This window comes from Paraburkholderia sp. BL23I1N1 (assembly GCF_003610295.1).
Lineage (GTDB): Bacteria > Pseudomonadota > Gammaproteobacteria > Burkholderiales > Burkholderiaceae > Paraburkholderia.
Genome location: NZ_RAPV01000004.1, coordinates 1 through 57,671, shown reverse-complemented (window position 1 = coordinate 57,671; position 57,671 = coordinate 1). Strand labels below are relative to the sequence as shown.

The following is a 57,671-nucleotide window of genomic DNA, read 5'->3' as shown; positions in this document are numbered from 1 at the left end:
CGTTCTTGTCCATGGTGTTTACTCGTTGAACTCAAACGTCTTGAAACCCGCGAGCGTTACCAACGCATCCCGCTTCGCGACCTGATAGTCGGCTAGCACCATTTCCTTGACCAGCGATTCGAACGACGTAACCGGCTTCCAGCCCAACTTTTCGTGCGCCTTGGTCGGATCGCCCAGCAGCGTTTCCACTTCGGCTGGACGGAAGTAGCGCGGATCGACACGCACAATCACGTCGCCCGGCGCGACTTTCGCTTCACCACCTACGACGCGCTCGACAATGCCCACTTCGTCGACGCCAGCCCCCTCAAAGCGCAAGTGAACACCCAATTCGGCGGCGGCTTGCTGAACGAACTGACGCACGCTGTACTGCACACCCGTCGCAATCACAAAGTCTTCGGGTTGTTCCTGTTGCAACATCAACCATTGCATCTCGACGTAATCGCGCGCGTGCCCCCAGTCCCGCAGCGCTGACATGTTGCCGAGGTACAGGCAATCCTGCAGGCCTGTTGCAATGCGGGAGATTGCTCGCGTGATTTTGCGCGTCACAAAGGTCTCGCCGCGCACCGGCGACTCGTGATTGAACAGGATGCCGTTGCACGCGTAGATGCCATACGCTTCGCGGTAGTTGACAGTAATCCAGTAGGCGTACAGCTTGGCCACCGCATAGGGGCTTCGCGGGTAGAAAGGCGTGGTTTCCTTTTGCGGGATTTCCTGTACCAATCCGTACAGTTCAGACGTCGAGGCCTGATAAAAGCGCGTCTTCCTTTCAAGACCGAGAATCCTGATTGCCTCAAGAATGCGCAGCGCGCCGATGCCGTCCGCGTTCGCCGTATATTCCGGCTCCTCGAACGAGACGGCGACGTGGCTTTGTGCCCCTAGGTTATAAATCTCGTCAGGCTGCGCGCGTTGAATGATCCGCACGAGGCTGGTCGAGTCGGTCAGATCGCCGTGGTGCAGGATGAAGCGGCGATCGGATGCATGCGGGTCCTCGTACAGGTGATCAATTCGTTCCGTGTTGAACAGCGACGACCGGCGCTTGATGCCGTGAACTTCATAGCCCTTGTTCAACAGTAATTCGGCGAGGTACGAACCGTCCTGACCTGTGACGCCGGTAATCAAGGCAACTTTGTGACTCATGGTGTGATGCTCCTCGTAATCGATGCGCCGGGACCGTCCTCGCGCCTTGCTCGGGTGTTGTGCCGCTCAATCCGCACTGCTTTCGTAGCCGTAGTAATACGTGCCATAGCCAAGACGCCTCTGCGGCACATCGGTAAACAGCACGCCCTTGAGGGCGACACCGACATTGCGCAGACGGTTGGCAGACTCCAGAATTTCCGGCATGGGGTGGCGGCCATGACGCACCACCAACAAGGTCGTGCCTGCATGCTTACCGATCAGCGCCGCATCGGTCACGGCCAGCAACGGCGGTGTGTCGACAATGACGATGTCGTAGAGACTCGAAACGTGATCGAGCATCGTCTTGAAGCGCTCGCTCATCAGCAGTTCGGCCGGATTCGGCGGCAATGAGCCCTTCGGCAGGACGTCCAGGTTCGGCAGCACTTCACGCAGCACCGCACTGTTGATGTCCAGACCCGCGATGACATCCGAAAGTCCCGGGTGCCTCGACACGCCGAAATAGCTGTGCAAATCGCCACGCCGCATGTCCGCATCGATCAACAAGATGCGCTTGCGTCCGCTCGCGAGCACCGCCGCCAGATTCACCGACATAAAGGATTTTCCGACCTCAGGACGCGGACCGGTAATGACGATCACGTTATTGGCAGCGTCGAGCAGGCCGAACTGCAGCGCGGTGCGCAGACTCCGAATCCCTTCAATGGCCACGTCGTGCGACGCGATCGAAGCAAGCACGTGATGGCCGGTGCGGCCTCGCCGCATGCCTTGACGCAAACGCACCTGCGTCTCGCTGTGCGGCACGGCTGCATAAACCGGCAAGCCCAGCACCTGCTCGATTTCCTCGCTGTTTTCCACGCCGCCGAACAGCGCGCTCCTGACAAATGCCGCCACTGTTCCCGCAATGAGCCCCAACACTGCCGCCAGCACGATCACGAGTGCCCGCTTCGGCTTGACCGGCACCTCGCCCGCAACGGCGTAGTCGACCACGCGTACATTGCCAACCTGACCCGCCTTGACGATCTTCAACTGCTGCGCGCTGTCCAGCAGGTTCGTGTACAACTCCGTGTTGACACGCACATCACGCAGCAGGCGCAGGGCGGACTGTTCCGTATCCGGCAAAGTCGAGACACGCTGGTTCAACTGGGTCTGTTGCGCTTCGAGTGAGGCGATCTGCGCGTTCAGCGCCACAACACCCGGGTGTGACGGCGTAAAACGCTGCGTCATCTCGATCTGCTGTTGCTGCATATCGACGAGTTTGGTTTTGCTGTCGACAATCTGTTGCAACAGTAGACGGCTTTCCTCGGTCAGATCGACCGTTCCCTTCCGATTCCGAAATGCGTTATAGCGATCCTCTGCCTGATCGAGTTGCTTGCGAAGCTGCGGCAATTGCTGATCGAGAAAGCTGAGTGTGTGCTCCGCTTCTGCCGACTTCCGGTCGATGTTCTGCTGGACATAGGTCGCGGCGATCGTATTGATGATCTCGGCAGTCCGCTTGCTGTCCGCGCCATCGAGCGAGACGCCGATCACCCCGGACTGCTTGGTTTTCTCGGCAATGACAAGCGCATCCTGCAGTTGATCGGTCGTGAGGAGCGTGGAAGCTCGAGTCAGAAAGAATTGTGTGCCCGGTCGCGCTTCAAGACGCGAGACCTGCAATTCAACTGGACCAGCTGCTTCGCCGCCCCGGACCACACTGCCCACGTGTCCATGAAGAACAACCTCGCCATCGGGATCGACCAGATCGAATTTGTCGCCGCCGTGCGCCACCAACGTATACCTCGCGTCGTATCGCTCAGGCGGCACATTGAATACTGATACTTCGATCTTCTCGCCGCCCCACGCGAAACGCCCGAGTCCAAACAGAGGCAGCGCCAGTTCATTGGTCCCCGCACGCCGCGCCAGGACAGCGCCGATGAACGGGAAATAACGCGGCTGCGCACTGATATCGAGGTGCAGCGAGTGCACTGTCTGGCCGACCACGAGTCGCGATCGGATCAGCTCGATCTCAGCGTCGGCGGTTTGCTTGGTGTCGAAGATCGACGCCAGTTCGCCCAGTGCGTCCTTAGTTGAATTTGCACTGTCTTCAACCTGGATCATCGCGTCCGCGCGATACACCGGCCTTGCGATAAACGCATAGAGAGTCCCGACTATCAACACGGTCGTCGCGATGGCAACGATCAGCTTCCAGCTCTCCGCGATAACCGAAAGGTAGTCGGAGAGATGTATTTCGTCGCCATTCGACGAATCGATAAATCGATTTTGGTTTACGGATGCCATAGATTAGTGAGTCAATCGAACCATTGCGTCGAGCCAGCGCGCCACGCCACGCTCGATCTGCGCCAAGGCCGTTTCGAAGGCCGCGCGTCCTTTTCGGTACGGGTCCAGTACGTCAGTGCCCTCATGGTCGCCGAGGCGATAGACCTTGCCCTTCGCGAAGGGATAGTTCGTTTCGATCCTCTTGCGCTGTTCCTGCGTCATCGACAGAACAAGGTCTGCCGAGCGCATGTGGAGCAGGTTCAGGTCCACGGCAACGTGACCTCTGATGTCAATCTCACGCTCCGCCATCAATTCGACAGCGATGGGATCGGCACCGCGTCCGACAACCGCGGCCCAGCCGGCGGACATCACACTAACGCCAGGCAACTGTTTCGTGAGCAGCGCCTGAGCCATCGGACTTCGGCAGATGTTTCCTTCACACACAACAAGGATGCTGTCTATCATTTCGTTACAATCGCCCCGGTCAGGCCTGCATTAATCGCGGGCAGCAGCAGATTCAGCACGCGGCTGAAGCGAACCAGACCGTTACCATCCACATACACGACGTCCTTAGGCTGCAACTCGAATTGATTCGCGAGCACCATGGCGACTGGCGAGCGTGCATCGAGATGGAATACCTGCGGCGCCGTGTTGGACGCGCCGCGAATCACATAGAGCTGCGCTGCGTCCGCACTGGCAGTATTCACGCTGCCGGCCTGCGATAGGGCATCGCTCAATGTCAGCTTGCCGCTCTTCATGGGAATGGCGGTTACAGGCTTATTGACCTCGCCCATGACAAATACGCCGTTGTCATCACGCGAAACGACACGCAACAAGTCACCGTTCTTTAGCAGTATTTTTGAAGGGTTCTGATCGCTCGATAGCATGCTTGTGAGATTCAACCGATATGACACGCCATCCCGCACGAGGACCATCCGGCTTTGATCGGCTGTCGTACTGAAGTCCCCGGCCCGGTTGACGGCTTCGAACAGGGTCAGCGGAACATCGTTAATCGGAACAGCGCCCGGCGCGCGCACCTCACCGTCCACATACACCTGCTTGGCACGAAACGAAGCCACACGCACCGTCACCTGCGGCCGGACGAACACTTTGCTCAATGCGGCGTACACCGCCTGCTGGCTCTGATCGACACGTAGGCCGGCAACATGAACGTTACCCGCGTATGGCATCTGCACATTACCGTTGGTGTCAATCACGAATCCTTGCGCCGGATCGAAGGGCCGGTTGTTCGTTTGCGTCTGGGCGCCCAGAGCCGCCATCAGTTCAGGGTGATCCCATACGGTGATCTGCAGGACATCGCCCACCCCCAATGTGTACGGCTCCGGCTTACTCATCAGCTCGCCCAGTTGTACTGCGTTTGCCTGCACATCCGCCTCGCGCATCCTTTCCGTCAAGGCGACGTTGATATCGGTAATCGGAATCTGCATTTCGGTCGGTGGCACCTCTGAGTTCCCGCTTGCGACCGGCAGCGTTGCCGGAGTAGTCATCCGCATACCAGGAGCCACTGCACATGCCGACAACACAGCGCTTGCGGCGACACTCATCAGTAGACGAGTACAGCGGCGAACAGGACGTTCCACTCCATCTCCACTACACTTTCCAAAAAATCCCATCAGTCATTCCTCGAATTTCGTCCAACTCTTCTTTCACATCGAGATTGCCATTGCCGACCAGGAACGGCGAAAATCATTTCCCGGATTCGGCCAATGCGCGCTCAGATCTCGAGTCAAGCACTGTCTCCACGCGGAACACGCGATCTGTATGCGTACACTCGTGAGGAATCGGCTACGCATCGTCACCCGGACCGTCAAGCCTGAAGGCGTGGTTCGCAGCGTCAATTCGGAAATCTAATAACCGCATGAATGTTTCATCTGGAGCGCTAATACGCGTTGCTGCTAACTAGTCCCTTCGCTACCGTTGTCACGACAATCCGCATGTCCAACGCGAACGACCAGTTGCGCAGGTAGTAAAGGTCATGCTCCACTCGCTTCTGCATCTTCTCGACCCGGTCCGTTTCACCGCGGAATCCATTAACCTGCGCCCAACCTGTAATGCCCGGCTTGATGCGGTAGCGATGGATGTAGCCGTTGATGACTTTCTGATAAAGCTCATCGTGTTCGATCGCGTGCGGACGAGGCCCGACCACCGACATTTCGCCGCGAAGCACGTTGAAAAACTGCGGTAGCTCGTCAAGGCTCGTCCGTCGCAGCAGAGCACCCACGCGAGTGATGCGCGGGTCACCCTTCGTAGCCTGCGTGACCACACCTGTCTTTTCGGCATGTGGACGCATCGTCCGGAACTTGTAGATTTTGAACACGCGGCCATCAGCCCCTTTGCGATGTTGCGTGAAAAACACCGGCCCACGCGATGAACACTTCACGGCAACCGCAATGATCGTCAACAACGGTATCAACGCGAGTAACGCAAGCGCCGCAAATACGCGATCGAAAATTTCCTTCTGCACGATTGCGCGTGCTGGCAAAGGCGATGCGACAAGGCTAATCGCCGGCGCCCCGATCAGGTCGATCACGCCGCCTTCGAATAACGCCATGCTGCGCACGTCAGGAATGAAGCGGATATTCACGAGGTCGTCACGGAATTCATTGACGAAGCGCAGCATGGTCGACGCTTCCGCCAAGGGCAAAGCCAGCCAGATTTCCCGTACGCCTGCGCTCCGAACGTGTTCGGCAAACCTGTGAAAATCGTCAAACACCGGCACGCCGTTCAGCACGACACTTCCTTCCGGCCCCACATCGAACACCGCGGATGCACGAAAACCGCTGGAAGGGGACGCCTCGAGTTTGCCCACCACTTCCTGGCAATGAGCCCCGACCCCGAGCACTGCCACGTTGCGCAAATTCAGACCGGCATAACGCACGCTGCGCAGAACGGCATGTAACATCAGTCGCGATACGATCAATGCACCGCCCGTGATCGCGGTCCAATAGGCGAACCACAGGCGTGAGATGAAATCCGTGCGGTGCAGCGAGAACATCAGCACCAGACCGCACGCCTGCACTACCAGCCACGCTATCGAACCCTGCCCGGTCAACCGCAACATCGAACGGCCACGCCACGACTCGTACAAGCCGAAAACCGGAAACGACACCAACGCGAATGCGACGGAAAACGTAATGAACGCCCCGTCTCCTCGACTCTGCCCTAGATCCTCAAAGCGAATATGCGACGCCACCATGGCCCCCGTCACGATGAGGACCAAATCGACAAGCCGCGCCAATAACGCCTGTATCCCGAGCATCTCGCGATTCCCCGCCTGAAGTTGGACTGCGTAACATACCGACGCGTCACGCGCGCCCGTATGTGTCATCGAAACGGACGATGTCGTCTTCGCCGAGATACGATCCGGACTGCACTTCGATAAGTTCGAGTGGCAACTTGCCCGGATTCTCCAGACGATGCGTCACACCCAGCGGAATAAATGTCGATTGATTCTCACTGAGCATAAATTCCTCACTGCCGCGAGTGACGAGCGCCGTGCCACTTACCACAGTCCAGTGCTCGGCGCGATGGTGATGCAATTGCAATGACAGGCGGCCGCCTGGATTGACGACGATCCGCTTTACCTGAAAGCGCTCACCGCGATCGATTGAGTCGTAGTAACCCCATGGGCGCCGTACCTTTCGATGCGCATCGGCCTCGGGAGCTTGCAGCGCTTTCATCCGGCTAACCACACTCTTTACTTCCTGCAAGCGCGAGCGGTCGGCGACCAGCACGGCATCGTCGGTCTCCACAACGACCACGTTGGTCACGCCGACGCAGGCGATGAGACGCCCCTGCGAGTGGGCGACGCTGGACGTCGTCCCTTCGAACACGACTCGTCCGCGCGCAGCGTTGCCGTCCGCGTCCTTGTCGAGTGCTTCCCACACGGCGTCCCAGGACCCAAGATCCGACCACCCTGCGTCAAGCGATACCACCACGCCTTCCGCGAGTCGTTCGTCCGATCCGAGACGTTCCATCACCGCGTAGTCAATCGAGTCCGACGGGGAAGACTTGAAAGCCTCTACACCAGGACGGAAATACAACCCATCGCAAGTGCCTTGCGCGTGGGCTAACAAGCACGCGTCGTGCATCGCCGGCTGTATGACCTTGAGCGTAGCGAGCCATACGCTCGCCCGCACAACGAATATTCCGCTGTTCCACCAGTACTGCCCCGATGCGACGTACCGCGCGGCCAATTCGGCCGCCGGTTTTTCGACGAATCGCTCAATACGATGCGCGCCACCGCTAAGGTCAGTACCAAGCTTGATGTAACCAAAGCCCGTATCAGGACGCGTCGGCGGCACGCCCAGTGTCACAATCGCGCCGCGCTGCGCATGCCGAGCCGCCAACGCAATCGTCGACTGGAAGGCATTGAGGTTCTCGATCGAATGATCTGCCGGCATTGCAACAATGATCGCGTCGTCACCATCCGAACATGCCGCCGCAGCGGCAAGTGTCAGCGCAGGTGCCGTGTCGCGTCGCGTCGGTTCAACCACGATGCGTGCGTCGATTCCTCTTGCCCGGAGTTGTTCCGACGTAACGAAGCGGTGATCGTCGCCGCATACGATGATCGGCGTGCTGACCGTACCTCCATCGGAATGGAACCCCTTCATCCGTTGCACAGTTGCTTGTAGTAACGAATCCCGCCCCAGCAAATCAATCAATTGCTTTGGATATTGTTCCCGTGACACGGGCCACAGTCGCGAACCCACTCCTCCCGCAAGTACAACAGGTACGAGTCGCACAGCCGCTGCAGAGGCGCGCTCTTCCGTCGGAACTATTTTGATATCACTATCACTAACTTCCGACTCACTCATCGATGTGTGACCCATACGTATTCCTATTCGATATTCCAACAGGATCAGAAATGCTGCACTTTTGATTTCCCCACACTGTAGGCGGCCTGACGTATCTCCCTCGATCATGGGCCGTACAAAGTTCGCCAAGATCATGTCCACCGACGCTACATCGTCTGCCTCAAAACAGATGCGAGTTGAATTGAGCTGTGCGGTTTACGACTGGCGGCAGCTGCAGCCACTCGCAGCAGTGACGTGGAGTATTAACCTGACATGAGATTCGTACTTCTCGCACCGATCATAAAGATCGCGCATTTTTTTAAAAAACCCGACGATGTACGTCATTTCTCCGCAAAACCGCTGCTCGCCTTTTCCGGGCGCCGTAATGAATGATCTGCAATAGCTTAAATATCAAACACTACCGCCACCCCTCACTTTTAAAAGGACTGCCTCGGCTTCAGTTGCAGTGCATCATACATAGGCTGCCTTCAGACGTAATGTGACTGACGGAAAACGCCAACATGTTGGCGTTTTAGCCCATTCGCTCCTGACGCGTCTGAACAGGCTATCCACGTGTCTCTCGCATTGTGCTTGGCTCACATACAGCAACCCATTCACGTAGCAATTTAGGGTGAACTGCCACGACCTCGACTGGGCATTCTTTATCCAGAAAATCTCACTGTTTGACGCCTGCTTGACTCTACTCCGTGGCTGCGTCAATTTTACCGCTACACTCTTCCAAAGGGGCATCCGAGCCCATACAACGCATCCGAATCCATTCAGTTTCGATGGTCCACAATCTGCACGAATTGAATGGACATTTGCAGGTGCGAGCGCCAGCCCATACATTCTTTGCACACGTTGAAGCGACCTGTGGATTCCAATCCTCGTGCTCCGCTAATCTGATGCTATCAAACCAATTCGCGTCAGCTCTTCAGGTCAATGAGGTGCACCGGGTCAGAAAAATATGAGCAAGCCACCGTGGCAAAATGCGCCATGGATTTGGCTGATTCCACCCAATTTTCCGGTCTATTGCCGCCACAACCGGCATGATTTCATCCGATACCGAAGGCTGCATTCGAGGCGATCCCCCACGACCGGAACAATTACTATTCCGAAATCGTCACTGAGAATTGCGACTGACTGTCTGCAACTTCAAGTGGTTGTTTTTATTGCCTGGGACAGGACGTCCGGCTAACACCGCGCCAGGGAAGCCTTCATTGACGTTGTTAGCAGTCCTCGATTGAAGCTGACGTTGCAGATCTACGAAATAAACATTGACACGATAAAAGACGCAATTCCGACGGGCACGATGAAGATCGTGCATAGCCCCATCCGCATCATCAACTTAGCCCTTGCAGCTTCCCAGGGGCCGCGCGCGCGATGCGGCTGAAACTCAAGAAAGATGACCGGCTGAAAGTGCCGTCTCCCGACCTTCAAAGCGGAAAGCAAGCTGAAGATCAGATAAAGAAGCGTCCAGCCGAAACAAAATTTCGAAAGAATCGAAAGAGCGATCGTCATATATTTCGCCACTTGATTTAACAATTGAGACGTCTTGAGCCTATCCTGCAACGCAGCATTTTTCATGACAAACGTTTGGCTTTATCCGTCGTCTTTCGCCCCACCGGCTGACGTATGTGACTTGCTGGCATGCCCCGCTCCGGAACGGTGCGAGTCGGCGATCCAGGCACTGGCCGGAGCAGCACGTTTGGCGTGATCGACTATAGACGGGCGCTTGCTGCACAGCAGTACAGTCGGATTTTTTTACGCAAATCTACCAACCATACAACGGGGGTAGCCATGACTGATAGCGAAAGACTTTTGCTAATACTTTCGGCTGGCGTTGTTGCAAAAATCAGGGCGCTTCGCGAGGGCTTGACGTTTACGCGCAACGCTCGGGTTGTCCAGGATGTTAACTTCGCATCGAACTGCGTAGATTCTCGATTTTTTCCCCGAGAAGATGCGCAAGGACGAACGCAAGGCAAGCGAGCCCAAAGGGGTGTACCGCGTCAGAAACTGGCGGGAATACAACGCCGGTCTGATCTCGAGAGGTGACGTGACCACGTGGATTGACGAAAGCGTACTGGTGCCGGTATCTGAGGCTGGCCCGGCCAGGCGCGGTCGGCCGCGTGTCTACAGCGATGCGGTGATTCAGATGTTGCTCGGGCTCAAGCAGGTCTTTCATCTGCCGCTGCGCGCTCTGCAAGGCTTCGCGCTCAGTCTGCACAAACTCGCCTACCCGGGCTTGCCGGTGCCGAACTACTCGACCTTGAGCCGTCGCGCACAGACCCTGAAAGTCGTACTGCCAACGCAGCGTCCCGATGCACCCTTGCACCTGGTGATCGATAGTACTGGACTGAAGGTGTACGGCGAGGGCGAGTGGAAAGTGCGCAAGCACGGCTGTTCGAAACGCCGGACATGGCGAAAGGTACATCTTGCGATGGACGCGAACACCGGTCAGATCGGCGCTGCACTGATGACCTATCGGGACGAAGGTGATGGCGAAGTGTTGCCTGATCTGCTCGACCAGATTCCGGCTGATGTGGTGATCGATACCATCGGCGGCGATGGTGCCTACGACACCAGGCCGTGCCACGCGCAGATCGCCGCGCGTAGCGCGATCCCATCGATTCCGCCGCGCGAGGGAGCGAAGCCCTAGCCAGATAGCACGCCCGGTGCCGCCTGGCGCAATGCAGCTATCGACGCTATCGGGAGAAGCAGCAGGCGCGAATGGAAACTGGCGACTGGCTACCACCGGCGCTCGCTTGCCGAGACCTTGATGTACCGGCTCAAGGTACTCACGGGCCCGTGCCTGTGGGCTCGTGAAACTGGATCGCAGGCGACCGAAGTATCGATTCGTGCGGGCGTGCTTAACCGCGTGACGGCACTCGCTCGGCCGCAGTCCGTCCGTATCGCCTGAGATCGAAAGCACAGGAGTCATGTTGTCTCTACGACTGATTAACGCAACAACACCCTTTCGGCACAACGATCGTCTGATCACCTATCTGCTTGCCAGAGTGAGTCGCATGGCTCATCTCGCGAACGAAACTAGACAAGAGTGTTAAGCGCCGTCCTCGACGAACGATATTTGGCGATGGAAGCCATCTGTGCATCGACACGCCCAGAACAAACGCGGACCGAGCTCACCCAACTACTAAAGGTCGGAGCGGAGAGATTTCATAAGCTCGCGGATACACTCGGTCAACATTGATTTTCGGCCACTCCTAATTTTTCCGAAAAAAAACCGACACATGGTGTCGGTTTAAAAAAGCTTCCGGCTATTCCGAGGATTACTGCCGGAGGCTTGAGAGAAGTGTATTTTCGTCGACGACTGCGACGCTGTTCCGACATAATTTTGTACTCAACCGCCAAATTGAACTGGTAACTACTGGCCATCAATCTCAGGCGTTCGATATCAAATCGGCAAAATGCCAGCTACTTCAAAACCGCAAGATCCAACAGAACAACCATCAGTCTCGCAAGATGCACCCGATCAGAAGATCCAACGCGCCGCCACAGGTATAGTCTGTAGTGGCCTGCATTAGCCACAACAACACAACGCAGGCTACAGCCTGTCGCGCTTCGCTCGGCGGTCCGAGAAGCGCGATCCCGACGTGATATGGACCGTGCAGGCGTGATACACCTCCACGACGGCTCGAGACTGATAGTCGAGATGAACGTGATCGACAAATGCATCTCTTAACGTCTTGGCGTCAAATCGAACCTTCGACACTTGCATTACATGCATCGCCAGGGCCTGTGCGCAACTGCCCAGCGCCACACGCTGGAGCAAGTCGATCCTGCCGTTAACGCACATCCACAGATGCGTGCATTGAACCACGTGTTGCGCAGTCAGCCACTTCCCAGTCAGTCGGCGTCTGATTAACTGCGACACGACGAGATAGGTCAGTAGATCTGCACACGTGTGTGTGTCGGAAGAATTTGACCAGGACATTGTTAATCTGGATAGCCAACAGGGTTGGATATATTACGCACAACGGCTTGTTCTCTTTGTTAAGCGAAGGCGCGTAAGATGGCACCTCCGTCACGCAAGGCAATTTCCGATCACATCCTGAAGCGCTCACGAAGTCACGGCCAGACGAACTTCACTCCAATTCGCCTATTCCCCCACCGCCGCCTACCGGTTTCACGTCACGCCATGCTCACCATGGAAGACTACCTGACCCGGGAGATTAGTCGCGCACACGACGAAGATCTCCGTCACGACAGGGGATCGCAAGTCCAGGTGCGGACCATCAAAAAACATACGTGAGGCGTCGTACCTTTCTCGCGAAGTTTGCTCTATCTGTTCCGCTAAACGTTGCGCACGGCACGCAAGCCCGACGCGCCGAAGCCAGTCAGCGCTGCGACCGTTTAACCGCAGCCAACGATGTGAATATTCGACAAGTTGCTCGAAATTTAGCCACTGGCTTGTCCTCTGACGCATTACTAGTTGTGAGGCGACCAGATAGGCAAGCAATTCTGTTTGCGCATACAGATCAAAATCAACAAGTCGGTGCGTCATCGTGTGCGGAAATTAGGTTATATCGCAATGCGTAATCGGAAATGAGTGTGGCGTCCCCTCGAGTGAACGTCAAAATAAACCCTGTATACCCCACAGACAGTTGCACCCCTAACGCGTGTAAAGGTCAGGCCTCCCACGACGCATAGTCCTACGTTGTGTCTGATCCGATCCGCCAAAACGTTGAAGGATTCCGCCGAATTTAGGCTGCCATTCTTCCGCGATCTTTCACAAGCGGATTTTCTCGGCAACTCGCCACGCAATTGGATAACAAGAAGTTAGAGATTGGAGTGATAGATGGCGTCTCGAGCCAATCTTTTGGCGCCATAGACTAAGCCCCCACTTGTATCATCCATGGTCCTGGAGACGGATATTCTTGAGCGATATCTTGCCGAACGCTGCTAAAACCGGCTTGAAATCGTTTCGCATCGCGTCGAAGTCAATTTCAATTCCCAATCTTATGCGTTACAGATGACAATTCAGATTAAGCACACGGCAATTCGCGACGTCAAGCTGATCGAACCATGCATCCAATCAGATAAGCGGGGTATTTCGTTTGACAGTTTCGACCAAGAGGAATTCGAGGAACGTGTGGCGCGCGGCTATCGATTCGTGCAGGAGCGTCACTTGGTGTCTGCCCACAATGTGCTGTGTGGTCTGCATTATCAGATTCGGCGCCCGCAGGGGAAACTAGTGCGTGTAGTGAACGGTGAGGTGGTCGACGTGGCGGTTGACTTGCGACGCTTATCGCCCACGTTCGGGCGCTGGACCAGTGCACGGCTATCGGCATCCAACTGCCGTCAGCTGTGGATTCCACCGGGGTTTGCGCATGGTTTCCTCGTGTTGTCGGATGTCGCAGAGGTACTTTGCAAGACAACCGAGCGCGCCTTTGTCGAGCATGAACGCACGTTGCAGTGGGACGATCCCGATATCGCGATTGCCTGGGATCTGGACAAGGCGCCAATCACATCCGCGCGTGATGCGGTAGGTACGAGTTTTAGCGTTGCCGAGGTTTATTGATCGCAATCCCCACTCATGGTCGACATGCATCCGTTGATTCGGCTGCATGTCATTCGACCGATGCACCCCACGAATAGTCTTTTATCGCATCTGTCGACGTACCTAACGAAACGACCGTTTGCTTGCACGGTACTCTGTCGGCGTTACTCCAAGGTATTTACGAAATACTTTCGAAAGCTGTCCGCCACTTCCGATTCCGCATCGCCGCGCGATCTTGTCGACCGGAAGATCCGTTTCGGAAAGAAGGTGGCAGCACTTGTCAATTCGACCGTATAAGAGGTAGTCGGACGGTGTCACACCCATTTCCGTCTTGAAGCGGCGCAAGAAATTCCGCTCACTCATCGCGACGAATTGCGCCGCTTCTTCAATCGTGATCGTTCTTCCGCAGTTCATGTCCAACCATTGTGCCGACGACTGTATCTTTTCGCTTACAGCTCCGAACGCGTTCTTCTTTGGAACGGGGGTAAACTGTTCGTCATAGCGCAACCTTAGAGAGCCGGATATTTCTCGCGCGATTTCCGCGCCGAGGTCCTCTTCAATCAGCGCTAGTGCCGCTCGCGGCGGAGTGCTTGATCGCTGGGAAGCAGACACTTTCAGTCCGTTCCACGCGACTTCATGAGCACCTTCGCCACGGCGAAATTTGCGGAAAGTATTCGATGATTCAGCGACGTTCAGTAGCAAGCGTCTTTCGGAAATTGGAAAAATCCGTTCGCTGCGCAAGTCGAGTTGGCTCAACCAGGCAATCAGGTGTTCTTCACTCAGCATGCTGTGGACGCCTGCATCTCCGGCGATAAAGAGCGCATGAAAATCTTCAGCATGACCACGTGATTTGATACTGTCGGTCCAAACAAACACCGATGACGAACTCGCTATCCTGCCACCGCTGACCGACACGAGATGAACGTCGTAGCGAGGCCCACCTCTGCGCAAGGACATGCAGAGCGCATTGGCTGACTGGAAAATCTCCACTACCGTGGCTACCTCTGGTAGCGAGAAACCGTCGAACAGTGCAATGCCTATACGTCTTACGGAGCGAACGTCATGGAATACCTGAGACTGAGTCGCATCCCGACTACTGCGGGCAAAAAAAACTGCCATCCAGCCATCCCCCTCGGAAGATAAGTCGCCTCCTACGGCTACATTCGAGCCGTTTTGACAGTCTGGACAATCGTACACAAGCGGCACACATAAGATCGCTGGATGGCCGAATAGGATAATACGTTGGCGGTCACGGACCGATTGCAACATTCAGGCAGAAGCTTCAGCGGCGGATGTCCGGTCCACGATTATTCGATGATCCTCCATCACATTATTCGGCATCCTCTATAAATTAAATAATGATGTTGATCTACTTGAAAATATCACGCATCGCAGATGGCCGAATATCGCGTTCTTTGGATTCAATATTTTGACGAATTCTGCCGACCTCGCATCGGCGAGCGTTTCGATGCGTCGGAGAGATCGTTTTCGCCAACGCAATTGGTGGTTTTTCTGATTCAGCTAGATGGCAGGGCGCTCGCGAAGAGCCTGCTGAGCGGCGATAGCACGTCTGGCTGTAAATCGCGCGAAATGCGCATCGCCTTGCTGTGGCGGGCAACACGTCAAGTCCGCGCGGAACCATACTGCTTTAACGGCAAACGCTGACAATCCGGCTCAGTATTCACATGCTGTGCAACACAGCAATATATGAATATGCTTTACACGAGGCGCGGCGACCTCACAGCGGCAGGAGAGACAGATGCTGCTCAAGGTAAGCACGAAACTCGACGCGTACCTCGGGATGCCGCAGTGCAAATTCCACCCCCGCTTTCAGATAGCCGAGCTTGCTGCCGCAGTCAAAGCGCGTGCCGTCGTACTTGTATGCAAGTACCTGTTCATCGGCTAGCAGCGACTGGATCGCATCCGTCAACTGGAGTTCGCCGCCCGCGCCCGGCGTGATTGCGCGAAGATGTTTGAAAATTCGCGGCTTCAGCACGTATCGACCCACCACACCCAGGTTCGAAGGTGCCATACTCGGCTCAGGCTTTTCAACGATGCCCGCCATTTTGATAATTGAATCCCCCCATTCCTTGCCGTCGATGATTCCGTACGACTTGGTATCTTGCGCCGCGATTTCCTCAACACCGATCACCGAGCTATGATAATGATCGAACACCTCGATCATCTGCGTCATGACAGGGGGGGTGCCGTATAGCAAGTCGTCCGCGAGAATTACGGCGAACGGGTTATCACCCACCAGTTTCTCAGCGCACAGCACAGCGTGCCCGAGGCCGAGCGCCTCCGACTGACGCACATAAAAACAGTCAACATGACTCGGTTTGATGCTGCGCACCAACTCCAGCAGCTTGTTCTTACCGCGCGCTTCCAGTTCCGCCTCGACTTCATACGACTTATCGAAATGGTCTTCGATGGCACGCTTGCTGCGGCCCGTGACGAAGATCATTTCGGTGATGCCTGCGACCATGGCCTCCTCCACCGCATATTGAATCAGCGGTTTATCGACGATCGGCAGCATTTCCTTTGGGCTAGCCTTCGTAGCAGGGAGAAATCGGGTGCCAAGACCAGCTACCGGAAACACTGCTTTTGTAACTTTTAGCATAAAAGACTCCGAATATGATTGCTATGGCCGATCCATGGTCGGGCCACCTCCGCCCCACATCGATAGCAGCGGAAAACCTGCACCCTCGGCAGCGACGCGCAGACGCAAAGTGCGCGAAGGGCGGCGCTTTAGGCTGCCATCAGTAGCTCGGTGACGACCGCTGCGATTCAAACGGCTCGTTGTCGCCCACCCAGGTACCGAAACGACTCGGCGGAAGCATAAGGCCCCAGTTGGCCACGTAGTCGCGCGTGGCGGAAGCAATTCGGATTTTGGCCGAACCAGGCCTAATTCATGCATTTCTGGCGCCCCGGCCATCACAGTCATCAGTTGGCCATTGTTCAAAAAACCATCGATCGAAGAGGAATCAGATTGCGATTGATTAATCTCCATGCAGCACGGTGACAATGCGTGATGTAAGCAATTCGCGTACCTAAAACTACCGGAAAAAAATAGCAATTAAATAGCGAGAAATAATAGCTGCGCTTTGACGATTAACCATTCGACCAGCTTCCAACCCGATGGTAATTAGCGTGGCGAACAATTTCCGAAATACACCCACCGCTATAGGCCACTCAAGCCCGCTTGTTCGCGCGATACTCGGTAGGTGTCGTCGCAAGATGCTTGCGGAAGAGTTTCGCGAGCCGACCGCCACATCCAATGCCACAATGACGCGCCACCTTGTCGACTGGCAGGGCGGTTTCAACAAGCAGGCGACAGCTCATATCAAGCCGCACGTACAGCAAATAATCAGACGGAGTCACACCCATTTCGATCTTGAAACGCCTGAGGAAATTGCGCTCGCTCATGCCGGCGATCTGCGCGGCAGCGTCAATCGAGATCGGACGGTGACCGTTCGCCTCCAGCCATTTTGCCGACGCCTTGATATTCTCGCTCACGCCTACCGAAGCATTCTTGCGCACAATTGCAGTAAACCGGGTATCCGGAGATGGTGCGACCCAGTCAGCGATCTGACGCGCAATTTCGCTACCGAAATCCTCCTCAACCACTGCGATGGCTGTTTGCAACGGGCCGGCGGCGACACTCGAAGGTCCGTTGACGGCGCCGATCTGCATCATTTCGCAAGCGTGTTTGCCGTAGCGCCTAACACCAGTGGCCTGCCCGAATCCGGCGACGTCTAGCAGCAATTGTCCTTCGCCGATCGGGAATACCAAGTCGCTGCGCGGATGCGTCCGACGCAGCCAGGCAATCAGGCGTTCATCGTGTAGCGCATCGTTCACCCCTACACCGCCAGCAATGAACAAAGCGTGAAAGCGCTCTGCGTCGCGCCGCGCCTCGATGCCTTCGGTCCAGACGAATACCGATGAAGAACTGACGATCCTGCCTCCCGCCATCGACAACAGACTAACGTCGTAACGCATTCCGTCGCGCCGTTCGCCCTCAGTGAGCGCATTCACCGACTGGAATACCTCCACGACCGCTGCCGCCTCCGGAAGGGCAAAGCCGCCAAACAGAACTAGGCCAATACGCCTCACGATGGCAGGCTCAGGCGAAACGTGGGGCGGCATTGCGCTGGTGCGGCAAAGGACTGAAGGACACTCCATCTGATTTTCCCCGGAAATTAGTTGCCTGTTCCAGCTTGCTTTGAGCCGGATTAATTGCTGAGTCTGATCGTACAGAAGGATGGTTTGCGACGTATTTTTCTGGCCGAATCGAACAACATATTGGCGGCCACGATCAATTCATTAGCCGCCACACGAGGCTCAACATTTCACGATAGGAAATTACCGGTTTTAATGAAAAAGTATTTCAAAAGACATCGCATAAAAATAGTCGATTAGCATATTCATATTAAATATCTGTAAATTCCCAGCGCACGTATGGTCGTTATCATCGAAGTGCATAAAAGTGCTGCTCGCGAGTCGCGCACGGAGGCGGGCCTTCCCCGCAAGCGATCATTCCAACAAGCCGGAGAGGAAATGTGATGCGGCCACCTGTAGTCGGTCTGCTCAAGAGCGTGTGTGGTTTCCGAGTACTGAAATGATCGATGTGCCAGTGAGTCGTTCGCTGTGCTGTACGGCAAAGTAAGTACTGGTATTCTTGGCAACAAACACTAGCGCGTTTCGAGCGGGCTAGTGGCTCAAAAATGAAGTTCAGCCGCACGGGGCGGATCAATACTGGACGAAAATCAACACCGAGCCCTGCATTGAACGACGACCCGCAACACACAGCAATACCGCTAAGCCGCTTGTTGTCGCCGCCGGAGCCGCCAACGCTTGCTCAGGGCATCGTGCACAGCAATTTCAGCGTTCAAGGCGACGCCCGTCAAAGCTTCCTGGCCTGGCAGGAGCGTATGAGTTCCGTCTACGACATCCAGCCTTCGTCAAAGCAGGCTGAGGACACGTTCGATTCATCGCTGTCCCGTTACACGATCGATAACCTGAGCCTCTTCGACTTCCGCACCGCACCGAACCTGGCCGTGCGATCGTTGGGTCGAGTTTCGACCGAGAGCGTTCGCGACATCACCTTTAGCGTGTTCCTTGAAGGGCCACCGTCGCAGTTCGTCGGCGGCAAGCCACAACTCGATGCGCCGCATATACCGCAAGTGCCAAGTATCCTCGCGCTGGACATGGATCGCCCGTGCACAATCCGGAGTTTTCACGGTCGGCTACTGCTCCTCTTTGTGCCGCGCGCGCTGGTGGAACAATCGTTCCCCGATGCAGCCTCGCTGCATGGCCGTTGGATCCACGCCACCACGCCTTTGACGCGCCTACTCATTGAGCATCTGGTGGCGCTCAAGCGGCAAATCGTTGGACTGAGCAAGGAGGAAGCGCATCACTCCTTTCTCACTGCGGTAGAACTACTCGTCGCCGCTTTCAGCCGTCAAGCGGGTCTCTCCGGCAACAGCCGCGCTGCGGTACGTGCCGCAGTCTATGGACAAGTGCGGCGATATGTCGAGACTCATCTGCACGATCCGGATTTGTCGCCTGACAGCGTGTTGGCATCGCTGTATCTCTCGCGCGCCAGCGTGTATCGTATCTTTGAGCATGAAGGTGGCCTGGCCGCTTATATCCGGAGCCGCAGGCTGCGAACGGCGGCCGATGAACTGGTGCGCTTTCCGCATATGGAGGTACAGGACATTGCCGCGGGCTTGGGTTTCAATGAAGCGTCGAGCTTTACGCGTGCATTCCGTCGCGCCTTCGACATCGCGCCGCGGGATTTGCACGAGTACGCGCCGTTGCTCCAGCGCGAAAATGCGAGCCGGGAGCGCTTCACCTAACATGGGCCTGGTTGAAAAGACTTTGGAAGAAGGATCGCTACGACGCCCCAAAAGCGTGAATGTGCGCAAGCGACTGCGCGCTGCCGAGCGGCTTCTCGAGGCAGATGTTTGCGCCACTCTTCAGCCCCGCGGCGATCACTTGGTGCGACGTGCGCGACGTCACGCACAGGACAACGGGGATCACGGATCCATATCTGCACAGACAGCGCAATGTATCGTATCGGAGCGCATCCGGCGCCACCCAATCGAGCATCACCAGATCGACCGGCACCTGGTTGAGCAGCCTGTGCAATGTTTTGTCGCATAGCGCGCCAAAACAGAGATGCCCAGCGGATGACAGGATTTCGAGCGCACAGTCAAGTGCCGTGGCATCGGATTCTAGGATGGCGATTCTCATGTGAACAGGTGCGCTTGCGGAGTGCAGCGACGAGAGTGGTCGGTGGTGAGTGGGTCGGCGAATTGATAGGCAATGCCGGTATGGGTGAATGCACTTCGACGGCCGAGTCTACGCGAAAGCGCGCGACAAAATTGTCAAGAAATGTCGGGAGCAAGAAAGGGGGCTGTGATGCGTCGCGCTGGTTTGCGCGACAGTAAATCGTCATTCTTCGACACCCTCGACTTTTTACCGAGCCGTAGTATCGACAGCGCACCGCACGCATCACTCCATCGCATCCTAGAACCTTCGTTTGAGGCCCGGACGTGGATTTTCTATAATTAGGGCACGATCGATCATTGGTCACGATGCTGTTGAAGTCATTTCGCCACCACCAATTGTACGAATTCCGTGGCCCGGTCATGCCACGCCACGCGCTGCACCTGTAATGGCCAAAGCCGATCCGCCATGCTTCAAGCGTTCTGCGTCCGCCCCTCATAGCCGCCCGGGAAGTCCGATCGCGCGATCCCTTGGCGAAGACACTTCGCGCGCCTTTAATAGGCGGAAAATAAATCGTCGCCTGACTGTTCCCTAGCTGGCCTGACTGATTCCACCGTCATGGATCTCTATGAGATCACCACACCGACGACGAATGTCGCGACACCCAAAGGCAATGCCAAGGCCGCGCATAGCGCCATTCGCTGCAACAAGCTAGCCTTGGCGATCTCCCTTGTGCCACGCGCACGATACGGCTGAAACTCAAGAAAGACGAGTCGCTGGCTATGTCGTGTACCGACCGATATGGAGGAATGGAAACTGAAAATCAGATAAACAATGATCCAGACGAAACAAAGTCTCGAGAGAACCGAAAGAGCGATTACCATGCGAATCTGCGTCCTGTGTACCGCCCGGCACTACGAACGGAATTTAATCTGGATTTGTAGAGTTTATGCTTCGACGCAGAATGTTGATCGCCAATGTTGTGGCGTTATCCGCCGAGGAGACGAGCTAGGCAGACAAGATAGATCTCGGCTACGGCTGGAGATCGGCGGCTGAGGCGCCAGTAGACAGCTATCGCGCAGTTGCTCGCCGCGCTGCCGACGATCAAATAAACCAGTACTTGGAGAAGCGCTTTGCAGAGGGCCATAGGAAGCGCGCGCAGACGTCAGCCGAAAGATTGACGGATTCCGCCGAAATTCACTTGATGGCGCGCCACGCGTATTCACGACTATGAGTTCGGCGCCGTCGGCGACAGCGTGATTGGAGCCCGTTGAACCAGTGGCCCGGAGGGGCGAGTTTCCTTGTACTGGGATTGTCATTCGAGGCGACAAAGACGCTCGGCACGCGCTGCGGTCAGAATGCGATTCTCTGGGCCGGACGCGGGCGTGCGTCGAACGCCGAACGCCGAACCATACTTACCAGTTCCAGTCATATAGCGGTGGCGGCCTGACTGATGGCCGATGAACGCTGCGGATCTCAGTACGCAATATATGGCCCCTTTCCTCCAGGCGTCGATTGTTGCTCGACGGCAGTATAGATGTTACGCCCGTAGAAAAATGGCATGCCCCAGACGAACATCGTCGGGGTGCCGAATTCCGGACCGGCAAGCAGCGGCATCACCGAATCGCCGGCATGATTCAGCCTGAGCTCCGCAGCATTACCTACATCAAATGAGACAGCACTGATCGCTCCATTCACACCTTCAATCATTGCGCTCATCTGCTGGGTCGATGCAGGGCAGTAAAACGCGTTGTTTGGAGTCGCGCAGATTGGTAGCGCGCTGGTTCGAAAGAAGAGCCCGGTCGAGCCGCTGTCCATGACGCTCCTCGAGTAGGTCGTGCCATTTTGCACTGTGCTGAACGTGCCGGTGGACGGACTGACCTCGATCACCTGCGCACTGCCCAAACCGTTATTGCTCTGTGTGCCAATGCCAAACACCAATTGCCCGCTGAGCGAGGCTTCGACGCTTGACGACGCGGCTGGCAACAGCAAACTCGAACCGTTGTTATCGGTCGCGAAGTAGGGAATCGGATTGGCAACCTGCACGTTTTCGGCGACGGCGATCGACGTGCAACTGGTCCCGACGCAACTGTAGTAGGTCGCAGGCACTGCATTCTGCATGCAGGCCGGACCGCAATCGTGCTTGAACACGCCAATGCCGAGCACTCCGTTGGACGCCAGACTCGTAGGGGTGTTCCGCGACGCGCCGACACTGCTGCAGTCCGACGGCGTTGCGCTATAGTCCTGATCGATCACCTGAATCGGCAGCGACGCGGCTTTTTCACCGGAGATCTGTACATCGGCAAGCCGCACCGAGCCCCATGTATAACCGTCGAAGAACTGCATGCATTCGGCAAGCGGATTGCCAGCGCCATCCTGCTCCTGCGGCAGTGCCAAAGACACCGGCAATTGAGTGGCGAACACGCGCAGCCCCGAGGAGCCCGTGTCGACTTGCACGTGATCAATGGTTTGACACTGCGTGGTGCCCGGCACGCACAGCGTGACGCTGACGAAGGGTATATTCGGCACACCGATTACGCCGAAATCGACAGTCACTGCTGCTGCGTTAGAGGCTAGCGCTTGGGGCGCGGGGGATATATTCGTGAGCGATTGCGCGGGTGCCGACGTGCCGGATGAACTGCTGCTCCCACCACCGCCGCCGCATCCGACCACCAACGCCGCAAGCAACGTAGCGGTGAGCAGCTTTAAAAGCCAATCTGAATTAAGGAGCAAACCCGGAGCGCGCATGATAGCTCCACTATTGAATGACGCTGGCGTCGACGCCAGCGGGGAGCGCTTGCGGCAGATACGCGTAACCCGCGAACGCACGTAAATGGCCGCCCGAGCACACCACCAGCGTATCGTTCGAAACGGCAAGCGGGCTTGCCCGGCGCGTCGCGTTGGCCGCGGCGTATTGATCGAAAGCCTCGCCCAGTGCAGCCCTCAGGTTCGGCAAGGTCGGGCCTTCCCACGCGACGCCGAACACGATTCCGTTCGCCGCTACATACTCGCGCACCACGGTGCCCGACGGCAGCGTAATCAGATGCACCGTGTACGCGATTTTCGATGTGGCGCCGCGTGCCGTGGCATGCATGCGAACCTGGCCGCTGCCTACGCTGCTGACTCTTTCACCAAGGGCGGCCTGTGCGGGTAAAGACAGCGCACAAGTCACCACGAGCGTTGCACGAGCAATGCCGGTACGATATATCGCTCTCATCAGCGCCCCCTCCAGATGAAAACACCCTGACCGGCCGCTTTCACCAGTGATATTTAATATGTAATGCGAAATAACTGTTCGACTCTTATGATTTGTTTTTCGATGGCCCCACCGCTTGCGTCGAAAGCGCATTGGCCTTTGCATAATCACGCGTGCGAGGTTTTGGTATCGCTTCCGTGGATTGTTTCAGGCTTGATATCGGCCGCAAAAGACTTGCTTGTGAGGCCGATACAGCAATGGCCGTGCCATGAGGGCGCAAACGCTTGCTACGCGACAAGCGGCGTTGTTCCAATGCGGTCGACGAGTGCCAGACAGGCGCCTAATGTTTCACAACCGTTACGTGCAAGAGGCTTGACCTGGTTGGAAATGATCATTTCCGCATGTAAGCGGTCACGTCAATGCCACCCCACGCGCCCAGCGCCCATAAGGCTAGAGCGAAAGTTCCTATCGAATATTTAGCGCAGCGAAACGGCACGAACAAGAATCGAAGTGCCGCAAAATCTGTCTCAACATTGAGACGGCATGTGGACAATATTGTCATCAGCGCGCCGATAGAAAAACGGAAGGCGGGCGGGATTTTCTACGCTGGTCAACTGATCGGCCGGCACCCGCCGCCTCGCGCAGTTACCCATGGTCCTAAGGTGAACCGCTCCCCGGCGGCGTCGCGCTCATAAGTCGGAGCCGTGTCGGGGGCGTTGTCAGGTTGCGTGACCCGTTGGATAAGATGGAGCGGTGAAGAAATTGAAATCGCTCTATCATGGTCACCGTTTCCCGGCGAGTGTCATCGGCTGCGCTGTTCGATGGCATTTCCGCGTCCAGTTGAGCCTGCGCGACATCGAGGAACTGCTTTTCGAGCGCGGCGTGGCGAACCGTACCTGCTGTGGCGTGCGGTCAACAAGCATGGCGCCAAACTCGACATCCTGCTGCAAAAGCAGCGCGACAGAGCCGTTGCCAAACGCTTCTTCAGGCGTGTGCTGCGTTCGAACCCGGTTCCGCGCAAGATCGTCAGCGAGAAACTTATCCTTGTTCGCTTTATAAAATTCGAGAGCCGCGTAGGCGTGCGTCGAAAATCCATCTTCCCCTAAAATTGACAGTCCTGGAGCGATGTTACTGAGATCGAGAATGCGATTTTGCGGGACATCGCTGCCATCCTGCATCACCAATATATGCTTTTGCTTTATGGCTCGAAGCAACCTCGATTTCCCCGCGCCGTTTCGGCCCACGATCGCGACTACTCTGTCGGGGATAGGGATAGATTGCTCGAAGTTCAAACCTTGGAACGGTTGTTTCTGTATTGGCTCCATGCCAAACCCAGTGTGAATTTTAATTGGTGATGTTGCAGTCCACGAACGTACTCACGGCCCTGAATTTGTATTGCCAACTTGCACATCCATCAAGGATGCGCGAACTCCGATTGGGCCTGCGCCCATCGCAACATTATCAGACTGGCGATAGTTCACATCAGCCGACAGTGGAGCGGACATTCGCGCTCGCAAGAATTCGAATGACGGAAGAGCAACGTAAAGCTGCCTCAGAAACGACAACCCCTGAATGACGGGTATGGCCGAGTTGCGCGCGTAGCGCGTCCGTCAGGTTCCGGAGCATTGCGGCCGCTTTAGGGTAGCCCGTAGGAAATGTGTCACAGCTTCGCCAGGAAATGGAGAACTTCCGTTCGACGCCGCCGGCCAACCGTTTGGTCCTGTCCAGCAATCCCTCAATGGGTAGCGAGAAAGACGGCAATACCGATTTCCAGTTCGCAATGAAGCGCGCCAGCACGCAACGCCGGTTGTCGAGTTTCGTGGCTGAGCGAACAGTCGGTGCTTTCCCCGCGGCCATATCGAAGCCGCGGGGCCGCACTCTTCTCCTCACTACCCCGATCACGCCTGTTCTTTCGTGACGCGTGAAAGAATACGCCTATTCTGAAACCCGCCGTTACGCAATCTGAGGGGCAAAACAGCCTCTATTCGTGAAGACAGGACGAAGCTTGCAATGGGGGGCATCCTCATGGGGCAGTATGGAGCCAAGGCGATCCTCTCAACGAACGGCGAACCCCGCCAATCAATTGCCTTTTGACAGGTTGCGGACGGCGTCCTCAGTCTGGATCGTCGAGGTGCCTCGTCGTCGGCAGACGCCCGAACGTACCGCGGCATGGTGCAGAATTCGGTGATAGGTCATTGCTCCATAGCCCCAACCGCGCTCATGGTGTCACGCAGCTGCGTGACACTCAATTCGATGCCGATCCTCCGGTTTGACGCTCCAGTCAGAACAGCGACGCCTGACGCGGATCGCGCGCGGGCGGTCGCGATGCGGTGGCCGCCTTGCGGCTGCGCGCGGACGCGCGCCGCTGTGCGACACGGCGTAAATGCGCGATCAGGGGCACGGTCTGCATGCCCGCCGTAAGCGTAAGTACAAAGTGTCCGATGTCTCCCGGCGCACCCGGGCGACAGGCGCGCAGCGACGGCCGCAGTGAAAGGCGTCGGGCGCGGGCGATTAACTGGCTGCGGCTCATACCGGGCCAGCAATCCGCGACGAACTGGCGGACGGTGGCGGGCAGTGACTCGGGGGCGACATCACCGGGCGACGCCAGGGCAACGAGTTCAAATGCATCAGCCATCGTGGGACACTCTCCTTCTCCAACGTCGTGCGAAGCAGGCCGGCGAACATTTCTGCCTGTGGGCTCGCGAACCCGTATCTGCCATCCGGTTCGGATCTTGCCACAAGTCGCGATATGAATACCGCCGCTATCTATGCCTGATCATCCACTACGGTCTGCGCCACGGCCTTGATGTTGCAGGAGGCGCCAATGCCTGCAAACGCTTCGTGACTCTGTGCACGACTAACAACCGCGACGGATCACAGCAACAAGATCGAAGCTTTACTCAAAATCATCATCTCACCGGGACGTGGCGACGGTGCCAGCCCTCCATCTGGCGAACGCATGCGACGGGACGCACGAACTCTGAACAATGCACAAAAGGTGAGCTAGAATCAGGTGCATTCTTCACCAAAGGATCGCTCACCATGCAAATGCAAAGCTGGGTAGGAACGATCGAGCGCGAATGGCATCAGTTGCGCCGCGCCGACCCCACCCTCGACGTCGAAAAGTTTTCCCGTCACGTCATTGCAGCAAACAAGACTGGCTTCCTGTCAGCCGAGTCGATCGCCGCCATCGCAAATGCGCTTCTCACCAGCACGCTCAGTCGCGCGCCGGACCTGGGCCGCTGGCTGCTGGAGCGCATCGGCACGAACCGGCATCCGGCCTGGCGAATGGCAATGGCCATTTCTCTCGTCACACCAACGGGAGGCGAGGCGGACCTTGAGAAGGGTAATGTGATTTTCGAAGATGTGATGAAGGATGAGACCGCGGACGGTCATCTTCGTGGCATGGCCGCCGCCGCGCTGGCCGATAGCGCCCGACTCGGGCGGGGCATGCAGGCCGACGTGAGCCACGCGCTCTCGCTTTACGAGCAGGCCATTAAACTGGGGCACAAGGCCTCAGCTCACAATCTCGGGCTGTTCTGGGAGGGCGCGTGGGGTGCAGAAGGCAGGAGCGGTATGCCGGACCGCACGAAGGCTATACAAAGTTATCGACGCGGTGGAGATGACATGCGTTGCCAACGCCGTCTGGCAGCGCTGCGGTGAAGCAGCCCCACCGCCTGCGAGACGAGCCGGAGGACGAGGTTAAGAGGTGACAACGCGTTGAGTTGGCCGCACCTATGCGCCGGCAGGCAAACTGGTGCCGCGTCTGTCGGCGCCCGGACTGAAGCGTTCAGATCCATACGTAGTCGGAACCTCACGCTCCACCGGGCGCCTTCGTGATGACACAGGCAGTGTCACTATCGACGGCCTCTCCCCTTGGGACTTGCGTCAGGGATTGCCGACATCCGGCACTCGACAGACTCTCCCGTCAATGGATACGCCGACGTTACGGAGAAGAGACTCCTCCTGATGCGAGGGCGCGCATGGTTTGAACGCAGGTCTGCGCGAAATGAAAGGTGACGGGATCTCGGCGTCAATCGGCGAGCAGGCTTTCCGGATCGATACCAGCGATACGATTCAGCGAGGCGCGTGTGAGCTTCCCTGGCGCTCCGGATGTCGGCAGGCAAATACGTCACCGACGGTATGAGCGCAAATAATGCCTGGCAGTTTGAACGATTCCGGCTTGGAAAAATCCAACTGCGCTTTTGCGCGGCTTACCGTGCAAGTGACCCATCCCCTGACCGCGGACGGATCAACCGCCGGCGGGCGCTTTTACGCTGAATGTGAGAGAGCCGGCGAATCAATCTTCCATCGCCTGCCGGATATTTGGAGTTGTCCCGCGATCGGCACAAGGGAGACCATGCGATGCCTCACAGGTCGAGCGCAATCAGACTGAGACTGGAAGATGCGGACGTGGGCGCAGTATTGCGTTGTGGCCCGGCTCCCGCGTGTATTTCGCGGCAGACCGTCGGTGACGCGCCAAATGCCAGCATCGCCTCATTTATAATTCAAAAGTCAGCACGCCAATCATCGCAGGAGCCCTACTTTATGAGTCAACCCCGCGGACGATATGCGGGATCTCGGGACAGCGGCCAGCGCCAGCCTCGTCACCCAAAAAAATCTCCGTCCACCCGGCCGAGACAACCATACGTCAATGCACCTGCCCGGGACTCCGCCCAGACTGCCTCCATTTTCAAAACGCGATCGTTCCAGTTTCTGGTCGATACGGTGGGTGCAGAGAATATCGCCCTGGGACTGGGATCGAACATGGCGCGAGTTGCCGAACTGACGAAGGGCGAAAGGTTCACGCCCGAGACCGCCTTTCACATGGAAACCACGCTTGGGCTGCCTCACGGGTTTTTCGACCAGCCCAATCCTGCGCTTGCGGCCGAAACTATCGCCCGCCTGAAATCACCGCTCGACTTCATTCAAACCGACGACGAACCGGAAGCAGTGTTGAAAAAACCTGAACCGGATTTCGCCCTGAGCGGCGACCAGCAATCCTATCCTGAAACCAGTTTGTCCGAGGAAGCGCAAATGCCGAAGAAAGCAACTGCCGGGTCGCCGGGAGCCGTCAGGAACAGTCGAAGCCGGATGGCCGGAGAGCCCTCCCCTCGTGCGCCGCAAAAAGGCTCACCCTCGAAAAACAGGACGTCTCCTGGAATAACCCAACAACAAGCGCTGGCCTTGGACGACAGCGCCGGGGTCGAGAAAATCCGGCGTGCCAACCTCCACGTTCTCACGGGTCGCAACGGATCGAAAGCAAGACTGGGTGTAGTCATGGCGATGAGCGGATCCAACATGGCCCATCGGCTATATGGCAAGAAACGCATGGACGGTGCCGAAGCAAACCGTTTCACGGAACGGCTTGGTTTGCCAACTGGCTGGCTGGACACGCCACGCTCCGAAGCAGAGATTCCGGAGTCGGTGTCGCGTTTGCTCACGCCCGCTTCGCGCGGCCGTGCCTCCGCTGAACAGAACGAGCCGCACGCGGCCGCGACGAAGGATGGCGTGCCAGCGAAGCCCGCCGATGCGAAGGCGCGCACGGGGCGCGCACGAGCGGGCGTCCGGATCGAGCCGGAAAGAGCATCACCTGTTTCGCCCGGGATCGCAACAGAGAAACAACCGGTAGCCGTCAGCCAGCAGGATGATGACAGCGACGCTCCGGGGGTGCTTGTGGGGCACTCAGCAGAAGAAGGTAATGGCGACGCGCCGGCAGCCACACTGGCAAGCCTTGAGTCGCTTCCAGCCGCTGAAACCCCGCAGCAATCCCCCATCCCGCTCCCTGCTTCCGTGACCAGCCTTGAGAATCTTCAAGGTATCCCGCCGATCGCGGAAGCGTTGATCAAGACGCTGGCAGGTAAGGCGCGCACGGGTCGACTGGACGAACTGAAGGCGCTGCAGCTTTTGCAGCAGGCAGTCCTCTTGTGAGTCGGCGGTAGCGTGCTACGACAGATTCTGCAATGACGCGTGAAGCGCATCGGGATAGCGTGGCCCCGGTGCGCGAGGAATCGCCCTGCTCCTGAACGACGGTGGAGCGTAGCTCAAAGGTCGAGAAATTGCCTTAGCTTGTCGACCCGACCCGGGAGCATCCGTTTTCGCATCGCCCTGCTTTCGATCTGCCGGATCCGTCCGTGTGCCAGGTCGAGCTTTGTGCCCTGCTCCTCGAACGTATGGTCGGACGCTGTTTTGAGCGCGGAACGCGTCCGGAGCACCTGCGCTTACGCGGCAAAAGTGCATCGAGCGCCTCATCGATCGCGACAAACGTAGAAAACATGCTCGCCGCACTCCGAGATGAAGACGACCATCAACGATCAGGTATCCTGACTTTATACCTACAGTCTTTTCGCGCTGTCCCGACAAAGGTTGCTATGAAAGTTGCTCCGGATCTGCGTCTGGAACAGGCGAGCTGGCAGTGCCGGCGAGGAATTGCCGGAGGCGGCGTTCTGCGCTGATTATTTTGTGCAGGGGTACGACGGCGAGTTGCGCATCGTGCAAAGCCAGCAGGCTCTCAAAAACGGGAACAGCGTCTTCAGCAAGCACCCACTCGTTTGCCGCATGGGCCAGTTCCAGTGCGGCCTCCACGGCACGTTCCGCAGTCTTGAAGCGCCGCACCGGTTCGTTTCCGTAACCGTCCTCCTGGAGAAACCATGCGAGGTACACGGTTCGCATCAGCTCATTAAACAGGTGCCCGTTGCCATGACCGTCGCGGCAGGCAACAAGCGCAAGATGGGAGGTCAACGATTGCTCCCGAACCGACGCCTGGTCCATCGGCAATAACATCGCTTTTGTGAGGTGTTTTCGTGGCCGCGAAACACCTGTCCCGCCTCGTCTTGAACTCATGTCGTCTGAAAATGTATGTGTGACAGTGCGACTATTCTAACGAGGTCTTCTCCGCGATCGGCGATTCTGGTGTCGCGAGCCCCTCGCCTTCCGTCTTCTCTCCGCGATAGTCCGTGCTACCGGAGCAGACCTTGTCCGGGGGACGACGCTGGCGTAATGTGGTGAGTTACAAATTCATTGAATTAATTTCGCCGCGCAATAAAGTGCCATGTGTGGCACGGATACGAGGAGGCGGTGATGAGCGCAATCGGACGACCCAAACGGGAACTCGTGCTGAGCAAATCGGAATTCGAGCAAGTTGAAGGCGCTGACGATGCGACGCAAGACAGCACAGGCGCTGGCGTTGCGAGCGCGCATCCTGCTGGCCTGTCCTGAAAGAATGGACAACAAGACGGTCGCGGCTAAACTGCAACTTACCCAGCAAACTGTCTCTTAACGGCGCGCGCGATTTGTCGCTGACCGTGTGGACGGACTGGTTCGCGCGCCACGCCCCGGTGCACCCAGGACAATGAAAACACGCATGTCGACGCCGTTATTGCGGTGGCTCAACCAGGTCGAACGCTGGTTCGCTACGCTTACCGAAAGGTACCTTCGTCGCTGCACGCATCGTTCGACGCGCGAGCTCGAAGATGCAATCCGGCAATACCTTGGCGTCTACAACGCCCACCCCCAACCGTTCATCTGGAGCAAGTCGGCCGACGAGATCCTGGCTAGTCTCGAGCGGTTTTGTGTGCGGGTTCAGAAGGCCGCGGAATGAATGTCATGAATATCGATACCGACGCAATCGACGAAGTCGCCCTGGCACTTCTCTACCTGACGCTGCACGATCAGTACCGCGCCTGGAAGGGCTTCGACTGGGAGGTCCTGAATCGCCTTTACGAAAAGGGCCTCATCTGCGACCCGGTCAACAAGACGAAGTCGGTGGTCTTTACCGAGGAAGGGTTATGTGAGTCCGAGCGCCTATTCAGGCAGCATTTCGTTATCCCGGACCGCACGAACGGCTGATGTAACGAACTTCTAAGTAATGACCGTAGCGACTGAACGGGAATTGCGACGCAGGAGCGCGGCCGTGTAATCCAGCCGTGAGAAAATTGGTGGACATCGGAACGGTTCCCCGTGGGCCTGCGTGGGCGAGCACGCACTACGTGGCCGATGGCAGCGTCTTGGAATCGGAGAAAGGATGTCCACGGTAATCAGGTACGGCGTGTTCCTTCTGGCAATCGCTTTTCCGGCGTTTGCCGGCGCCCGGTACGTGGAGTGTGGAATCCGCCTGAGGCACGAGGCGACACGCAGCGGGTACAACCGGTGCGCAACGCACCGAAGCATCGACGCGCGAGTATGCGCACCGGGCGTAGCCAGTTGCAGTACCGCATCGTTGCGGCTGCGCCCGGCCCAAAGGCATCAGCCGCCGCGGTCGGGCACCGCACGGGAGAGCCACGCTAAGACGCCATTCCCCGTCAGATCACGCCTGAGGGCAATGTCCTTCGCGTAGGTGGACGTCATGCAGAGGTCGAGGTCGAGGTCGAGCGCTGATGCAAAGCGAGCAATATAAGGGCTACATGCTGTGGGGCCATGCCATTCTGCAGCAAAAGGAAATCCTGCACCCCGAACGCTACGCCGCAAGCGGCACCATCAAGAAAGACAACGGGGTCGTTGAAGCGTCCGGCGTATTCGGCCAATTTGACACCGGGGCAGAGGCGGAGCTGGCCGGTATTCGATGGGCACGTGCGTGGCTGGACAATGTCGATTGAATCGAAGTCGGTGCTCGTCTGCATGATTCGCCTTTGTCATTCCGCGCCCTCCTCGTGACCATGAACATGGTCGTCGACGAAAGGGGTCCCGCTCGAGGCCAGCCTGATACAAACGATGCAAGGACGAACGCGCGAACGCTTACGCGGACCATAGTCTTGATTCCCCTGTATCTGGCAGCTTGTTGTTCAGCATCTGTCCGTTGGCCGCCCTAAAGACCCCGTTTGTCGGATCCGCGAGCGGTTCAGGGTCACCGCCTTTGGCGGACGGGTCGCGATCGACCGGTAGTTGCGTAATACGCACGGCGCCCCGCTCCCGATCGCCAATTTTCTGCTGCGCTTCGCCCGCCGCATTTCCGACCCGGCTCCTATCATCAGCCGGTTCATCTTCTTCAACTATTGCAGCGACAATCCAGGCTCGCCTCAATATCGGTCAGCTTTGGCTGTTGCCATCGGTCCGATGCGAGCGAGACTACGATCCCGGCGCTGCAGCCGGATTTCTGGCCCGAGCCGCGGGCCAGTGACGCCGGATCCCGAAGACCTTCCGGGACCTTAGCTGCGCACCCAGGCGCTCGCCGAACAACGCAGGTTGCTCTTTTTATCCTGCTGCGGACATGGAACTGGCCGCAGACGACTTTGCGCGCCCTTCCGTTCCTGGGATTGCAGGCGGGCGGCTGCTACCAGTTGCTGGGGCGAGGACCGCGATAATGTTCCCTCGTACCGGCAAAGGCGTACTATGAACTGTGTCCAGCGGCGGCACGTCAAACCGCGCCCGCGGTGCTGACTGCATCGACAATATTGTTCACGCCGGCTCGAACATGCCTCTGCGCACATTCTCGCCGGTGCAATAGTTCCGTTTGCAGGCACGGACGCAAGCTGACTTGTTGCACACAGCGAGGACGCGACGGTGCCCGAACCGACATGGCGCCGCGCGTGAGAATCCAGGAGACGCCATGAATGCGGTGTGCCAACTGCACGGGCCAACAACCATCGTCCGCACCAATGCGTATGGGTTCCCAGTCTATGCATGCTGCTGCGACGACCTGCCTCCTGTAACAGCAGACGCATGTACCAGGACGCCGACGCAACGTGGACCCGACCAGCAGGAGCAACCCTGGCAACCCAAGGCAAAAAAAGAACCGCATTGACGTCACCGGCAGAAATAGCCCCTCGCCAACGCCCGTAGCGCCGCTGAAGTCAGGTGACCGCGGCTGGTTCGACGGGCTCGATATCGACCTTGCGCTCGCGCTAATAGGGGCGGTGCAATGCTGCCCACTCCTCCTCGTTGACCAACCGCCCCGAACCCCCAACGCAATGCTAAAGTTCTGGTACAAAACGCAGGCTGTCGATACCGTGCGTGCCGTCGTGGCTGGCTGAGACGGCCCAAAGACGGCAGTCGCCCCGCCAAACATTGCGCTGTTGGGGGTGCGTGCTGTCGCCTCCGACTTCCAGCGTGAAAAATATCACAAAAAACGTATCGTTCACTACAACCCCCGTAGGCAGCAAGGCGGATCACTCCCCGCACGTCAAATTGCTGCCCACGGAGCCGGCTCAATCCCGATGTCGACCGATTTTCGTGAAACATTTCTTCGGCGAACATAAATAAGGTCAGTAAAACAATGCCTTGCAAGGTTCGGCCTGTTTGTCCGCCTGTTTCACGAGTGAAGCTTCATAGGTCCGGCTATCGCGACGCAGTTATTTCGGAATCCGAACTAGCCAAAATGTACTTTCTGAACTTCGCTTCGAATCGACGGGTGGCCGTCAGCGTGTGCGTGGTTCAACTCGCGCGGGCAGTCGCCCGATGAACGCCCACTCCTTGCCCGACGTGGCTGGCCCGCGGCCGTCCGCCCTGGTGTCGAACCGGCTGGTCAGCCCGATCCTGCTGCCCGGGCTCGCGGACGAGCCAATCGTCGGCCGCTGGGAAGGCCAAGGTGACCGGCCGCAGGCGGCTCGCGCCGGCCACGCTCGCCCAGTACCAGATTGAGGCTGAGCGGCTGTTCTGGTACGCCCGGCAGGTCAATCTGTCGATCTCGGCGTGGACGCTAGGCGAGTTCTCCGGATATATAGGGTTCCGGCAGGCGCCGGTGCCGCGGGCAATCCGCGGACGCGGCAAGGGTGGCGAGATCCACTCGGTGCCGTGCGACGCGCTCGCGCTGCCGCTGCTGGCGTACCGGCTCGCGTTCGGCCTGCCGCTCGTGCTGTCAGCGCGGCGCACGCGCTGGGGTCAGTGGAAAGGCGTGCGCAGCCGCACGGCCATCTGGCAGCTGGTGACCGGCCTGGCCTCTCCCGCGAAACAGCGGACTACGCCCACGCGGCGGCCCGGGCAACGGCCGCCGCCCGCCTGGAACAGGCGTCGACCTACTGGCTCCCGCACAGTTACGCCAAGGGCCTCGCCGAGGGGATGAAAAGCGGCCTGGACGCCCGCCCGGCACGGACAACAAGGGGCACGCCGACGCGCGGGCCGTCAACCAGTACGTCGACGACGAACCGCTGAAACTGGCTCTGGCGACCACCCTCGCACGCCAACGCCGCTAACCGGAGTTAGCGGCATTAATCGCAGGCGCAAAAAACGGCCCGCTGGACATACCCGCGCGGACCGCTTCGTGAGTGTGGCGGAGCCACGACGGGCGGCTAGGTTGCCCGCCAGCCCCGCCGCTGCTCCGGTTTGGCCCATACCGTGAGCACGGACTACATTTACATGATAGTCGCGGTTTCACCGCTTTGCCGGATCTGCCTGCCAGTTCCAATTGCAGACAAGCACAGCGGCGGCAAAACGGCTCCGCTGGCGCCCGACCGGGCCCCGACGCTATGCCAGCGCCCGTGCCCCGCTCCTGTCATCCGGCGGGCCGGCGCGTCTCCACCTGCGGCCGCGCGAGGATCTGGCGGATCGCCGCCAAATGACGGTCGCCGACCTCGCTATGCGCGGCGGCACCGGTGGCGGCCTCCCGCACTTGCCACGGCGGCCGCAGCCCGAGCCGCCGGCACAGCTGCGAGACGTACGCCTTGCCCAGCTGCCCCGGCGTCATGCAGGCCTGCGCCGTCGTGGCCAAAGCCGCGTCGCTCGTCCGCTCGCGCAGCCACGCGAGCGTGCGCCGGTCCGATTCGTTCCGCACGCGTACCCGGTGTTCCATACCGCCCTCAATAACTGTATATATAAACAGTACTGTTCATATATACGGCATTAGCGGTGTATTCAAGCGCAAGCCATCCTGCGACAAGGCCTAGGAATGTACGCCGCGCGCCCGGTACCGCCACGACGCCGTCTCTTCAGAAACAGAGGGCTTTTGCCGGATCGAACGGCGACGGTGCCCGGCAGGCCTCGCCATTGCGGTGCTCGTGGTGCGCTAGGGCAATGTCCACCACCAGATCCGACGAATTGAAGCCGAGGCTATCCCCGCGCTGAAACGGCATGGTGTGCAAGACCGTCTCAGGGCCGTGGGTGGCCAGTTCCATGCACAGATAGTCGTACAGCGGATCCTTGTGCTCGACTTTCAGGGAGACCCGGGCGTCCGGAATGAAACATACTGACTCGAGGGCAGCCATCTCATCGAGGAGCCGCAGCTTGAACATGTAGTTGTAGTGGGAGGCCGTTCCGATGCGGGAGGAACGCGGCGTCGGCGTTTTCTTTCCGCACCGTGTTCGTGATGAATTCGATATCAGGCCGCCTGCCGCGGAGCTTCGCCAATTCGGCGGCAAATCCCAGTCGTTCTGCGACCGACAGATGGACCGACTTGAGTTCATTCCGAGTCAAGCGGCCGCGACGTTTGTACAAACCCCGCACCACGCGGTTCAGCACCGGCTCGGCATCGTCCGGGATGATGGCTGCGGCTAGCGTGGAGAAGTGGCTGGAGCTGCCGCGCTGGTAGCGGTGCGCCGCGTTCATCGAAGTAGGTCGTTGCGCCCATATGAAATGGCCTTCCGAAGAAGGCCATTGGAAAATGGTGCAGGACCCGGACCTGACGTACTCAAAGTACGCTTACGATTGTCGACGCCGATTTGTCCCTGGTGATCCGCGCACTGATTTAAACCGGAGCCTCGCTACAACTCCATCATGCGAACTAACGGGCGATTTTCAACTCTGCGCCCTGACGCAGGCAAGGCGTTCCGCTTCCAATCTCCACACCCCCTTTTCTACGTGGTTGCGGCAGTGCATTCCTTTGTCATGTCGCGCATCCTGTCCCGGGAGTTCCGGCGCCGGGCTGAAGCGCCGCGAGAGCAGGTAGAAACGCGGCGCACTGGAGAGCGTGTAAAAGTTGGGGAGAGTCAGGTCGCACGGGCTGGCGGCAGGGGTTGTATGGTCCGTTCTGTTCTTTGGTAGGTGCCGGCCTAGCGATGCTACCTCGATGCATTTGTCGTGATGCGAGGCGGCTATCTCGAGCGCCAAGATGCGGCGGGGCGAGAATTCGCCGTTCAAAACCACGAGCCTGACCTGCGCCATACTGTGAGCCTCTTAGTCAGTCCAGTGCATCTGTCGCTTCCTGCCGATGCGGTGGCTGACGACCTGGTTCACCGCGGATTCGGCGATGCTGCTGCTGATCGGCAGACCCTTGCGATTCCAGACGAACCAACTGGCGCGGTTGATTTCAGCTCCCACCGACTCCCGTTCCAGTGCGGCGATCATCTTGCTGCCGAACACGGCCCGGTGTGCCGCCTGAAACTTCATCTCTATGTGGAACTAGTCGAGGATCCGGCCGCGAGCCAGCTTGCTGCCCTGGATGGCCTGCTCAAATTCACCAGCGTCCTCGCTGATCACGGCCACGCGTTCATCGCTCGCCATACCGTTTCGACTCACGAACTGATCGGCGCGCTGCAGCCTAGGTGACTTCCTTGTGTACATAGGCATCAACGTCCGGGAACCGTCCGTGAACGTCTCTCGCCCGGCGACGATGTTCACGACCAATCGGCCAGCCTTGCTTCGATGATCAACCGCATGGTTTGCTCCCACCGCTGCCATACAAGTCAGCGTACCCCACATGAAACCGATGGGGCTCCCGGCACCGCGAGCCGCTCTCCCTAGAGCCTCCTAAGTTTGCACGCTCTCTTCAAGACGTCGCCGGGCTCTGCGGCGACAAAATCGATCCGGCGGTTCAGGAACTGTTCGTTGTTGGTCTCGGCGAGAGGCCGTTCGCTCATCCTGTCCGCTGCGGGAGTCAAGACGCTGGAGCAGCCACTGCGGGTTATTCCGGTATTTCGGCCCAATATGCGGCACAAGTGGCCTGCACTGTCACTTACTGCAAATCCAATCGGCATTCGCGGTAGACGCCATCGTCCGTCCCGAAAAGCGCTCGGATCCCAACACCGATCAGGGGCAAACGGCCGCGGAGCGTTCCGGCGAGGCAGCCGACTCGGGCGCCTCGCAGGCAGGGCCTCGACCGGAAGAGTGTGCCTAGTAGCACACTCTTCCGCCACCCGCCGCTAATGGGGCGAACGGAGCAGCTAACGCTGACCGTGTGACCCAAGGGATTACGGCTATTCAGTTGTCTCAGGTCGAGTCGCCTTGGAAGCGGGGCTCGTCCGAAAAGTGTGCCTAGTAGCACACTCCCGTTCGCCAGCCTGCGCCTCGGATAGACGGGATCTGCGCCGGCCATCCGAGACACCACGCGGGCGAACGCACATCGGCATCGCGTACACCGGCGGCTATATAACACACGGAAACTTGCAGTCGAAAAAAGCCCGCATCGAGGCGGGCTCCGGACCTATTGGCCATGCCTCATTCAAGAGGCGCGCCGTTAAACAACTCGCTTATGACTTGGCGGATGCGGGTCTCCTGTGCATCTGACAGGACGCCCGTTTTGATTTTTACGGTGAAGCTGTTCACGTCCTTGGTAATGCTGCCTGCGTGATTCTTTCCCGCAAAAAACTTCTCAATTGAGCGCTCGCGAGCCGTCTTGCTAGATACGCGACGGCCGACCAGGGCAGCGATCGCCGGCGCGTATTTACCTTGATCCAGGTTTCCCGATACGACCTCCGGCCAAAGTTCGCGGGCAGCGGCCACCGCTTTCTCACCATGCTTCTTGATGACGTTCGCGATCGCGTCGGCGGCATTGCCACCAATGAGCGTCGGATTGATATCGAGGTCGCTTGTGATGAACGCGGGTAGGGTGTCGAATGCTAGGTATCTGTACAGTCCTCGACGGCTCATGCCGACAGCTTCGGCCAAACGAGTGCGATTCGGAAATTCCTTTTCGGTACGGCGAATAGAGATGGAAATCTCATAGTCGGCCAAGTCATCTCGACCGATGTTTTCCACCAGAGCCAGCACCGCCATATCCTGGTCCGTGCAATTAACGACGAGGACTTTGATTTCCTCTAGTCCCACCAGCTTGTGTGAGCGCCAACGCCGCTCGCCCGCAACAATCTGATAAGCAGACTCCGCTCGGCGAACAACGATCGGTTGTAACAGCCCGACCTCGCGAATCGACTCTGCGAGTTCAGCTAGCTTCGCCTCGTTGAAAACCCTCCGAGGCTGCCAAGGGTTCGGCACTATCTCTGACACAGGTAGCACTGATTGCGCGCCGCGCGCTTCCAGTTCCTGAATCTTGATATTGGCCGCAGCCAGGGCAGCAGCCATCCCCGGTCCGGTCTTCGGCTTATCGTTCGTTTGCCTAGAGGCTGTAACTTCGTCTTTCGGGATATCTGAAGCAGCGCGCAGATTGGCAGTCTGCTCAGCCATTCGAGCACGGATATTCATTTGCCGAGTCTCCACTGTTCGACGTACATATCGTCAATCCACTTGCAGTATTCCCTGAGCGGCTGACGAACCCGCTCGACAGTTTTCGAACTTGCGTCCTTCTTGCTCAGGTCAAACACCGTCGACAATGCAAGCGCGCCGCTACTCATTGCCGAGCTTGCCGGAATTTCGGTTGTCGTAAGCCAGTCGCCATAGGCCCGTTGAGTCCATGGACGAACCACAGAAGCCGACGAAGTCGGGCTGTTATCGACCTTTGAAAGGATGATCGAAATAAAATCGTAGGCCTTATTGGCCTCCCTCTCCATGAAGTTACCGGCGATGTCGGAGAATAGCCCCCAGAAAGACACAGAACTAATGAAGTCGAGGCTTTCCGGAACCAGCGGCATGACCATCGAATCCGCAGCCATCAACGCATTGAGCGTCAGGTAGGACAATGAAGGCGCCGTGTCGAGGATGATGTAGTCGTACTTGCTGCGTAGCGACGCGAGACCTTCCCGGAGGATTGCCCAGAATTGGAAGCTGGGCTTAGCCTTGAGCATCGACGGGATGTAGAACTCCGCACTGAACAAGGAAGGGTGGGCTGCGATGACGTCCAGACCGTCCCAGTAGGTCTGCTTGATGAATGATGACAGCCCGCCTTCGATCGTCTGGTCATAGATGAAGGGCAAAACGGTCGAATCCTCATCAACCTCCTTCTCTGCATACAGGCCGCAAAGCTCGGAAAGTGATGCCTGTGGGTCCAAGTCGATGGCGAGCACCCGCCGACCGCGGAGCGACAATCCCTGCGCAAGACACATTGATGTCGTCGTTTTGGTCGAACCGCCTTTGAAGTTGGCGACGAGGATGACCTTCCCGTCCGCACCGCGCGACCCGGTGACCAGCGGCGACTGATATATTTCAGATAACTGCTGCACGTACGTCCGTGCCTCCGCCAGTGTGAAATGGCGACTACGACCGGTACCCGATGCCTCACCCGCTGGCAGGGTGCTCCCTTCCCTTGTGGCCTGGTAATGAATCTTCGTGCGGTCCATTCCGCAAAGTTCGGCGACCTCCGCCGTAGTAAATGAGGGAGCCGATTTTCGCGGTTTCGGCGTCAGGATACTGTTACGCAAGTCTTCCGTGAGCGTATTAAGCGTCTCCGCGAAACCCGCAAGTTCACCCAAGGTCACTCTTCGCGTAATTGCCGGGAATTCTGCTTTGGACATGGTTTTTAAGGTTTAGCCCGAAATCGATACGAAGCGTAGAATACTAGAAAAATGCAAAAATGTGCCCGGTGACTTAACCTCATTACTTAGAAATCGACGTTAAGTGGGCATTTCGTAACCAAAAACTCGCGTTTATTTCATAATGTGGAATGAATCGACTCGTCGACGCGTCAAACATGTTTTTGTAGATGCATTTTTGAAAGATCATGGTGAAGGAAATTGTTGACCAGTGAAGGCTCAGCGTCACGAAGGTGGGTGAGAAGTTTTGTTGAATATCGAGAAGAGAGGAGCGATTCAATTTGAAACGGGCGCGATCCGTCTTGCAGTAACCACCGCGTAGAACAGCACGCCTCCCAATATTCCTCATCGTCATCGCTCGCGTTGCCCGCCCCTCCCGGCTCGCCATGATGAGCAGCGTCGACAGTGGTCCAACAAAACCTCTCACCATCCCCCACGGGAGTGCAACCTGGCAGCCCGTCACAATTCTCCTCACCATCGTGCCGGCGAATTCGTGCGTGTTCTTTGGGCACTACCTAACTACCGAGGCCATAACGCTTTTCTGCTTTGTTCCAACCGTGGGTGGCGCTGGCCCATACAAATTTGCTCACCATCGCCAACAAAAACCCTCACCGACGCCGGAGGAAACCCCTGCCGCATACGGCTTTGGCGGCAGTTCGAAAGGCGTCAACAATTCATCTCACCATCGTGTCCACGGCCACATGAAGTCTCACCCTGAACGGGTAAACACTTCACTCTCGTAGAGGAATTTCGTTCACCTTTTTCTACAAAAGAGCTCACTTCCGGAACAAAATGACTCACCTTTGCGGGGCTAACTCATTGTTTTTGTTTGAGGTTGATTGGCCTTGTAAGTTGGTGGGTTTGTTTTTCTAAGATTTTTAAAACACCAAACAAACGCATCGGGCGTGTTGTCGGACAGTGCATCTTGGCGACGCCTTGATAGTCCTATTCTTTGACCGATCGGGTTGCGAAGGTGGGTGAGCCGAATTGTTGAAACAGTAGTTTCACGGTGAGCCTTTTTGTTTTGACATCTCACCTACGCGTGCTAGAGTTTTCCGTGGCTAACAACCAAGAATGAGGGCCACGATGTCAACCGCCGTATCGACAAGCGCAACATCGCGCCAGATGTCGCTCGAACTGTTTGAGGAGATGTTGGCAACCGACACGCCGATCCATAAGTCAACTAAGGAAATCGGCTATCAGCGGAACAACGTTTTCGTTGATGTCACTGACGTCGGGGTCACGGCGCGTCGCCTGCTTGATGCAGCGCACTTCATCGTGGCGCAGGAGCCGACCACACCAAAATATTACGACGTCGAGCTGAGCTATTTCAGGTGGCTCATGCGTTACGACAGCTACAATTACAAGCATCTGAGATCAGTCGTATCCGAAGCACAGAAGGCACTCATCCAGGTGACCGCGGCCCCGCAGGGTAGCACCGCACCTGAAAACGAAAAATGGGTATCCGTGCAACTGCTCGGCATTGTCGGTATCGACAAGGGACGCATAACGTTTGAAGTCCCGCAACCGCTCATCCGCCACATCAAGGATCCAGAAAAGTCGCACTGGTTGAGCCTTCGCATCACGTCGGCCTTCACTCTTACTTACGCACGTGCAATCTATGACCACATCATTGCGTATGTGACGGACGGCATCACGGATTGGTTTGAACTCGATGTGATCCGAAACTGGCCCGGCAAAGCAGGCTCCAGCGCAACAGTCTTCAAGTATTTCAAGCGGGACAGTCTCGAGCCTGCGGTAAAGCAAATCAACGAAGTCTCTGACATCGAGCTCAGCTACGAGACGCGCACCGAAAGCCCGAAGTCCAAGAAGATTGACCGGATACGTTTCAGGCTTTCCAGGAAAGAAGGGGCCGATACCGTCCGTGCGAGCTTGATTGGGTTGAAGGAAACCTACACCACGTTAAAAAACGAATTCGCCTTCACCGAAAAGCAGTTCAGTGTCATCTCGCAGAACCGCGCCATCTGGTCCGATGAACGCATCCTTGATGCAATCGAATACACTCGCGCAAAGATTGATGACGCGAAGGTGACAAAGAGTCCTGCGGGCTATCTGATGAAGGCCATCACTGAGGGCTACAAGCTTTCAGAGGCTGAGCGCCGGATGAAAACGGTACTGGCCCAGAAAGCCACGGAAGAGCAGGCCGAGGTAACTGCCAGAGCGACGACGAGAATAGCCGTTGAAGCGAACAGTGCAGCTCGTGAGGAAGAAGCCAAGCTGCGATTGGCCGATGAGGTCAGCGCTGGTCGCGAAGCTTTCAACCAGGCGGACGCACGGGCAAGGAAAGACTTCATGCGCGCGTACATTGCGTCTCCTTCTGGCAAGCTGGCCATCAAGCGTCTCAAGTTCGACGTAGCGACCATTGGCGAAGCAGACGTGCTTAACCACGCGGACCTTTCCTTCGCCTTCTACCATTTCGTGTACCTGCGCAACAAACCCAAGGCAGCCCGAGCGCGCGCCTGACCGGCAGAAAAACCGACGGGAGCGTGGCTGTGCCGCAACGACAGCCTCCGCGCTATCCTTCCTCCCCCGGTCCAGCGTGGCACCAGTGATGGCCGGCAAGGCATGGGTAAATCTGGCGAAACCGCCTTGCGCTTCAGTTTTTAAGGGCTTGATAACTGCATCAAGCCCGGTTATGGAAATTTGCGAGGAGGGCGCCATGACCGGTGCAGACGTGGGGCAGCAACTAGAAGGCCACGTGGCTACGCTGGTCGAGACCGGCCGCTACCGCTCGTTGTGCATCGCCCGCCTCAGCCTTCCTCCGCTCCCATACGCCGAGGTCTCCGGATTCCTGACAACGAGCGCACCTTTTCGTCGGGGCGGTGCCTAGGCGTGTCGTCGATCTCCTCCAAAGGGTATTAAGCGCGATCTTTCGCTGCTGAAAGTAGCCGACAGTCCGGTCTAGACCGACAATGTCGTCGCAGCAACTACCGGTCCTGCCATTTTGGTATAAAATAGGTGCCAAATGGCAGGAGGTGAAACCGTGAACGTCATCGAGAAGGTATCCGCCGATTCATTGCTGGGAGGACGGTCGGTATTTCCGCGTTCTCCCCGATCCGGCCTTGAATGGGTGGACGTGGTCCGCCACGGCATTTCGTCGCGGGCGCTGGACGCGATGCTCAAGTCTATCGGCCTTTCGCAAGCAGAACTGGCGCAGGCGCTCGATATCCCGGAGCGTACCTTGGCGCGTCGGAAGCGGGAAGGCGTGTTGAGCCGTGAGGAGTCAGCCAAGCTGCTGCGACTCGCGCGTGTCGCCGCGCGCGCTGCTGAGGTATTCGACAATCTCGACCTGGCACTGGCCTGGCTTAAGACGCCGGTTGCTGCCCTGGAAGACGCCACGCCACTGAGTCTTGTTGATACCGACATTGGCACGGATAGCGTGATGGATACGCTGGGACGCATCGAGCATGGCGTGTTTGCGTGATGTTCACTGCATGGCGGGTGGTGACTGAACGATATGCGGATACCGCTTTTTCTGGCGAAGGAGCGCGATTGTACGGTGGCCGGTGGAATCCCAAGGGCGTCGCGATGGTATATGCGGCGCAGACGCAATCGCTCGCGCTGCTCGAGATGTTGGTCCAGGATTCACCGCTGCGTGCCCGCTATGTGATGATCCCGGCCCGCTTCCCCGAGAAAATCGTCGAACGTATCGATCCCGCCAGTTTGCCTCGCGACTGGCGGGACATTTCAGCGCGGGCCGAACTGCAGCAGATTGGATCGGCGTGGCAGCAGAAGCGAACCAGCGCAGTGTTGGCTGTGCCCAGTGCGGTCGTTCCTGCGGAATCCAATTATTTGCTCAATCCCCATCATCCGGACTTCGCGCTCGTCGTGGTTGGAGCGCGCGATGAGTGGTTGACCGACCCTCGGTTATTGCGGCGCGCGGCTGCAAAGGGATCGTGACAAGCATCTCGTGTGGCGTTGGCAAGCGGACGATGACGTGTGATTAACCAACCGGCCGGCCATGCCTCGCTGGTTGCCGCCCTTGTGTTGTTAGAACCGAGCGTGACAGGGCGTGACGCGAGGATCCTAATGTGGGGCGGCCAGCGGGCAGGCAGCGGAGGCGGGCGGCGCCCTTGTCTGACAACTGCCATTAGCAGGGAAGGGTTAATGGACGGAAATACCGGAAACCTGCCTGCGCGACACCTGTGTTAAGGGTTAACGCCTGATTTTGATCAGCGGATGGCGCCCGTGTGCGCCGCCTGTGCGGGCGTGCTACCATGTGCATTACATCTGCGATACACGGAGCGCCTGATGAAAACTGCCACCATGCCGCCCCTGCGGGTCGACCCCGAGTTGCGGCAGGCCGCCGAGGCCGAGCTGCATGAAAATGAGTCGCTGTCAGCATTCATGGAAGCCGCGTTGCGCGAAAGCGTCGCGCGCCGGCGTCTGCAGCGCGAATTCGTCGCGCGAGGACTCGACGCCCGCGAGCGGGCGCGCCGTGACAACGACTGGATCGACGCAGACGAGGTTCACGCCGAACTGCAGGGGATGCTCGAGGCCGCGAGGCATGCGCAGTGAGCTTCCGGGTCCGCTACGCTGCCGCCGCCCGCGACGACCTGAAACGGCTGTACGGCTTTCTGGTCAGGCGCGATGTCGCCGCGGCCGAACGCGCGCTCGAGGCCATCCGCAGTGCAATTGATGTGCTGCGTGATTTTCCGTTCACGTGCCGCAAGGTGGACGAGGCCAACCCGTTCCTGCGCGAGCTGGTTATTTCATTCGGGGATTCGGGCTATGTCGCGCTGTTCGAGATCGAGGGCGCGCAGGAGGGCGCAGATGAGCAGGATCAGCCTGTGCGGTACGTCAGCATCCTGGCGGTGCGACACCAGCGCGAAGATGACTATCACTGAGCCCGACCGTGGCTAACCAGCCGCAGCAGCTGACCCGGCACGCTCCCCGCACCTTCACGCGGACCGACTTTGTGGCGTTGCGCGCGCGTGCAGGGTGTGCCACTCCAGACGATCGCGCGCCTCTACTCCGACCCGGAGTCGTCCCCACAGGCCGCGACAGCCGAGTTCCTCGAACGGTATCTGCGCGACATGCGCGACGAACTCGTGCGGCTCGCGATGATCAGCGTCTCACCGGCGCTCGCCGATCACCTGCGGGAGGCCGTGGAGCGTACCGAACGGGCGCTGCAGGAGTTGCAGCGAACCAATGAAAAGCTCGAGCACATGGCGGCCACCGATCCGTTGACGGGCGTCGCGAACCGGCGCCAGTTCATCCAGAGCGTCGAAGCGGAAATTGCCCGGGCGAAACGCCACGGCGCGCCGTTCTCGCTGCTCGCCCTGGACCTCGATCATTTCAAGTCGATCAACGACAGTTACGGTCACCAGGCGGGTGACCAGGTGCTGCAGCGCTTCGTGCGCAAGTGCATGGAGGCGATCCGGCCGTATGACGGCGTCGCGCGGGTGGGAGGCGAGGAATTCATGGTGCTGCTGCCGCAGGCCGCGCTCGATACCGCACGGACGATCGGCGAGCGGCTGCGTGCTTCGGTCGCGGGCGAACCGTTCGACACCGGTACCAGCGGGTCGGTCGCCGTCACCGTGAGTGTCGGTGTCTCGGAGTTCGGCCGCGACGGCCAGACCATTGATGCGCTGCTGCGCACCGCGGACGAGCGCCTGTACCGGGCCAAGCACCAGGGCCGCAACTGCGTGGTCGCCGCATAGTGCGCGGCGCCGACAACCGGTCCGAAAGGCACGCAAGCAACGGCGATGGGACGTAAACGTGAACAGGACATCCCTCCCGACGTCCTGTTTTTCGATGGAAGTTCAAGGGACGCACGTCATAAACGGAGATCAGTATGAACAGGCTATTGCCACAGACGATTGCCGTGCTGGCCGGATGCGTTACCTGTTTCGGAACCGCACATGGCGCCGGCAGCCAGGAGGCGCAGCCATGTAGCGCGGCAGCTGCCGCGAACACAAATGGCCCGGTTGTCCCGCAGTTTTTCCTCCCCGACCAGCAGGGAAACCCGCCGAAGCCGACAACAACAGTCCGCAGTTTTTCAGCTCGAGGTTGCGCTGGTGCAGTTTTGAAGGGCGAACAGGGAACCGCGCGGGTCGGGGGCGACACAATCGAACTGAAGGAAGGTACCGTCTACCTGAACGGTATTTCTTATGGTGCCGTCACTCCCGTGCAAACGGTCGAATACGACGTTACACCAGACAGCCGTACATTGCGGGTCGACGGCAAAGCCCGCGCCCCCGCGCCCTGACCGCGGTGCGATTTCGGCGCGCTGGATGCGGCCGGCCTGCTGGTCGCATGCGCTGGTGACGCCGGCGGGCTCGCGTAGTTGGCCTCCAGGATCCGGGATCCGCGCGGTCGTCCGCAGTCCGGTCAGTCGATCCAGTCGGGCCGCTGCTCGTCGGACGCGGCGTCGATCGGGCGGCCCGCGCTCCGATCCCATGCAAAGCGATGGACGTTCTTGATGTACCGAACCACCTTTTCGCCGTCTTCGGGACCGAAGCTGATGCGCGCGCGCGTGGGCGGTTTGGGCGATTCGTCGATCGGCTCGAGATCGAGCGTCAAATACACATCGCGATAGCCGGGGGCGTCGCCGCACGTAACGATGCGTGCGGCGAATTCCATGTCTTCATCGGTCGCCTGCTGCGTCGTGAACTGTTCAAGCTTTGCATTCCTTGCCTTCTCTACCGCAGCATAGGCAGCTTCTTCGCTGTCGCGCGTGAACTGTCGTGCAGCCGCTGGAACGAGCTGTGCCCACTCCGGGCCGATGCGCTCGATGGCTTCCGCAATCGTGAAGTTCATTGCAGCGAGCCAATCCGGCCGGTTCAGCACGAGCGCGACCGCAAGAGCTTCGCCAGTTGACATGCCGCCTGGTTCGCCGGCGGCGGCAGCATCACGAGCCTTGCCGAGGATCTGTGCAAGGGTGGAATTATCAATGTTCGTTACGTTGGTCATGCTCACTCAATCCAGTGGTTCACGCCCGGTTCGGGCAGGCATTTCTGCCCATTTCAGGATGGTCCGGACACTTTCTTCTGCCTCGTCCGCGAGGTCTGCATACCGCTGCACAACAAGACCGATGACCGGGTCTGTCTCCCTGGACCAGGTACGGCTGCTGGCCAACTGCGCGAGCGCGTGAGCCGCCTGCCGCAACCGCATCAGGCCGTTGCGACATTCGGTCAGCGCGGCATCGCTCAGTGCGGTTGTGCCGCTGATCACATCGCGGACCACCTGCACGTGATCTTCGACATTGCATCGCTGCCGCCAGAGCGTCAGGAACGCCTTCGCCGCTTCTTCGCGCTGCAATGTCTGGACGAATTCGGCCGCCTTCGCTTCGGACCATTCCACGGTTTCGCCACCACGGACGTCCTCTTCCTCTTCGCTGCCGACCATCGCCGGCTCGCCCCAGATTTTCCCCAGACCCGCGACGTCGCACAGGATCGCCCAGCTGGGATAGGGAATGGGTGCGTCCCCACCGGTATAGCGGCGGATACCGCGACCCGTCGCGCCCTTCATGCCCAGCAGCCGTGCCGCCTGTGCGCCCGTCAGGCTCGCGCGTCTGAGTACTTCGCGGACTTCCTCACCCGTTGGCTGAACCCAGAAATCATCAGCGGGGCGCAGGCACTCGGGCCGAATAGGTGTTTGTTGATCTCGGCTCACATTTGATCCTTCAGTTAAGCCGCCACGCCGCGACGGCAGACGGCCAAAAAACAATTCCAGTCCCCACGGCTGCGCCGCGGGGATTTCACGCGCCCTGCGGGCGCTTGAGGACCCCGACCGGTGGTCCTCAGCGGCCTGTGCCGGATCGTCCCGCCGCGATTCGCGGCGCGCCGGCGCGCACCCCACGCCTGCGACGCGGGTCCCCAGGCGCCTCGATCCGGGCGCGCGGCGCGCGCGTGACGTCCGTGATTATCGCGGTTCCGGCTTGCAGAAGGGAGGGTTTGCCTGGACCTGTCGCGCGGTTCGACCCATGAGCGGGCGGCGCACATGCGCCAAGAGGCGGCCCTCGAAGGCCGCCCCGGATGGCAGGCCGCGCCCTCACAGGGGCAACTCGCGCTGATACAGCGCGGTGCGGATCGCATCCCGCTGTTCGGGCGTGAGCCGGGACACGGCGATCGCCGTTGCACGCTCGTAGATCATCAGGCCGTACACGTCAGCCAGCGGGCGCGCCTGTCCGCACAGTGCGCCGTTTTCGCCGGGTGCCTGCCGGGCACACCAGTAATTGATTGCCTGTTCGATTTCGGCAATGGTCAAGGTGTCAGTCATGGGAACCTCGCTGGCCCGCGCAGACCTCGCGCGGGCACTGGATTGTCAGTCGGGTAGCAGCACCTCATACAGGCCGTTGCGATCGATCGTCATGTCGGCGCAGGGCATGTGCGCGATGCCACAGGGGAAGTCGAACGGGCCGGTGTAAGGCAGGACGTCGAGAATGGTGTGGTCACCGTACCAGGTGCGCAGCACATCGCCGCTGGCCAGTTCGGAGCCACGTTTCCTGACCGCCCTCATTGCAGGTGGCCCTGGTGTTCGTTGGCCATCGCAACGGGCGCACAGGGCGGCAGCCGCTCGAAGGTGGCCAGCGCCGAGCGGGCAATCGCGCGAAGCTCATCCCGATGCATGTCGATTGCGTGGCCATCGCGGTCGAGCATGTCCGCGATGCGCTTCAGTGCCTCGGCGGAATGTGCGGCGGCGTCAGCCGACAGGGCCATGCGGTACAGTTCGCCGCGCACGATGCTTCGGTCTCCATACTGCCAGACGGCGAGCAGGGGCAGCAGGGCGGTCAGCCAGGTCGGACGGGTGTTCAGCGTATCCATGTGAATGTCTCCGGCTTGACCCGGCCCGGGTCGCAACGCGGGCCGGGTCCGGGCTATCAGTCGATGGCGCGAAGGATGTTGGCGGCTTCCATGTGCTGCGTGGCGAACTCACGCGACTGGTGATAGCGCCCGATGACGGTGTCGTCGAGCGTATTTTCCGCGAGGTGGCAGAGCGCGAAGAGCGTGGTGACGATGCCGAAGGCATCCGCGCCCATCATGTCGCTGTACCCGTTCAGGTGCCAGCGCACATGCACGCGCGCCGAATCGGCGGGAGCCATGTAGAAGCCGCCATTGGACAGTGTGAAGAAGTGCCACAGGCCGCCCTGGTAGGTGCGGCACAGGCGCGCGGCCCAGTCATACACCAGCGATTCGCCGGTCAGGTAGTGGCGGCCAAGGAAGCGGGGCAGGACATTCAGGCGCAGTTCGTCGGGAACGACGGCAGACGCAATACGGTTTTGGGTTTCAGTGGTCATCGGATATCTCCGGGTACGTGTCCAGCCGGATTGCTTGGACAACGATTCAATAATAGGACATATGGACCTACAAAACAAGACTGGTTTGCAAATTAATGCCTAGATCAAGCTTGCATGATGGGACGTATAGTCCTAAAATGAGGGTGTTGTCCAAGCAATCCGGCTGGACACATAACCGGAGGAAACTCTGATGCAGACGATCTCTAAACAGAAGGTTGAACGCACAACGATTGAATACGTGGCCTATTCGCGGCTGATTCTTTCGCCGCTGAACGTGCGCAAGAAAGCGCCAACCGGTATCGAAGCACTGGCCGAGACGCTCGCGGAGAAAGGCATTTTGCAAAACCTGGTAACGCACGAGGTGAAGGGCCGCAGCAAACAGCCCAAGCTCGGTGTGTGCGCCGGTCAGCGACGGCTTGCGGCGCTCGACCTGCTGTTTGCGCAGGGGCGGATTACGAAGGACTACCAGGTGCCGGTACTGATCGTTAGCGAAGGCGAGGCGGTGGCCGCGTCGCTGATCGAGAACCGGGAAAGAGAGGACATGTGCCTGCCCGACGAGGCGCTTGCTTTCCGGCTACTTGCCGAGGAAGGAAAAAGTCCGGCGCACATTGCCTCTCTTTTCAGGATGCCGGAAGTCGCCGTACGCCGGGTGCTGAAAATCGCGAACCTCGCGCCCGCACTCCTTGACCTGATGCGCGAGGACGCCCTCGACTATGAACAGGCGAAAGTGCTGGCGCTCGCCGACGATCACGCGACGCAGGAGAGGGTGTGGAACGAGGCCCCTAACGCATGGCAACGACGCCCGTCGGAACTTCGCGCAGCGATCACGCAGACCGAACTCGATGCGCGCGACAATGCGCTCGCGAAGTTCGTCGGGCTGGACGCCTATGAGGCGGCTGGGGGCTACGTGAGGCGGGATCTGTTCAGCGACGACCAGAACGCCGGTTACATCGCGGACCCGGACCTGCTGCACCGGCTCGCCACCGACCGGCTCATCGAGCTATCCCAGGCGGTTGCTGCGGAGGGGTGGCTTTTTGTAGAGACCCGGACGCGCGGCGACGTGATGGAAATGATGCGCTATGGCCGTCTGCCTTCGACCTCGCGCAAACCGACGAAACTGGAAAAGACCGAGCTTGCGGCGCTCGTTGCTGTGCGGGATGCGGCACAGGCCGAACTCGACGCCTACTACGACGAGGACGGCGAGGAGGACGAAGCCCGGTACGAGCGGCTGGATGCGGCAGTCACGGCAGCGGCCTACGCGGTGGACCAGTACGGCGAGCGGTTCGAATCGTTCGACGCGGACGACATGAAACAGGCGGGTGCGTTCGTCTACCTCGATGAGGACGGCCAGGTGAACATCGAGCGCGGCCTGGTCCGGCCTGACGATACGCCGGTCGCGCCAGGCGGTGACGTGCGTGCTGTCAACGCGACCGCTGGCCGGGGGAAGCCGCCCAAGGACAAGCCGCTGCACGGCGAGAAACTGTGCCGACGGCTCACCGCACATCGCACCGCAGCCGTTCAGGCGGAACTCATCAGGCAGCCGAACGCGGCGCTGGCCGTGCTGATGGTGCGCCTGATCCCGGTCGTGTTCGATGACATCTACGGGCGTCAGTATGCGGACCACGCGATCCGGATCGACGTGCATACCTCGCGCGATGCGCTGGTGTCGAATGCCGACGACATGGCGGAGAGCGTCGCGTGGAAGGCGCTCGAAGGCGAGCGCGCGAAGTGGGCGCGGATGCTGCCGAAGCGTACCGACCAGTTGCTCGCCTGGCTGCTGCAACAGGACGCGGACGTAACCTCAAACCTGTTTGCGTTCTGCGTGGCGGCCACGCTCGACGGCATCAGCGGAGCCGACCGCGCCCACCCGATCAATGCACCGGCGGACGTGCTGAATGTCGATCTGGCGTATTACTGGCAGCCCACACGGTCGAGCTACTTCGACCATGTGTCGAAGGCGCGCATCGAGGACGTGGTAAGCGAAGCGGTCTCGCCGGAGGCCGCAGCGGACCTGCGGGGCATGAAGAAGGGCGATGCGGCTGCTGCTGCCGAGCTTCGCCTGTCGGAGTCGGGCTGGCTGCCGGAAGTGCTGCGCAACCGGGACGTGCCCGAGCACCGCGTCTATGGTTACGACCATGCGGAGGACGATGCGGAGGATGACGGGGAGGGCGGCACCGACGACGAGACGGAGGCCGACGTAACCAGCGAAGCGACCGAGGATGAAGCCGAGCACGCCTGAGCAGTCATGCAGATGACGTAACACGAAGCCGTCAGGGTGAAAGTCCTGGCGGCTTTTTGACGTCCGCGAAAAAAGGGAGCCTGACCGGAACGGCCCGGCTCCGTGAACAACACACGCCGACAGACCTACGATCAGCCAGCTAACCGGGTTATCGGCCCGGCGCGTAAAAGCCTGAAGCCCCCTTCCTGCAAGCCCGATCTGCCCTGACGGACCGCTCGCGTGTTCGCGCGCGCCGCGCGCCCGGATCGAGGGCCACGGGGACCCATGCAGGATGCATGGGGAGTGGCCCGACCCGGCGCAGCGCGGCGGGGCGATGCGGTTCAGCGCTTGAGCAGCGGGGGATTGTATTTGCGTTTCATTTCCTCAAGTTCTTCGGACGTCACGACGGGATCGGCATACTGCTGCGCGTAGAGCTTGCTGATCTGCGTGCCGGGCATGGTGGGATTTTCCCGTCGCAACTGCTCAGTAGTTTTGATGATGCGACCACTGGAGAGGGTTTCGGTCGTGGCCTTGCCGCTGTCATCCGGAACGCGGGGTCCTGGTGTCGCAGGGGCCGACTGACGGGGCGGTGTGGTTCGGCGCTGGGGTTTGCCGAGCCGCTTGCGAATACGGTAAAGCGCCTTGTCGAAAGTGCGCAGGCTCATGGTAAAGCCGCTTTCGTGGAGGCGTGCGAGCACTTCTTCGCGAGAGACGCCCCGAGCGATTGCCGCCTCGATATGGTCGATCAGTTCAGCGAGGCGTGCAGCCTCGGGTCGGTTAGCGGGCGTGTCGTGCTCGGGCGAGAGCAGGGCCACGGCTCGCGCGGTGTCGATATTGGGCATGGGAAGAGCGGCTGGGTTCTGGTATGGGGTAATGTTGCCATATCAAAGGGGTATTGCGTCATGCAAGCGGGATAAAAGAGGGGTGGGAAGGGGTATTGGTGGAGCAAGTGTGTGATACTTGAGCCGTGCGGAGACGTTCCGGTAGTGCGGCGAGGCACGACGTATATGTTTACGCAACGCTACGCGTTCCGTAAAATATAGTGTGCCTAAGGGGCCGAGCCCCTTAGAAACCCCGACGCGAACTATTGCCCGCGTCTACTGCGTCGGTAGCTCCGCCGCCGACGTTAAGCACTGCCTGGTATGCGTATTGAATACGCGATCAACATCATGGAGGTCCGGCGATGATTCCGAACAGCGAATGGGTGATCCAGCTTGTGGTTGGCGCGCGTGCCGATGAGCACGGCAGCGAGCCGCGCTATCTGCCGTGGGCGGGTTATACGCAGCCGATGACGGGTGACCAGGCGATGCGCGCGCTGCGCGCGTGTGAGTTGCGCTGGCCGGAATATGAGTTTCGCGCGCATCCGATCGACGACGGTGATTCGTTTTCGATGGTCGGCGCCGGAATCGATGGTGGCCGCTCGACAGGGCTCTGGTGATGCCTCGCAAAAAGAACGGTGACGGGGCAGGGCTGGGCAAGCCGATCGCGTTCCGGCTGTCGGAGACGGATCGCGCGGCGTACCTCGCCAAGGTGGCACAAAGCGGGATGACCCAATCGGAATTTTTCCGTCAGGCGGTGCTCACCAACCGTACGCAGGTGATCGCGCGGCCGGTGGCCAGCGGGGACCGCAGGCGGCTGCTCTACATCTTCAACAAGACCAGCAACAACCTGAACCAGATTGCCCACCGTGCGAATTCGGAGCATGTCCGCGGGGCGCTTTCGGAGGCGACCTACGAGCAGCTGCTCACGCAACTGCAACTGATCGGGCAATACCTCAAGGCCACCCTGACGAAGGTTGACTGATGCCGATAAGAATGGCCTTGAAAGAGGCGGCGATCATGGCCGTCATCGAACTGGAGACGAAGCTGCACTTCGATCGGAACCTTGAGGGTTCGCGAAGGCTGACACAGACAGACTGTGATGACGCGCGGGCGTCTGTCGAGGCGGCACGTCATGTTTTGCCGTCGATCGTGCGTAGCACGCTGCTTTTGCGCATCGAAGGTGCAGAGTGCTGGCTCGCCGACCGTCAGGCGAAGGGGTAAGACGTGCTCATACGCGTACGCGGCTACCACGACGGCATCAAGGCGTATCTGGAGAAAGGCCAGAAGCAGGGTCGCGAGATGGAGCGCGACGAGATGGACGAGCGCGTGATACTCGCCGGCGATCTCGATCTGACGAACGACATCATCCAGTCGATCGACACGGACGCCGAGCGCTACCTGAATGTCACGATGTCGTTCAAGGAAGACCAGGTATCGCGTGAGCTCTTAGGTGAGATTGTTCGGGAGTTCGAGGCGTTCGCGTTTGCCGCGTATCGCCGCGATGAGTACAACTTCTACGCCGAAGCTCACGTGCCGCGTATCAAGAGTTATGCGGACCGCAAGACGGGCGAGCCAGTCGAGCGCAAGGTACACGTGCACGTGGTGATTCCCGAGATAAATCTTGTGACAGGCCGGCGGCTTGATCCGTTCGGGAAGGTGGACCAGAACACGCGCTTCGTTGACGCGTTCCAGGAGCACATCAACGCGAAATACGGGCTCGCGAGCCCGAAGGACAACCGGCGGGTGCAGTTCACCGACGCGTCCGAAATGATCAGCCGGTACAAGGGCGACGTGTTCGAAGGGGCGAACCGCGAGCTGAAGGCCTCGATCCTCGAGGCGGTGATGACCCGTGATGTGACGCGGTACGACGACTTCCGGGTATTGCTGACGGAGTACGGCGAGACACGTACACGCAACGCCGGCCGGGAGTCGGAGTACGAAAACGTCAAGCCGGCGGGCGCGGCGAAGGGTGTCAACCTCAAGGAGTTCGTGTTTTCGCGCGAGTTCATCGAGCTCGATGCTACGGCCAAGCGTGAGGCGCTCGAATCGAATGTGCATGCCCAGTATGTCGAGCCTGGCGTGCCGCGCGACACGCCACCGATCTATCTAGATGTGCTCGGCGCTTGGCACGACACACGCGCGCGCGAAATCAAGTATCTGAACAGCGGTAGCAGCTTTTACAAGACGTATCAGGCCGCGTCGCCAGACGAGCAGCGACGCATTCTCGACCACCGCGAACAGCGGTTCTACGACGCAACAGGAGGGCTCAATGAGCACACACGACGACCCCACGATCGATCCGGCGACTGGCGAGATTGGAGGCGACTGGGAACCGCCGGAGCAGGAGAGCGGGCACCGGAGCGGGCACGAGCACGCGGCGCCGGACGAGAACCGGAAGGGGCAGGGCAGGCGCAGCAATGGTGGCGCGAGCTCGAGCGCGCGCACCACGAAATCACACGGCGATGGCGAGCCGGAGCGGATCACGACCTTGACGCTCGCTTCGATCGATCCGGCGCGCCGTCCCAATCCGCCTACCGTGTGCATGGCGTGTCCGGCCGCGGTGTGGATGGCGACGCCGCGCGACGTCAAGTGCTTCTGCCGGCTGATGCATTACTGGAGCTGGGAAACCAGCAAGCCGAACGAATTGACGCATTGCGATGGTCTGGCGATCGCGAGCGAGCGGGAAGAGAACAGCTAGACAATCCGGTGCTGCGGTCACGGTGGCGCCAAGGAGCCGATGGCGAGTTTGATGGCGGTCGCCGTTACGGCGGGACCGGTGATCGCTGGCGATGGTCGGGCGAGTCCAATGACGTTGAGAGATCGGCCGACGAGCCCGAATGGAAAGCGATAGTGGATCGCATGTTTGTCGCATGGGACCGGGCAGACGCAGCTGAGCGATCGCGCCTCACGCGCACCGGTGCCGGGAAATTCATGTGGGCCGGCGGACCGTTCGGCTCGCGGGAGCCGTTTGCTCTGAGCGGCGGCCGGCTGCCTGGCGGGTTCGGGCTGCGGGAACAAATTCGGAGCCTCGCCGATGTGCAATCGTTCGATGCGATCGAATCATTACCGTTCGAGGTCCGCGCATCTGATGCGCCGATGCCGAAGACTGCGATGAGCGATTTCAATGCGCGTGCCCGCGCGTCGACGGGACGAGCAGCGGATACCGTTCGCGACCAGCTCGCGCGCGACCTGTCCGAGGGGCGAAGCGTGCGACAGGCCCGGGAGCGGGACGAGTTCGCCGAGATCCGCGCAACACTCGACGCGGGTCGGCTGCTGGCCGCGCTCGCTCACTCGCATGGCCTCATCGTCGAAAAGTATTCGATCGGCAAGGGCGCGGATGGCGGCGACAGGATCCGGGCCGGCTCACGCAATCTGAGCGTGTCGGATTTTCTGACGAAGGAGATGAACCTGTCATGGGAGGAGGCCGCGCAGCTGCTGCGCGAGACGTATCGGGCGCAGACCGGACACGATCCGGAACACGCGTCACGGCGCACGCCCGAGCGGGATCTATGGGGCGACTTCCAGCAGTGGCGATCTGTCTACCGGACCCAGCTTCGCCACGCGTGGGATGCGCAGGCCGCTCAGGAAAACGAGCGGCGAAAGACGATCAGGTCGGCGTTCTATAGTGCGCGTAGCGCGCTCGGCGATCGCATGGACCTGTCCAGCGGTCAGCGTCGCGAGCAGCTGTCTGCGGCACGCGTTGCACGCCTTGAGGCAGAGGCCGTGCTGCGTGTGCAGATCGCGAAAGAACGGGAGGCGCTGAAGGGCGTCGCCAGTCGGCCACTGACGGACCAGTATCGCGATTTCCTGCAGGAGCGCGCGCAGGAAGGCGACGAACGGGCGCTGCGTGAGCTGCGACGGATGCAACAGATCCGTCTATGGGAGAAGCGCGCCGGCGACGAGCGCGCAGTCACGGTCAGCGCGGCATCGCATGCGACGCGACCGACTGCAAACGAGCGCAACGAGATCATTTACGCGGGCCCGGCGATTACATACGAGGTAAGGGCCAGTGGCGAGGTCGACTACCGGAAGAACGGGGCGACGTTCCTCGTCGACGAGGGCCGCACGTTGCGGCTGTGGGATAGCGGGCGCGAGGCGATTGAGGTAGCGTTGCGCTTCGCGCAGCAGAAATTCGGCGGCACGCTGTCGCTGTCCGGACCCGAGGATTTCCAGGCGGCCGCGGCGCGCGTTGCGGCCGATACACGCATGCGTATCGTGTTCGAGCAACCCGAACTGGAGAGCATCCGGCGGGTGCGGCTCGCGGAGCTTGATGCCGAGGCGATCGAACGTCGGGCAGCGCAGCGTGAGCGCGAAGCGAGGGAGCGCGACGAGTTGCGCGATGCCGTGCGCAATCCGCCGGCGCCCGTCCCGGACGACACGATCAACCCGGACCCGGACGCAATACCGCCCGCTGACCCGGATGCACCCGACATCAATCGCTAAATGTCATACCTGAGAGGATGGAAGAAATGAATCAGCCTGTTCCGATTGACCGTAACGTGCTTCCTGAGCTTGTTCAGGGGGTGATCTTCAGTGGCACGCCTTCGCAGGTCATCAACCTGCCTGCCTTCATCAAGGGCTTCGTTGCTGCGGGCATCGTTATTGGGGGCGTATGTGTACACGATGATGCGCTGGCCGGTGCCGTGGTTTGTCCCGGCGCTTGCGCTGTTCCTGACCGGAGCCGGTGTGGCCGTCCCGTATCTGCGCACTGCTTTCACCGAGATCATCATCGACACGGCACGCATCACAGTGCGGGAAGGCATCCTCAGCCGCCGGGTGCAGAGCCTCGAGCTTTTTCGCATTCAGGACGTGACGTCACTGCATCCGTGGTGGCAGCGACTGTTCGGCATCGGGACAGTGATTGTGTTGAGCAGCGACTCGAACAACCCACAATGGCGTTTGCCTGGGATACGTGACGCTGAGCAGCTGAGAAGTGACCTGAACCGGGCCGCTATCGCGCTGCGGGACACGAAGGGCATTCGTGAATTCAATATGGGTAAAGTTTGACACTTCGCTTCTGCACCGGCGAGGGTGCGGCACAATATATCCGTTCTTCACTACTACCTCTCGCCATGTCGGACGCTATCACGCCGGTTAATTACTGCACTCACGCCATCGAGGACCTGAAAGAGACGATGAAGGCGGCCCGCTCACGCGGACTCACCGTTACGGCCGGGCGCCTGGAAACCGTGATCCAGATGCTTGCGACAGCACCCAAGTTTCTGCTGCCAAACTGCGCCGAGCTGATCGATACCGAGAACGTCCGTGAAACGCACCTTGAGTTGCTGCGGCTGCCGTATCCGGTGACGGTGTTCGAGGCCCCGTGGCGCAAGGAGGAAATCGTTCCGGCCGCGACCGTGGCCGGTGTGCAGGAAAGCCTGTCGACGCGCCGGATCGCGCTGTGCTGGGAGATGACCGCGGACCATACACCGGTGACGGGTCTGAAGGAAATTCCCATGTTTCGTGCGGGTTATCCAGACGGTGGCGTATTCATTTACCCCATCTTCTATTCCGATGAACTGAAAACGTGGAGTCCCGGCGCAGGCGGGACATCGTGCCGAGGGAGTTCCGTATTCCCGAGGGACACAAGCCTACGCGGATGACGCAGATGAATGCTGGACGTGAAGGAAAACGCGGGCCGGCTTCATCGCAATGCATTTCAGCATTTCGCAGAGCCTTTTGTGCTGCTCGATGAGATGTTCGAGCTGATGGT

General features: G+C 59.1%; 50 protein-coding genes and 5 pseudogenes (1 of these 55 running past the window's edge). 26 read left to right on the top strand and 29 right to left on the bottom strand.

What is annotated here, in order from left to right:
• From B0G76_RS41475 to B0G76_RS41440, 8 genes are all read right to left on the bottom strand, one after another.
• Positions 1-13 carry the start of a GDP-L-fucose synthase gene (locus B0G76_RS41475; protein ID WP_120298508.1) on the bottom strand. Its footprint begins 938 nt before the window's first position, so only the first 13 of its 951 coding nucleotides appear in the window; it begins with the start codon at positions 11-13; its stop codon lies off the left edge, out of view.
• A gap of 5 nt (positions 14-18) precedes the next feature.
• Positions 19-1,137 carry a GDP-mannose 4,6-dehydratase gene (gmd, locus tag B0G76_RS41470; RefSeq protein ID WP_120298507.1) on the bottom strand — a complete coding sequence of 373 codons (1,119 nt, stop codon included), beginning with the start codon at positions 1,135-1,137 and terminating at the stop codon, positions 19-21.
• Positions 1,138-1,203: 66 nt separating this feature from the next.
• A complete protein-coding gene (locus B0G76_RS41465; protein WP_120298506.1) occupies positions 1,204-3,408 on the bottom strand; it encodes a polysaccharide biosynthesis tyrosine autokinase in 2,205 nt (734 codons plus the stop codon).
• A 3-nt stretch (positions 3,409-3,411) separates the two neighbouring features.
• A complete protein-coding gene (locus B0G76_RS41460; protein WP_120298505.1) occupies positions 3,412-3,852 on the bottom strand; it encodes a low molecular weight protein-tyrosine-phosphatase in 441 nt (146 codons plus the stop codon).
• Positions 3,849-4,901: a polysaccharide biosynthesis/export family protein gene (locus tag B0G76_RS41455; RefSeq protein ID WP_409076790.1), complete on the bottom strand. Its 1,053-nt coding sequence runs from the start codon at positions 4,899-4,901 to the stop codon at positions 3,849-3,851. Before B0G76_RS41455 ends, B0G76_RS41460 begins: the two co-directional genes overlap by 4 nt.
• A 386-nt stretch (positions 4,902-5,287) precedes the next feature.
• A complete protein-coding gene (locus B0G76_RS41450) occupies positions 5,288-6,667 on the bottom strand; it encodes an undecaprenyl-phosphate glucose phosphotransferase (protein ID WP_120298649.1) in 1,380 nt (459 codons plus the stop codon).
• 46 nt (positions 6,668-6,713) lie between these two features.
• Positions 6,714-8,240, bottom strand: coding sequence for a mannose-1-phosphate guanylyltransferase/mannose-6-phosphate isomerase (locus B0G76_RS41445; RefSeq protein WP_120298503.1), 1,527 nt, complete (start codon positions 8,238-8,240; stop codon positions 6,714-6,716).
• A gap of 1,227 nt (positions 8,241-9,467) precedes the next feature.
• On the bottom strand, positions 9,468-9,725 hold the full coding sequence (locus tag B0G76_RS41440; RefSeq protein WP_120298648.1) for a hypothetical protein: 258 nt from the start codon (positions 9,723-9,725) through the stop codon (positions 9,468-9,470).
• A gap of 439 nt (positions 9,726-10,164) precedes the next feature.
• Between B0G76_RS41440 and B0G76_RS41435 the strand changes: the two are divergent.
• Positions 10,165-11,124, top strand: a pseudogene (locus B0G76_RS41435) (IS5 family transposase).
• 2,073 nt (positions 11,125-13,197) lie between these two features.
• Positions 13,198-13,746: a dTDP-4-dehydrorhamnose 3,5-epimerase gene (rfbC, locus tag B0G76_RS41420; RefSeq protein WP_120298500.1), complete on the top strand. Its 549-nt coding sequence runs from the start codon at positions 13,198-13,200 to the stop codon at positions 13,744-13,746.
• A 102-nt stretch (positions 13,747-13,848) separates the two neighbouring features.
• Here rfbC and B0G76_RS41415 read toward each other — a convergent pair whose 3' ends face one another.
• Positions 13,849-14,844 (bottom strand): GlxA family transcriptional regulator, encoded by a 996-nt coding sequence (locus B0G76_RS41415; RefSeq protein WP_120298499.1) that lies wholly within the window; start codon positions 14,842-14,844, stop codon positions 13,849-13,851.
• Between the two features lie 276 nt (positions 14,845-15,120).
• Between B0G76_RS41415 and B0G76_RS41410 the strand changes: the two genes are divergently transcribed.
• On the top strand, positions 15,121-15,390 hold the full coding sequence (locus tag B0G76_RS41410; RefSeq protein ID WP_120298498.1) for a hypothetical protein: 270 nt from the start codon (positions 15,121-15,123) through the stop codon (positions 15,388-15,390).
• A gap of 73 nt (positions 15,391-15,463) precedes the next feature.
• On the opposite strand, the gene galU is transcribed toward B0G76_RS41410, so the two are convergent.
• Together galU and B0G76_RS41400 are read right to left on the bottom strand one after the other, a co-directional pair.
• The gene (gene galU / locus B0G76_RS41405; protein WP_120298497.1) at positions 15,464-16,345 is read right to left on the bottom strand and encodes a UTP--glucose-1-phosphate uridylyltransferase GalU; all 882 of its coding nucleotides are present in this window, start codon (positions 16,343-16,345) and stop codon (positions 15,464-15,466) included.
• A gap of 572 nt (positions 16,346-16,917) precedes the next feature.
• Positions 16,918-17,907: a GlxA family transcriptional regulator gene (locus B0G76_RS41400; RefSeq protein WP_120298496.1), complete on the bottom strand. Its 990-nt coding sequence runs from the start codon at positions 17,905-17,907 to the stop codon at positions 16,918-16,920.
• 602 nt (positions 17,908-18,509) lie between these two features.
• Here B0G76_RS41400 and B0G76_RS41395 point away from each other — a divergent pair.
• Positions 18,510-19,583 carry a helix-turn-helix domain-containing protein gene (locus tag B0G76_RS41395; protein WP_259460992.1) on the top strand — a complete coding sequence of 358 codons (1,074 nt, stop codon included), beginning with the start codon at positions 18,510-18,512 and terminating at the stop codon, positions 19,581-19,583.
• Between the two features lie 37 nt (positions 19,584-19,620).
• Here B0G76_RS41395 and B0G76_RS41390 read toward each other — a convergent pair whose 3' ends face one another.
• The 3 genes from B0G76_RS41390 to B0G76_RS41375 form a co-directional block, all read right to left on the bottom strand.
• Entirely contained in the window at positions 19,621-19,980 is a 360-nt protein-coding gene (locus B0G76_RS41390; protein ID WP_120298494.1) for a response regulator transcription factor, read from the bottom strand.
• Positions 19,981-21,432: 1,452 nt separating this feature from the next.
• The gene (locus B0G76_RS41380; RefSeq protein WP_120298492.1) at positions 21,433-22,704 is read right to left on the bottom strand and encodes a DUF3443 domain-containing protein; all 1,272 of its coding nucleotides are present in this window, start codon (positions 22,702-22,704) and stop codon (positions 21,433-21,435) included.
• A 10-nt stretch (positions 22,705-22,714) separates the two neighbouring features.
• Positions 22,715-23,173 carry a DUF2844 domain-containing protein gene (locus tag B0G76_RS41375; protein WP_120298491.1) on the bottom strand — a complete coding sequence of 153 codons (459 nt, stop codon included), beginning with the start codon at positions 23,171-23,173 and terminating at the stop codon, positions 22,715-22,717.
• Positions 23,174-23,905: 732 nt separating this feature from the next.
• Between B0G76_RS41375 and B0G76_RS41370 the strand changes: the two are divergent.
• Positions 23,906-24,192 (top strand): annotated as a pseudogene (locus B0G76_RS41370) (DDE-type integrase/transposase/recombinase); the annotation flags it as partial.
• A gap of 1,241 nt (positions 24,193-25,433) precedes the next feature.
• Here the strand turns inward: B0G76_RS41370 and B0G76_RS41355 are convergent.
• On the bottom strand, positions 25,434-25,787 hold the full coding sequence (locus B0G76_RS41355; RefSeq protein WP_120298489.1) for a hypothetical protein: 354 nt from the start codon (positions 25,785-25,787) through the stop codon (positions 25,434-25,436).
• On the opposite strand from B0G76_RS41355, the gene B0G76_RS44470 reads away from it, so the two are divergent.
• The gene (locus B0G76_RS44470) at positions 25,775-26,815 is read left to right on the top strand and encodes a hypothetical protein (protein ID WP_259460991.1); all 1,041 of its coding nucleotides are present in this window, start codon (positions 25,775-25,777) and stop codon (positions 26,813-26,815) included. The genes B0G76_RS41355 and B0G76_RS44470 overlap by 13 nt on opposite strands.
• A gap of 885 nt (positions 26,816-27,700) precedes the next feature.
• Positions 27,701-29,083 carry a hypothetical protein gene (locus B0G76_RS41345; RefSeq protein ID WP_120298487.1) on the top strand — a complete coding sequence of 461 codons (1,383 nt, stop codon included), beginning with the start codon at positions 27,701-27,703 and terminating at the stop codon, positions 29,081-29,083.
• Between the two features lie 113 nt (positions 29,084-29,196).
• On the opposite strand, the gene B0G76_RS41340 is transcribed toward B0G76_RS41345, so the two are convergent.
• Both B0G76_RS41340 and B0G76_RS41335 read right to left on the bottom strand, forming a co-directional pair.
• A complete protein-coding gene (locus B0G76_RS41340) occupies positions 29,197-29,367 on the bottom strand; it encodes a sigma factor-like helix-turn-helix DNA-binding protein (protein ID WP_409076787.1) in 171 nt (56 codons plus the stop codon).
• A 154-nt stretch (positions 29,368-29,521) separates the two neighbouring features.
• Positions 29,522-29,893, bottom strand: a complete 372-nt coding sequence (locus B0G76_RS41335; protein ID WP_259460990.1) for a hypothetical protein — start codon at positions 29,891-29,893, stop codon at positions 29,522-29,524.
• A gap of 339 nt (positions 29,894-30,232) precedes the next feature.
• On the opposite strand from B0G76_RS41335, the pseudogene B0G76_RS41330 reads away from it, so the two are divergent.
• From B0G76_RS41330 to B0G76_RS41310, 4 genes and pseudogenes are all read left to right on the top strand, one after another.
• Positions 30,233-30,752 (top strand): annotated as a pseudogene (locus B0G76_RS41330) (hypothetical protein).
• Positions 30,753-30,757: 5 nt separating this feature from the next.
• A complete protein-coding gene (locus B0G76_RS41325; RefSeq protein ID WP_106286387.1) occupies positions 30,758-31,000 on the top strand; it encodes a DUF6429 family protein in 243 nt (80 codons plus the stop codon).
• Positions 31,001-31,527: 527 nt separating this feature from the next.
• Positions 31,528-31,746, top strand: coding sequence for a hypothetical protein (locus tag B0G76_RS41320; RefSeq protein ID WP_120298485.1), 219 nt, complete (start codon positions 31,528-31,530; stop codon positions 31,744-31,746).
• A 1,928-nt stretch (positions 31,747-33,674) separates the two neighbouring features.
• Positions 33,675-34,148, top strand: a complete 474-nt coding sequence (locus B0G76_RS41310) for a hypothetical protein (protein ID WP_120298483.1) — start codon at positions 33,675-33,677, stop codon at positions 34,146-34,148.
• Positions 34,149-34,577: 429 nt separating this feature from the next.
• Here the strand turns inward: B0G76_RS41310 and B0G76_RS41305 are convergent, their stop codons facing one another.
• From B0G76_RS41305 to B0G76_RS41295, 3 genes are all read right to left on the bottom strand, one after another.
• Entirely contained in the window at positions 34,578-34,874 is a 297-nt protein-coding gene (locus B0G76_RS41305; RefSeq protein WP_120298482.1) for a hypothetical protein, read from the bottom strand.
• 136 nt (positions 34,875-35,010) lie between these two features.
• Entirely contained in the window at positions 35,011-35,313 is a 303-nt protein-coding gene (locus B0G76_RS41300) for a hypothetical protein (RefSeq protein ID WP_120298481.1), read from the bottom strand.
• Positions 35,288-35,626 carry a hypothetical protein gene (locus B0G76_RS41295; protein WP_120298480.1) on the bottom strand — a complete coding sequence of 113 codons (339 nt, stop codon included), beginning with the start codon at positions 35,624-35,626 and terminating at the stop codon, positions 35,288-35,290. Before B0G76_RS41295 ends, B0G76_RS41300 begins: the two co-directional genes overlap by 26 nt.
• Positions 35,627-36,100: 474 nt before the next feature.
• Here B0G76_RS41295 and B0G76_RS42680 point away from each other — a divergent pair, with 474 nt between their 5' ends.
• Positions 36,101-36,565 (top strand): hypothetical protein, encoded by a 465-nt coding sequence (locus B0G76_RS42680; protein ID WP_147394162.1) that lies wholly within the window; start codon positions 36,101-36,103, stop codon positions 36,563-36,565.
• Positions 36,566-37,453: 888 nt separating this feature from the next.
• On the opposite strand, the gene B0G76_RS41270 is transcribed toward B0G76_RS42680, so the two are convergent.
• Positions 37,454-38,434, bottom strand: coding sequence for a ParB/RepB/Spo0J family partition protein (locus B0G76_RS41270; protein WP_259460989.1), 981 nt, complete (start codon positions 38,432-38,434; stop codon positions 37,454-37,456).
• Positions 38,431-39,639 (bottom strand): ParA family protein, encoded by a 1,209-nt coding sequence (locus tag B0G76_RS41265; RefSeq protein ID WP_120298475.1) that lies wholly within the window; start codon positions 39,637-39,639, stop codon positions 38,431-38,433. The genes B0G76_RS41270 and B0G76_RS41265 overlap by 4 nt, the downstream gene beginning before the upstream one ends.
• 1,104 nt (positions 39,640-40,743) lie before the next feature.
• On the opposite strand from B0G76_RS41265, the gene B0G76_RS41255 reads away from it, so the two are divergent.
• The 7 genes and pseudogenes from B0G76_RS41255 (at position 40,744) to B0G76_RS41220 (ending at position 45,889) form a co-directional block, all read left to right on the top strand.
• The gene (locus B0G76_RS41255) at positions 40,744-42,141 is read left to right on the top strand and encodes a replication initiation protein (protein WP_259460988.1); all 1,398 of its coding nucleotides are present in this window, start codon (positions 40,744-40,746) and stop codon (positions 42,139-42,141) included.
• A 520-nt stretch (positions 42,142-42,661) separates the two neighbouring features.
• Positions 42,662-43,102, top strand: coding sequence for an antitoxin Xre-like helix-turn-helix domain-containing protein (locus tag B0G76_RS41245; protein ID WP_183082332.1), 441 nt, complete (start codon positions 42,662-42,664; stop codon positions 43,100-43,102).
• The gene (locus tag B0G76_RS41240; protein WP_120298470.1) at positions 43,102-43,578 is read left to right on the top strand and encodes an RES family NAD+ phosphorylase; all 477 of its coding nucleotides are present in this window, start codon (positions 43,102-43,104) and stop codon (positions 43,576-43,578) included. The genes B0G76_RS41245 and B0G76_RS41240 overlap by 1 nt, the downstream gene beginning before the upstream one ends.
• A 351-nt stretch (positions 43,579-43,929) precedes the next feature.
• A complete protein-coding gene (locus B0G76_RS41235) occupies positions 43,930-44,196 on the top strand; it encodes a YlcI/YnfO family protein (RefSeq protein ID WP_120298469.1) in 267 nt (88 codons plus the stop codon).
• Entirely contained in the window at positions 44,193-44,525 is a 333-nt protein-coding gene (locus B0G76_RS41230) for a type II toxin-antitoxin system RelE/ParE family toxin (RefSeq protein WP_120298468.1), read from the top strand. Before B0G76_RS41235 ends, B0G76_RS41230 begins: the two co-directional genes overlap by 4 nt.
• A gap of 237 nt (positions 44,526-44,762) precedes the next feature.
• Positions 44,763-45,341, top strand: a pseudogene (locus B0G76_RS41225) (GGDEF domain-containing protein); the annotation flags it as partial.
• Positions 45,342-45,475: 134 nt separating this feature from the next.
• A complete protein-coding gene (locus B0G76_RS41220) occupies positions 45,476-45,889 on the top strand; it encodes a sugar ABC transporter ATPase (protein ID WP_120298467.1) in 414 nt (137 codons plus the stop codon).
• 122 nt (positions 45,890-46,011) lie between these two features.
• Here B0G76_RS41220 and B0G76_RS43420 read toward each other — a convergent pair whose 3' ends face one another.
• The 6 genes and pseudogenes from B0G76_RS43420 to B0G76_RS41190 form a co-directional block, all read right to left on the bottom strand.
• Positions 46,012-46,593 carry a hypothetical protein gene (locus B0G76_RS43420; RefSeq protein WP_220700828.1) on the bottom strand — a complete coding sequence of 194 codons (582 nt, stop codon included), beginning with the start codon at positions 46,591-46,593 and terminating at the stop codon, positions 46,012-46,014.
• Positions 46,594-47,034: 441 nt separating this feature from the next.
• Positions 47,035-47,295, bottom strand: a pseudogene (locus B0G76_RS41210) (XRE family transcriptional regulator); the annotation flags it as partial.
• 378 nt (positions 47,296-47,673) lie between these two features.
• Complete coding sequence (locus B0G76_RS41205) at positions 47,674-47,901, bottom strand: DUF3717 domain-containing protein (protein WP_120298466.1); 228 nt, start codon at positions 47,899-47,901, stop codon at positions 47,674-47,676.
• A 45-nt stretch (positions 47,902-47,946) separates the two neighbouring features.
• Positions 47,947-48,141 carry a hypothetical protein gene (locus tag B0G76_RS41200; RefSeq protein WP_120298465.1) on the bottom strand — a complete coding sequence of 65 codons (195 nt, stop codon included), beginning with the start codon at positions 48,139-48,141 and terminating at the stop codon, positions 47,947-47,949.
• Positions 48,138-48,446 carry a hypothetical protein gene (locus B0G76_RS41195; RefSeq protein WP_120298464.1) on the bottom strand — a complete coding sequence of 103 codons (309 nt, stop codon included), beginning with the start codon at positions 48,444-48,446 and terminating at the stop codon, positions 48,138-48,140. The genes B0G76_RS41200 and B0G76_RS41195 overlap by 4 nt, the downstream gene beginning before the upstream one ends.
• 56 nt (positions 48,447-48,502) lie before the next feature.
• On the bottom strand, positions 48,503-48,919 hold the full coding sequence (locus B0G76_RS41190; protein ID WP_120298463.1) for an antirestriction protein: 417 nt from the start codon (positions 48,917-48,919) through the stop codon (positions 48,503-48,505).
• Positions 48,920-49,109: 190 nt separating this feature from the next.
• On the opposite strand from B0G76_RS41190, the gene B0G76_RS41185 reads away from it, so the two are divergent.
• Complete coding sequence (locus B0G76_RS41185) at positions 49,110-51,158, top strand: ParB/RepB/Spo0J family partition protein (protein ID WP_120298462.1); 2,049 nt, start codon at positions 49,110-49,112, stop codon at positions 51,156-51,158.
• A 320-nt stretch (positions 51,159-51,478) separates the two neighbouring features.
• On the opposite strand, the gene B0G76_RS41180 is transcribed toward B0G76_RS41185, so the two are convergent.
• Positions 51,479-51,979 carry a hypothetical protein gene (locus B0G76_RS41180; RefSeq protein WP_120298461.1) on the bottom strand — a complete coding sequence of 167 codons (501 nt, stop codon included), beginning with the start codon at positions 51,977-51,979 and terminating at the stop codon, positions 51,479-51,481.
• A 341-nt stretch (positions 51,980-52,320) separates the two neighbouring features.
• On the opposite strand from B0G76_RS41180, the gene B0G76_RS41175 reads away from it, so the two are divergent.
• The 6 genes from B0G76_RS41175 (at position 52,321) to B0G76_RS41150 (ending at position 57,561) form a co-directional block, all read left to right on the top strand.
• Entirely contained in the window at positions 52,321-52,575 is a 255-nt protein-coding gene (locus B0G76_RS41175; protein WP_120298460.1) for a hypothetical protein, read from the top strand.
• Positions 52,575-52,940, top strand: coding sequence for a plasmid mobilization protein (locus B0G76_RS41170; protein ID WP_120298459.1), 366 nt, complete (start codon positions 52,575-52,577; stop codon positions 52,938-52,940). The genes B0G76_RS41175 and B0G76_RS41170 overlap by 1 nt, the downstream gene beginning before the upstream one ends.
• Before the next feature lie 35 nt (positions 52,941-52,975).
• The gene (locus B0G76_RS41165; protein WP_259460987.1) at positions 52,976-53,179 is read left to right on the top strand and encodes a hypothetical protein; all 204 of its coding nucleotides are present in this window, start codon (positions 52,976-52,978) and stop codon (positions 53,177-53,179) included.
• A gap of 3 nt (positions 53,180-53,182) precedes the next feature.
• Entirely contained in the window at positions 53,183-56,401 is a 3,219-nt protein-coding gene (locus tag B0G76_RS41160) for an LPD7 domain-containing protein (protein ID WP_120298457.1), read from the top strand.
• 180 nt (positions 56,402-56,581) lie between these two features.
• On the top strand, positions 56,582-56,965 hold the full coding sequence (locus B0G76_RS41155; protein ID WP_259461018.1) for a PH domain-containing protein: 384 nt from the start codon (positions 56,582-56,584) through the stop codon (positions 56,963-56,965).
• A gap of 65 nt (positions 56,966-57,030) precedes the next feature.
• The gene (locus tag B0G76_RS41150; protein ID WP_120298456.1) at positions 57,031-57,561 is read left to right on the top strand and encodes a hypothetical protein; all 531 of its coding nucleotides are present in this window, start codon (positions 57,031-57,033) and stop codon (positions 57,559-57,561) included.
• The last annotated feature ends 110 nt before the right edge of the window (positions 57,562-57,671 follow it).

Excerpts from the sequence above, each read along its gene's own strand:
- gmd (WP_120298507.1), bottom strand. The coding sequence starts at position 1,137 with ATGAGTCACAAAGTTGCCTTGATTACCGGCGTCACAGGTCAGGACGGT.
- B0G76_RS41465 (WP_120298506.1), bottom strand. The coding sequence starts at position 3,408 with ATGGCATCCGTAAACCAAAATCGATTTATCGATTCGTCGAATGGCGAC.
- B0G76_RS41460 (WP_120298505.1), bottom strand. The coding sequence starts at position 3,852 with ATGATAGACAGCATCCTTGTTGTGTGTGAAGGAAACATCTGCCGAAGT.
- B0G76_RS41455 (WP_409076790.1), bottom strand. The coding sequence starts at position 4,901 with ATGCGGATGACTACTCCGGCAACGCTGCCGGTCGCAAGCGGGAACTCA.
- B0G76_RS41450 (WP_120298649.1), bottom strand. The coding sequence starts at position 6,667 with ATGCTCGGGATACAGGCGTTATTGGCGCGGCTTGTCGATTTGGTCCTC.
- B0G76_RS41445 (WP_120298503.1), bottom strand. The coding sequence starts at position 8,240 with ATGGGTCACACATCGATGAGTGAGTCGGAAGTTAGTGATAGTGATATC.
- B0G76_RS41440 (WP_120298648.1), bottom strand. The coding sequence starts at position 9,725 with ATGACGATCGCTCTTTCGATTCTTTCGAAATTTTGTTTCGGCTGGACG.
- rfbC (WP_120298500.1), top strand. The coding sequence starts at position 13,198 with ATGACAATTCAGATTAAGCACACGGCAATTCGCGACGTCAAGCTGATC.
- B0G76_RS41415 (WP_120298499.1), bottom strand. The coding sequence starts at position 14,844 with ATGGCAGTTTTTTTTGCCCGCAGTAGTCGGGATGCGACTCAGTCTCAG.
- B0G76_RS41410 (WP_120298498.1), top strand. The coding sequence starts at position 15,121 with ATGGCCGAATATCGCGTTCTTTGGATTCAATATTTTGACGAATTCTGC.
- galU (WP_120298497.1), bottom strand. The coding sequence starts at position 16,345 with ATGCTAAAAGTTACAAAAGCAGTGTTTCCGGTAGCTGGTCTTGGCACC.
- B0G76_RS41400 (WP_120298496.1), bottom strand. The coding sequence starts at position 17,907 with ATGGAGTGTCCTTCAGTCCTTTGCCGCACCAGCGCAATGCCGCCCCAC.
- B0G76_RS41390 (WP_120298494.1), bottom strand. The coding sequence starts at position 19,980 with ATGAGAATCGCCATCCTAGAATCCGATGCCACGGCACTTGACTGTGCG.
- B0G76_RS41380 (WP_120298492.1), bottom strand. The coding sequence starts at position 22,704 with ATGCGCGCTCCGGGTTTGCTCCTTAATTCAGATTGGCTTTTAAAGCTG.
- B0G76_RS41375 (WP_120298491.1), bottom strand. The coding sequence starts at position 23,173 with ATGAGAGCGATATATCGTACCGGCATTGCTCGTGCAACGCTCGTGGTG.
- B0G76_RS44470 (WP_259460991.1), top strand. The coding sequence starts at position 25,775 with ATGCATCAGCCATCGTGGGACACTCTCCTTCTCCAACGTCGTGCGAAG.
- B0G76_RS41355 (WP_120298489.1), bottom strand. The coding sequence starts at position 25,787 with ATGGCTGATGCATTTGAACTCGTTGCCCTGGCGTCGCCCGGTGATGTC.
- B0G76_RS41345 (WP_120298487.1), top strand. The coding sequence starts at position 27,701 with ATGAGTCAACCCCGCGGACGATATGCGGGATCTCGGGACAGCGGCCAG.
- B0G76_RS41325 (WP_106286387.1), top strand. The coding sequence starts at position 30,758 with ATGAATATCGATACCGACGCAATCGACGAAGTCGCCCTGGCACTTCTC.
- B0G76_RS41320 (WP_120298485.1), top strand. The coding sequence starts at position 31,528 with ATGCAAAGCGAGCAATATAAGGGCTACATGCTGTGGGGCCATGCCATT.
- B0G76_RS41305 (WP_120298482.1), bottom strand. The coding sequence starts at position 34,874 with ATGGAACACCGGGTACGCGTGCGGAACGAATCGGACCGGCGCACGCTC.
- B0G76_RS41300 (WP_120298481.1), bottom strand. The coding sequence starts at position 35,313 with ATGTTCAAGCTGCGGCTCCTCGATGAGATGGCTGCCCTCGAGTCAGTA.
- B0G76_RS41295 (WP_120298480.1), bottom strand. The coding sequence starts at position 35,626 with ATGAACGCGGCGCACCGCTACCAGCGCGGCAGCTCCAGCCACTTCTCC.
- B0G76_RS42680 (WP_147394162.1), top strand. The coding sequence starts at position 36,101 with ATGCGAGGCGGCTATCTCGAGCGCCAAGATGCGGCGGGGCGAGAATTC.
- B0G76_RS41270 (WP_259460989.1), bottom strand. The coding sequence starts at position 38,434 with ATGAATATCCGTGCTCGAATGGCTGAGCAGACTGCCAATCTGCGCGCT.
- B0G76_RS41265 (WP_120298475.1), bottom strand. The coding sequence starts at position 39,639 with ATGTCCAAAGCAGAATTCCCGGCAATTACGCGAAGAGTGACCTTGGGT.
- B0G76_RS41255 (WP_259460988.1), top strand. The coding sequence starts at position 40,744 with ATGTCAACCGCCGTATCGACAAGCGCAACATCGCGCCAGATGTCGCTC.
- B0G76_RS41240 (WP_120298470.1), top strand. The coding sequence starts at position 43,102 with ATGTTCACTGCATGGCGGGTGGTGACTGAACGATATGCGGATACCGCT.
- B0G76_RS41235 (WP_120298469.1), top strand. The coding sequence starts at position 43,930 with ATGAAAACTGCCACCATGCCGCCCCTGCGGGTCGACCCCGAGTTGCGG.
- B0G76_RS41220 (WP_120298467.1), top strand. The coding sequence starts at position 45,476 with ATGAACAGGCTATTGCCACAGACGATTGCCGTGCTGGCCGGATGCGTT.
- B0G76_RS43420 (WP_220700828.1), bottom strand. The coding sequence starts at position 46,593 with ATGACCAACGTAACGAACATTGATAATTCCACCCTTGCACAGATCCTC.
- B0G76_RS41205 (WP_120298466.1), bottom strand. The coding sequence starts at position 47,901 with ATGACTGACACCTTGACCATTGCCGAAATCGAACAGGCAATCAATTAC.
- B0G76_RS41200 (WP_120298465.1), bottom strand. The coding sequence starts at position 48,141 with ATGAGGGCGGTCAGGAAACGTGGCTCCGAACTGGCCAGCGGCGATGTG.
- B0G76_RS41195 (WP_120298464.1), bottom strand. The coding sequence starts at position 48,446 with ATGGATACGCTGAACACCCGTCCGACCTGGCTGACCGCCCTGCTGCCC.
- B0G76_RS41190 (WP_120298463.1), bottom strand. The coding sequence starts at position 48,919 with ATGACCACTGAAACCCAAAACCGTATTGCGTCTGCCGTCGTTCCCGAC.
- B0G76_RS41185 (WP_120298462.1), top strand. The coding sequence starts at position 49,110 with ATGCAGACGATCTCTAAACAGAAGGTTGAACGCACAACGATTGAATAC.
- B0G76_RS41180 (WP_120298461.1), bottom strand. The coding sequence starts at position 51,979 with ATGCCCAATATCGACACCGCGCGAGCCGTGGCCCTGCTCTCGCCCGAG.
- B0G76_RS41175 (WP_120298460.1), top strand. The coding sequence starts at position 52,321 with ATGATTCCGAACAGCGAATGGGTGATCCAGCTTGTGGTTGGCGCGCGT.
- B0G76_RS41170 (WP_120298459.1), top strand. The coding sequence starts at position 52,575 with ATGCCTCGCAAAAAGAACGGTGACGGGGCAGGGCTGGGCAAGCCGATC.
- B0G76_RS41165 (WP_259460987.1), top strand. The coding sequence starts at position 52,976 with ATGGCCGTCATCGAACTGGAGACGAAGCTGCACTTCGATCGGAACCTT.
- B0G76_RS41155 (WP_259461018.1), top strand. The coding sequence starts at position 56,582 with ATGATGCGCTGGCCGGTGCCGTGGTTTGTCCCGGCGCTTGCGCTGTTC.
- B0G76_RS41150 (WP_120298456.1), top strand. The coding sequence starts at position 57,031 with ATGTCGGACGCTATCACGCCGGTTAATTACTGCACTCACGCCATCGAG.